General features: G+C 62.7%; 43 protein-coding genes. 18 read left to right on the top strand and 25 right to left on the bottom strand.

The window, feature by feature from the left end; all coding sequences use genetic code 11:
- Nucleotides 1–20 precede the first annotated feature (20 nt).
- The 8 genes from ACEW8N_RS11820 to ACEW8N_RS11785 form a co-directional block, all read right to left on the bottom strand.
- On the bottom strand, nucleotides 21–1,643 hold the full coding sequence (locus ACEW8N_RS11820; RefSeq protein WP_373500030.1) for an AAA family ATPase: 1,623 nt from the start codon (nucleotides 1,641–1,643) through the stop codon (nucleotides 21–23).
- Between the two features lie 56 nt (nucleotides 1,644–1,699).
- Complete coding sequence (locus ACEW8N_RS11815) at nucleotides 1,700–3,241, bottom strand: ABC transporter ATP-binding protein (RefSeq protein WP_373500029.1); 1,542 nt, start codon at nucleotides 3,239–3,241, stop codon at nucleotides 1,700–1,702.
- Entirely contained in the window at nucleotides 3,238–3,732 is a 495-nt protein-coding gene (gpt, locus tag ACEW8N_RS11810; protein ID WP_373500028.1) for a xanthine phosphoribosyltransferase, read from the bottom strand. Before gpt ends, ACEW8N_RS11815 begins: the two co-directional genes overlap by 4 nt.
- A gap of 52 nt (nucleotides 3,733–3,784) precedes the next feature.
- Nucleotides 3,785–4,708 (bottom strand): ABC transporter permease, encoded by a 924-nt coding sequence (locus tag ACEW8N_RS11805; RefSeq protein ID WP_373500027.1) that lies wholly within the window; start codon nucleotides 4,706–4,708, stop codon nucleotides 3,785–3,787.
- The gene (locus ACEW8N_RS11800) at nucleotides 4,705–5,754 is read right to left on the bottom strand and encodes an ABC transporter permease (RefSeq protein WP_373500026.1); all 1,050 of its coding nucleotides are present in this window, start codon (nucleotides 5,752–5,754) and stop codon (nucleotides 4,705–4,707) included. Before ACEW8N_RS11800 ends, ACEW8N_RS11805 begins: the two co-directional genes overlap by 4 nt.
- A 24-nt stretch (nucleotides 5,755–5,778) precedes the next feature.
- Nucleotides 5,779–6,843 (bottom strand): BMP family ABC transporter substrate-binding protein, encoded by a 1,065-nt coding sequence (locus ACEW8N_RS11795; RefSeq protein ID WP_373500025.1) that lies wholly within the window; start codon nucleotides 6,841–6,843, stop codon nucleotides 5,779–5,781.
- An 85-nt stretch (nucleotides 6,844–6,928) separates the two neighbouring features.
- On the bottom strand, nucleotides 6,929–7,414 hold the full coding sequence (locus ACEW8N_RS11790) for a YchJ family protein (RefSeq protein WP_373500024.1): 486 nt from the start codon (nucleotides 7,412–7,414) through the stop codon (nucleotides 6,929–6,931).
- Nucleotides 7,415–7,604: 190 nt separating this feature from the next.
- Nucleotides 7,605–8,432, bottom strand: a complete 828-nt coding sequence (locus ACEW8N_RS11785) for a YpsA SLOG family protein (protein ID WP_373500023.1) — start codon at nucleotides 8,430–8,432, stop codon at nucleotides 7,605–7,607.
- Nucleotides 8,433–8,731: 299 nt separating this feature from the next.
- On the opposite strand from ACEW8N_RS11785, the gene hemL reads away from it, so the two are divergent.
- Nucleotides 8,732–10,033, top strand: coding sequence for a glutamate-1-semialdehyde 2,1-aminomutase (hemL, locus tag ACEW8N_RS11780; RefSeq protein WP_373500022.1), 1,302 nt, complete (start codon nucleotides 8,732–8,734; stop codon nucleotides 10,031–10,033).
- Here the strand turns inward: hemL and ACEW8N_RS11775 are convergent.
- A complete protein-coding gene (locus ACEW8N_RS11775) occupies nucleotides 10,030–10,854 on the bottom strand; it encodes an NAD-dependent deacetylase (protein WP_373500021.1) in 825 nt (274 codons plus the stop codon). The genes hemL and ACEW8N_RS11775 overlap by 4 nt on opposite strands.
- A 232-nt stretch (nucleotides 10,855–11,086) precedes the next feature.
- Between ACEW8N_RS11775 and mpl the strand changes: the two genes are divergently transcribed.
- The 11 genes from mpl (at nucleotide 11,087) to ACEW8N_RS11720 (ending at nucleotide 23,453) form a co-directional block, all read left to right on the top strand.
- Nucleotides 11,087–12,508: a UDP-N-acetylmuramate:L-alanyl-gamma-D-glutamyl-meso-diaminopimelate ligase gene (gene mpl, locus ACEW8N_RS11770; protein WP_373500020.1), complete on the top strand. Its 1,422-nt coding sequence runs from the start codon at nucleotides 11,087–11,089 to the stop codon at nucleotides 12,506–12,508.
- 128 nt (nucleotides 12,509–12,636) lie between these two features.
- Nucleotides 12,637–15,393 (top strand): tetratricopeptide repeat protein, encoded by a 2,757-nt coding sequence (locus ACEW8N_RS11765; protein WP_373500019.1) that lies wholly within the window; start codon nucleotides 12,637–12,639, stop codon nucleotides 15,391–15,393.
- Between the two features lie 3 nt (nucleotides 15,394–15,396).
- Nucleotides 15,397–15,708, top strand: coding sequence for a J domain-containing protein (locus ACEW8N_RS11760; RefSeq protein WP_373500018.1), 312 nt, complete (start codon nucleotides 15,397–15,399; stop codon nucleotides 15,706–15,708).
- Nucleotides 15,693–16,529 carry a nucleotide exchange factor GrpE gene (locus ACEW8N_RS11755; protein WP_373500017.1) on the top strand — a complete coding sequence of 279 codons (837 nt, stop codon included), beginning with the start codon at nucleotides 15,693–15,695 and terminating at the stop codon, nucleotides 16,527–16,529. The genes ACEW8N_RS11760 and ACEW8N_RS11755 overlap by 16 nt, the downstream gene beginning before the upstream one ends.
- Nucleotides 16,530–16,564: 35 nt before the next feature.
- Nucleotides 16,565–18,316, top strand: a complete 1,752-nt coding sequence (locus ACEW8N_RS11750) for an Hsp70 family protein (RefSeq protein WP_373500016.1) — start codon at nucleotides 16,565–16,567, stop codon at nucleotides 18,314–18,316.
- Between the two features lie 2 nt (nucleotides 18,317–18,318).
- On the top strand, nucleotides 18,319–18,606 hold the full coding sequence (locus ACEW8N_RS11745) for a hypothetical protein (protein ID WP_373500015.1): 288 nt from the start codon (nucleotides 18,319–18,321) through the stop codon (nucleotides 18,604–18,606).
- A gap of 89 nt (nucleotides 18,607–18,695) precedes the next feature.
- Complete coding sequence (locus ACEW8N_RS11740; RefSeq protein WP_373500014.1) at nucleotides 18,696–18,950, top strand: HypC/HybG/HupF family hydrogenase formation chaperone; 255 nt, start codon at nucleotides 18,696–18,698, stop codon at nucleotides 18,948–18,950.
- 16 nt (nucleotides 18,951–18,966) lie between these two features.
- A complete protein-coding gene (locus ACEW8N_RS11735) occupies nucleotides 18,967–19,422 on the top strand; it encodes an NfeD family protein (RefSeq protein ID WP_373500013.1) in 456 nt (151 codons plus the stop codon).
- Nucleotides 19,419–20,420: an SPFH domain-containing protein gene (locus ACEW8N_RS11730; protein WP_373500012.1), complete on the top strand. Its 1,002-nt coding sequence runs from the start codon at nucleotides 19,419–19,421 to the stop codon at nucleotides 20,418–20,420. The genes ACEW8N_RS11735 and ACEW8N_RS11730 overlap by 4 nt, the downstream gene beginning before the upstream one ends.
- A gap of 5 nt (nucleotides 20,421–20,425) precedes the next feature.
- On the top strand, nucleotides 20,426–22,696 hold the full coding sequence (gene hypF, locus ACEW8N_RS11725) for a carbamoyltransferase HypF (protein ID WP_373500011.1): 2,271 nt from the start codon (nucleotides 20,426–20,428) through the stop codon (nucleotides 22,694–22,696).
- 28 nt (nucleotides 22,697–22,724) lie between these two features.
- Nucleotides 22,725–23,453: an amino acid ABC transporter ATP-binding protein gene (locus ACEW8N_RS11720; RefSeq protein ID WP_373500010.1), complete on the top strand. Its 729-nt coding sequence runs from the start codon at nucleotides 22,725–22,727 to the stop codon at nucleotides 23,451–23,453.
- On the opposite strand, the gene ACEW8N_RS11715 is transcribed toward ACEW8N_RS11720, so the two are convergent.
- The 6 genes from ACEW8N_RS11715 to aprB form a co-directional block, all read right to left on the bottom strand.
- Nucleotides 23,450–24,367, bottom strand: a complete 918-nt coding sequence (locus tag ACEW8N_RS11715; RefSeq protein WP_373500009.1) for a TIGR01212 family radical SAM protein — start codon at nucleotides 24,365–24,367, stop codon at nucleotides 23,450–23,452. The two genes, ACEW8N_RS11720 and ACEW8N_RS11715, sit on opposite strands and share 4 nt — an antisense overlap.
- A 73-nt stretch (nucleotides 24,368–24,440) precedes the next feature.
- Entirely contained in the window at nucleotides 24,441–25,589 is a 1,149-nt protein-coding gene (gene qmoC, locus ACEW8N_RS11710) for a quinone-interacting membrane-bound oxidoreductase complex subunit QmoC (RefSeq protein ID WP_373500008.1), read from the bottom strand.
- Between the two features lie 87 nt (nucleotides 25,590–25,676).
- A complete protein-coding gene (locus ACEW8N_RS11705) occupies nucleotides 25,677–28,013 on the bottom strand; it encodes an FAD-dependent oxidoreductase (RefSeq protein ID WP_373500007.1) in 2,337 nt (778 codons plus the stop codon).
- 89 nt (nucleotides 28,014–28,102) lie between these two features.
- Nucleotides 28,103–29,380, bottom strand: a complete 1,278-nt coding sequence (locus ACEW8N_RS11700) for a CoB--CoM heterodisulfide reductase iron-sulfur subunit A family protein (RefSeq protein WP_373500006.1) — start codon at nucleotides 29,378–29,380, stop codon at nucleotides 28,103–28,105.
- 352 nt (nucleotides 29,381–29,732) lie between these two features.
- Nucleotides 29,733–31,706: an adenylyl-sulfate reductase subunit alpha gene (aprA, locus tag ACEW8N_RS11695; protein WP_373500005.1), complete on the bottom strand. Its 1,974-nt coding sequence runs from the start codon at nucleotides 31,704–31,706 to the stop codon at nucleotides 29,733–29,735.
- Nucleotides 31,707–31,799: 93 nt separating this feature from the next.
- Nucleotides 31,800–32,237: an adenylyl-sulfate reductase subunit beta gene (gene aprB / locus ACEW8N_RS11690; RefSeq protein ID WP_373500004.1), complete on the bottom strand. Its 438-nt coding sequence runs from the start codon at nucleotides 32,235–32,237 to the stop codon at nucleotides 31,800–31,802.
- A 561-nt stretch (nucleotides 32,238–32,798) separates the two neighbouring features.
- Between aprB and ACEW8N_RS11685 the strand changes: the two genes are divergently transcribed.
- Complete coding sequence (locus ACEW8N_RS11685; protein WP_373500003.1) at nucleotides 32,799–33,542, top strand: YkgJ family cysteine cluster protein; 744 nt, start codon at nucleotides 32,799–32,801, stop codon at nucleotides 33,540–33,542.
- Nucleotides 33,539–34,354, top strand: a complete 816-nt coding sequence (locus ACEW8N_RS11680; protein WP_373500002.1) for an SDR family NAD(P)-dependent oxidoreductase — start codon at nucleotides 33,539–33,541, stop codon at nucleotides 34,352–34,354. The genes ACEW8N_RS11685 and ACEW8N_RS11680 overlap by 4 nt, the downstream gene beginning before the upstream one ends.
- A 30-nt stretch (nucleotides 34,355–34,384) precedes the next feature.
- On the opposite strand, the gene ACEW8N_RS11675 is transcribed toward ACEW8N_RS11680, so the two are convergent.
- The 3 genes from ACEW8N_RS11675 to ACEW8N_RS11665 are packed head-to-tail and all read right to left on the bottom strand — an operon-like array spanning nucleotide 34,385 to nucleotide 36,831.
- A complete protein-coding gene (locus ACEW8N_RS11675) occupies nucleotides 34,385–35,167 on the bottom strand; it encodes a YkgJ family cysteine cluster protein (RefSeq protein WP_373500001.1) in 783 nt (260 codons plus the stop codon).
- Nucleotides 35,167–35,757: a hypothetical protein gene (locus ACEW8N_RS11670; protein ID WP_373500000.1), complete on the bottom strand. Its 591-nt coding sequence runs from the start codon at nucleotides 35,755–35,757 to the stop codon at nucleotides 35,167–35,169. The genes ACEW8N_RS11675 and ACEW8N_RS11670 overlap by 1 nt, the downstream gene beginning before the upstream one ends.
- An 18-nt stretch (nucleotides 35,758–35,775) precedes the next feature.
- Nucleotides 35,776–36,831, bottom strand: coding sequence for a deoxyguanosinetriphosphate triphosphohydrolase (locus ACEW8N_RS11665; protein ID WP_373499999.1), 1,056 nt, complete (start codon nucleotides 36,829–36,831; stop codon nucleotides 35,776–35,778).
- A gap of 93 nt (nucleotides 36,832–36,924) precedes the next feature.
- On the opposite strand from ACEW8N_RS11665, the gene ACEW8N_RS11660 reads away from it, so the two are divergent.
- Nucleotides 36,925–37,491 carry a type I restriction enzyme HsdR N-terminal domain-containing protein gene (locus tag ACEW8N_RS11660; protein WP_373499998.1) on the top strand — a complete coding sequence of 189 codons (567 nt, stop codon included), beginning with the start codon at nucleotides 36,925–36,927 and terminating at the stop codon, nucleotides 37,489–37,491.
- Between the two features lie 17 nt (nucleotides 37,492–37,508).
- Entirely contained in the window at nucleotides 37,509–38,021 is a 513-nt protein-coding gene (locus ACEW8N_RS11655) for a nucleoside deaminase (RefSeq protein ID WP_373499997.1), read from the top strand.
- An 89-nt stretch (nucleotides 38,022–38,110) separates the two neighbouring features.
- On the opposite strand, the gene ACEW8N_RS11650 is transcribed toward ACEW8N_RS11655, so the two are convergent.
- From ACEW8N_RS11650 to ACEW8N_RS11640, 3 genes are read right to left on the bottom strand one after another with little or no spacing between them, the layout of a single operon-like run.
- Nucleotides 38,111–39,112, bottom strand: coding sequence for an electron transfer flavoprotein subunit alpha/FixB family protein (locus ACEW8N_RS11650; protein ID WP_373499996.1), 1,002 nt, complete (start codon nucleotides 39,110–39,112; stop codon nucleotides 38,111–38,113).
- Complete coding sequence (locus ACEW8N_RS11645) at nucleotides 39,105–39,959, bottom strand: hypothetical protein (RefSeq protein WP_373499995.1); 855 nt, start codon at nucleotides 39,957–39,959, stop codon at nucleotides 39,105–39,107. Before ACEW8N_RS11645 ends, ACEW8N_RS11650 begins: the two co-directional genes overlap by 8 nt.
- Before the next feature lie 31 nt (nucleotides 39,960–39,990).
- Nucleotides 39,991–41,139 carry an acyl-CoA dehydrogenase family protein gene (locus tag ACEW8N_RS11640; protein ID WP_373499994.1) on the bottom strand — a complete coding sequence of 383 codons (1,149 nt, stop codon included), beginning with the start codon at nucleotides 41,137–41,139 and terminating at the stop codon, nucleotides 39,991–39,993.
- A 247-nt stretch (nucleotides 41,140–41,386) separates the two neighbouring features.
- On the opposite strand from ACEW8N_RS11640, the gene ACEW8N_RS11635 reads away from it, so the two are divergent.
- Together ACEW8N_RS11635 and ACEW8N_RS11630 are read left to right on the top strand one after the other, a co-directional pair.
- Complete coding sequence (locus ACEW8N_RS11635) at nucleotides 41,387–43,642, top strand: response regulator (RefSeq protein ID WP_373499993.1); 2,256 nt, start codon at nucleotides 41,387–41,389, stop codon at nucleotides 43,640–43,642.
- Nucleotides 43,643–43,678: 36 nt separating this feature from the next.
- Entirely contained in the window at nucleotides 43,679–44,806 is a 1,128-nt protein-coding gene (locus ACEW8N_RS11630) for an NAD(P)/FAD-dependent oxidoreductase (protein WP_373499992.1), read from the top strand.
- A 29-nt stretch (nucleotides 44,807–44,835) separates the two neighbouring features.
- Here the strand turns inward: ACEW8N_RS11630 and ACEW8N_RS11625 are convergent, their stop codons facing one another.
- The 4 genes from ACEW8N_RS11625 to ACEW8N_RS11610 are packed head-to-tail and all read right to left on the bottom strand — an operon-like array spanning nucleotide 44,836 to nucleotide 50,798.
- Complete coding sequence (locus ACEW8N_RS11625) at nucleotides 44,836–46,002, bottom strand: FAD-dependent oxidoreductase (RefSeq protein ID WP_373499991.1); 1,167 nt, start codon at nucleotides 46,000–46,002, stop codon at nucleotides 44,836–44,838.
- A 54-nt stretch (nucleotides 46,003–46,056) separates the two neighbouring features.
- Complete coding sequence (locus ACEW8N_RS11620; protein ID WP_373499990.1) at nucleotides 46,057–47,559, bottom strand: hypothetical protein; 1,503 nt, start codon at nucleotides 47,557–47,559, stop codon at nucleotides 46,057–46,059.
- Entirely contained in the window at nucleotides 47,552–48,577 is a 1,026-nt protein-coding gene (gene sppA / locus ACEW8N_RS11615) for a signal peptide peptidase SppA (RefSeq protein ID WP_373499989.1), read from the bottom strand. The genes ACEW8N_RS11620 and sppA overlap by 8 nt, the downstream gene beginning before the upstream one ends.
- A 10-nt stretch (nucleotides 48,578–48,587) precedes the next feature.
- Nucleotides 48,588–50,798, bottom strand: a complete 2,211-nt coding sequence (locus tag ACEW8N_RS11610; RefSeq protein ID WP_373499988.1) for an FAD-dependent oxidoreductase — start codon at nucleotides 50,796–50,798, stop codon at nucleotides 48,588–48,590.
- Between the last annotated feature and the right edge of the window lie 431 nt (nucleotides 50,799–51,229).

Below are 51,229 nucleotides of genomic sequence, written 5' to 3'. Positions count from 1 at the left end.
GCCGGGTGCGGCGCGCCGGATCAGCGCAGGCGCCGGGCGATCTGGGAGGCGCGCCGGGCGCAGCCCTCCGTCAGGACCCGCACCAGGTTCTCTTCACGCGGCCCGTCGGTATCGACATGCACCACCTGGTCCTTCGGGAGTTCTTCGATGTCCTCGAATTCCGCAAGAAGGGGGTCGAGATGGCCGATCCTGGCGTCGGAAGGCCCCGGCGGCGCCTGCTCGCGCCGGGTGAGGCGCCGGGACAGGGTCTTTCGGGCGCAGGCGCACACCGCAAAAACCAGACTGGCATCCATGTCCTCCGCCAGCCTTCGCACCCCGTCCCGCCAGCGCCGAAGGGCATAGGTGGCGTCCAGCACCGCCGAACGGCCCGATCGGAGCTCATCCTGGGCCAGCGCCAGCAGACGTCCGTAAACCAGGGAGCGGCGTTCGGGGGAATAGGCCCCCCTGCCATAAGGGGAGACCGCGGCATCCGGCGCCGTCTCCTTTCTGACAATGTCGGAGCCGAAGACCCGGATCCCCAGCACCTTGCCCAGACGGCCGGCCAGGGACGACTTGCCGGATGCGGGGACCCCGCAGCAGACCCAGAGGGTCGGGCGTCCGAACAGGAGGGTATGGCGGTAGGCCAGGTCCATGTGGCGGTCGATCTCCGACGCAAGGACCTCCCGCTCCGCGGCGTCGGCCGAGGAGAGGCGCAGGCAGGCGACCTTGATGCGGACCACGGCCCGGTAGACCACGTAGAAATCGACGACGGCGAAAACACCGGGATCGTCCGCCGCCGCGGCATAGGCCGCAAGCAGATCGCGCCCCAGGTCGGCATGGCCCAGGGCGGCCAGGTCCATCACCAGAAATGCGATGTCGGCCGCCGCATCCCCGAACCGGAACCGGTCGTTGAATTCGATGCAGTCAATGATCTGGAGACCGCCGTCGAAATAGACGTGATCGGTCCTGAGATCCCCGTGGCCGTCGCGGATCCTGCCCTCGTCCACCCGACGGGCGAAGGCGCCGGCATGATGGGTGAGAAAGGCGCGGTTCGCCTCGCACAGGAATTCCCAGCGCGACGCCTCCAGGATCCTGCCCGCCCACGGCGCAAGCTGCCGGAAATTCTCTTCCATGTTGCAGGCGATGGCGTCGAGGCCGCCGTGGGCGTCGATGGCGGGGCTGCGCTCGCAGGCCCCGTAAAACCCGGCCAGCCGCCGGCCGATCCTGGCCACATGCTCCCGCCCGGCAGCGCCCGCCGCAAGGAGGGCCTTCAGGTTGGCCGCATCGGGAAGCTGCCGCATGGTCACGGCATACTCGACCACCGGGCCGCATGTCTCCAAAGAGACGGCGCCCGAAGGGTCCATATGGATGGGGACGACGCCGCGGTAGACGTCCCGGCTCAGCCGGCGGTTCAGGAGATCCTCCCGCATACAGGCGGTCCGGCGGTCTTCCAGGCGACGGAAGTCGAGGAAGCCCAGATCCACCGGCTTTTTTACCTTGTAGACGACCTCTCCGGTCAGAAAGACCGCCGAGATATGGGTATCCCGCCGCTCGACGCGGGACATGGGGTGGGGGTAAAACGCGGGGTCGCCCATGGCCTCGCACACCGCCTCGAAGGCGGGCCGGCCCTCGTCCTCAGGACGGTCACTCGCCTGTCGGGACATGGCATGAACCTCCTTCCGGGTTCCGCGAAAGAGGAACCCTTTTTCAGCCGGTCCGGTCAGGGCGCGGCCGCGCTGCGGGCGCGATCAGGACAGGCGGCCGATGAAATCCCCGCCATCAGCGGACCGATCTGCGCCACCTTCCCTGCATCGGAGGCATCGAAAACGTCCATGATCCTGCCGCCGAACATGACGGCGATGCGATCGGACAGGGCCAGGGCCTCGGTCAGGTCCCCGGTGATCAGGAGGATGCCTGCCTGCTTCCTGGCCTTGAGCAGGTGGCGCCAGACCTCCTCGGTGGCAGCCACATCGAGGCCCTGGGTCGGCTGTTCGGCGACGATGAGTCGGGGCTGCCGGTAAAACTCCCTTCCCACCACCATCTTCTGGAGGTTCCCGCCGGAAAGCTGCCGGGCCAGCGCAAAGACATTCATGGGGCTGACCCGGAAATTTTCAACCGTCTCGCGGGCCTTTCCCTCGGCGCTTTTTCCCAGCAGCCATGGCCCCCGGCAGAACCCCTCCCGGGTCGTCAGCAGAAAATTGTCCCGAAGGTCAAGGCCCGGGCAGGTGGCGATCCCCAGCCGGTCTTCGGGAATGTAACTGAGGATCTGCTCCGAGCGGTTCCGGGCGAAGAACCTTCGCCACGGGAGGTCCATGATCTCGACCCGCCCCTGCTCGGGCGGAGCAAGGCCGCAGATGACCTCGGCAAGGGCCTTCTGCCCGTTCCCGGCCACCCCGACAATCCCCAGGATCTCTCCCTGTGCGAGTTCCAGATCGACGCCGTTGAGGTCTCCTGACCGGAGGCCCCGGATATTCAGGATCCGCTCCCCCCGAAGAGCCGGCGTCTTTGCGACCTGAAGCAGCACCTCCCGGCCCACCATCCGGCGGGCCAGGTCCTCCCGGGAGACGACGCCGGCGGCCGCCATGGTATCGACGATCTCGCCTTTGCGCAGGATCGCGATCTCGTCCGCCACGGCCATGACCTCGGCCAGCTTGTGGCTGATGAAGACAATGGCCTTTCCCTGGTCCGCCATCCGGCGCATGGCCTTGAAAAGATGTTCGGTCTCGAGGGGCGTCAGCACCGCCGTCGGCTCGTCGAAGATCAGAACGCGGCTCTGCCGGAGGAGGAGTTTCAAGATCTCGACCCGCTGACGCTCGCCCATGGAGAGCGCCGATACCCTGCGGTCCGGATCGATGGCGAGCTGATAGGTTTCGGCCAGCGCCGCCACCTTTTCCCGCATCCGCCGAGGGTGCAGCCAGAAGCCCCCCTCCTGCCCCAGGAAGACGTTTTCCGCAGCAGTCATGGCCTCCACCAGCATGAAATGCTGGTAGACCATCCCGATTCCCGCGTCGATGGCGGATCTGGCCGATGAGAATACGGTCCGCCGGCCGCCGATGGCGATGTGCCCGCTGTCGGGCTGAAGCCGGCCGGCCAGGATGCACATGAGGGTGCTCTTCCCGGCCCCGTTTTCGCCCAGAAGGGCCAGGATCCTGCCACCATGGATGTCGAGGCGGATGTCGTGGTTGGCTCTGACGCGGCCGAAGCGCTTGCCGATCCCCTGAAGCTGGATCAGCGGCTCCGCTTTCTGGATGGGTTCGTTCACACGCCCCCCTGTTTCCGATCCGCGATGGGCTGGACGAACCGGGATTCGGAATCCCAGGGAAAAAGGATCCATGTATCCTGGCTGACCTCCGTGACATAGGTATCCACCAGGGATCGGCCGGCCGGCTTGGCGTAGACGGTGGCGAAATGCGCCCGGGGAATCATTTCCCGGACCACGGCCGCGGTCTTTCCGGTATCGACCAGGTCATCCACGAGGAGCCAGTCCGCGCCGTCGTCGGCCACCGGCTTGAGGACCCGGACCTGACCCTGGTCCTTTCCGGTGTAGCTGGAGACGCACACCGTATCCACCAGGTGGATGTCCAGCTCCCGGGCAATGATGGCCGAAGGCACCAGCCCGCCCCGGGTGATGGCGATGATGCCCCGCCATCTGCGTATTTCCAGAAGCCGCCAGGAGAGCGCCCGGGCATCCCGGTGAAGCTGCTCCCAGGAAACGGGATATGTTTTCGGGTATCGTCGATCCGAACCGGCCACCTGCGATCTCCCCTTTCTGTTTGTTTTCAGACCTTCCCGGCGCGCCCGCTCCTTACTCCAGGGGCTCCGCGTTGATGCCCAGAAAAGCCGGGGCCCGGTCCCCCCGCCCCCGCCAGGAGGAAAAGACCAGGACGAGGATCGTAAGGGCGTAAGGCAGCATCAGCAGAAGCGACGACGGGATATGGGTGCCCGTCGCCTGGAGCCGGAACTGGAAGGCCATCACCCCGCCGAAAAAATAGGCGCCGACCATGGCCCGCGCCGGATGCCAGAAGGCGAAGATCACCAGGGCCACGGCGATCCATCCCCTGCCGGCGGTCAGTCCGCTGGTCCAGAGATGGGTATAGGCCAGGGAAAGGTAGGCGCCCCCCAGCCCCGCAAGGAACCCGCCCACGAGAACGCCGACCCATCGGAACATCGCGACGTTCAAACCCGCTGCCGCTGCCGCTGCGGGATACTCCCCCACGGACCGGAGCCTTAGCCCCCACCGGGTGTTCCGGAAGAAGATCCACATCACCGGCGGGATCGCGTAGGAGGCATAGACCAGGGGGTCGTGACGGAACAGGATGCTTCCCAGGGCCGGAATGTCCGCAAGACCGGGCACGGGCACGGGATCGAACCCGGGGGCGCTCTGCCCGATAAAGGGGGTCCCGAGGTAGTCGGCCAGGCCGACGCCCAGGATGGTCAGGGCCAGGCCGGATACGACCTGATTCCCCTGAAAACCGATGCACACCAGGCCATGGACGGCGGCCAGCCCCGCGCCGAAAATCCCTCCGGCCAGGAAGCCCAGCACGGGGCTCCCCGTCAATTTTGCAGTCAAGAACGCCGCGAAGGCCCCCGCGATCATGACGCCTTCCACGCCCAAGTTAAGGACGCCCGAGCGCTCCGTAAAGATCTCCCCCAGCGTGGCATAGAGGATCGGGGTTCCCGACTGAACCGCGGCCGCCAGAAGCGGCACCATCATCTCCCACCAGGTCATGGGCGCCTCCTCGGGGTGATCCGGTAGTAGATGAAGAAGGATGCCGCCAGCACCGAAAGAAGGATCATGCCCTCCATGATCTCCCCGAAGGCGGCGGGCACCTGCAGCTCGAGCTGGAGGTTCTCGACGCCCACCCGCAGCCCCGCCAGCAGGAGGGAGGCGATGCCGATGAAGAGGGGATTGAGCCGGGCCAGCCAGGCGACCACGATGGCCGTGTATCCGTATCCGACCATAATGCTGGGCTGAAGCCGGTTTAAGGTGGCCGAGGCCTCGATGAACCCGGCCCATCCGGCCAGCCCCCCGCTCAGGACCATCACCAGGACCACCAGGTTTTCATAGGGCAGCCTCGCATACCGGGCCGCCTGGATGTTCTCGCCGCTGGCCTTAAGTTCAAAACCCAGGCGGGTATACCGGAAAAAAACCCATACGAGGAGGCCGCAGACGAGGCACATCATTAGCCCCCAGTTGAGGCTGGTCGCCCCGATCCTGCCCACAACGGCGTGATCGGGGAAGGCCGGGGTCATGGGAAACCCGAAGCTCGCCGGGTCTTTCCATCGGCCGTAGACCAGGTAATCCAGGAAGGAAACGGCGATGTAGTTCATCATCAGGGTGACGATGATCTCGCTGGCGCGCATCCGAAGCTTCAGAAAGGCGGGAATCAGGCCCCATAACGCCCCCAGGGCGAAGGCGGCCGCCATCATCAGGGGGATCAGCAGGAACCCGGGAAGCCACGAAAAATGATAGACCGCCCAGGAGGCACCCACCGCCCCCAGGGCATACTGCCCCTCGGCCCCGATGTTCCAGATCTGGAGTCGGAACGCAATGGCCACGCCCAGGGAGCATAGGTAGATCGGGATCGCCTTGACCACGCTATCCTCCAGGGCGAACCGGGACCCGAAGGCCCCCTGAAAGAGCAGCGCCATCCCCGAAAGGGGCGATTTCCCCTGGAGGCTCAAAAAAGCCGCGCTGATGCCGAGGGCGAAGATCACCGCCCCCGATACGACAAGACAGGAGCCCCACCCCAGCGGCTCCTGTCTTTTAACCATCCGAAAAGGATTCATGGGCAGTCGCTACTGCGTCGATCCGACCACGCCCCGGACGAACCAGTCCATCCCCAGAAGCTCGGGGTCTGCTGCGGATTTGCCGGAGGGGATCCGGACGGCGCCGCTCTGGTCTTTGATCTCGCCGGTAAAGGGTTCGAAGGCCCCGGCCACGATCTCCGCCTTTTTGGCCGCCACCCGGGACCGGACCTGTTCAGGCACGGCGTCGCTCATCTTGCTGATGTCGACAATCCCCTTGTCCATGCCGTACCAGTAGGCCCCGCTCTTCCAGGTGCCGGCTTTCACGGCATCGGCCATCTCCTTGTAGAACGGCCCCCAGTTCCAGACGGCGGCCACCAGGTGGGCCTTGGGGGCAAAAGCGCTCATGTCGCTGTTGTAGCCGATGGAATAGACCCCTCTCTCCTGGGCGGCTTCCTGGGGCCCGGGGGAATCCTGGTGCTGGGCGATGACATCCGCGCCGGTATCCAGGAGGCTCTTGGCCGCCTCCTTTTCGGTGGCCGGATCGTACCAGGTCTTGGTCCAGACCACGCGCACCGTCACGCCGGGGTTGACCGCCTGTGCCCCCAGGGTGAAGGCGTTGATGCCCCGGATGACCTCGGGGATGGGGAACGCCGCCACATATCCCAGGGTGCTGCTCTTTGTCATGCTCCCCGCCACCATGCCGGTGAGGTAGCGGGCCTGATACATCCGACCGAAATAATTCCCCATGTTCGGCGCGGTTTTAAACCCGGAACAGTGCATGAAGACAATATCGGGAAATTTCTGGGCCACCTTGAGCATGGGGTCCATATACCCGTAGCTGGTCGCGAAGATGAGATCGTAGTTTTTCCGGGCCATGTTCAGAATCACCCGCTCGGAATCCGGCCCTTCGGGAACGGCCTCGACAAACGCCGTGGTCACCCCGTCCCTGCCGTCGATGAACCTGCGGCCCATGTCGTGGGCATAGGAATACCCCGCATCCCCCACGGGCGACACATAGAGGAAGCCGACCTTTATCTCCTTATCCGCGGCAACCGAAGGTCCACAGCACAGCAACACCGCCAACATCGCCATCATCGTCCGTTTCATCATCATTCATCCCCCGCCTTGTTATGGGTTGACAGCACTCCGCCCGGCATGCCCGATCCTCCGGCCCGGGCAGCGCCGGACCGGATGCGTTTCAGCCGCAGCATTTCTTGTATTTTTTTCCGCTCCCGCAGGGGCACGGCTCGTTCCGGCCCACCTTGGGAGCAGTCCTCACGAACTGTTTGATCTGGGGGGTGCCGGCATCGAAGAAATACCACCGGCCATCCTTTTTCTTGAACTTGGCCAGTTCATGGTGCTTTCTCCGCTTGCCTTTTTCGGTGTAGTCCGCCTTGAACTCGACCTCGCCCTCCTCGTCTCCGATGCCGCCCGCCACGCATTCCACGATGTCGAGCTTCAGCCATTCGGTCTGGCCGGCCCATTTTTCCACCGTTTTCCGGCTGTCCGGCTCCTGCTGTTCGGGGTGGGTGGTGTCGACAATGTAATCGACGATCTTCCTGGCATAGGCGCTGAAGCGCGACCGGAGCAGTTCCTGGGCGGTTTCGGCAGATTTCTCTCCGGTGATCAGCGGCTCGCAGCATGCGGCATAGGCCAGGCCGGATCCGCAGGGGCATGGTTCCATAGTCAACTCCTTTTCTCGTTTTCGCTCTGATGTCTCCACAAGAATGGCGTCCCGTGGCGCCCGGAAAGGCTTGAGGGTGAACCGCGCCCCCTCCTTCCCCATGAAATTGAGGGCCTATACCAATATCCCGCCAAATTGTAAAGAACCGATCCTGCACTCTTTCCCGGCCGGCCCCGCATGAGGCATCCCCCTACTTTACGACCCGGAGGACCTGATCCGAGACCTGGAGGGCCTTCCACAACGCCCGGAGGATGACCGTCGAAGGCTCCTCGTCGGCTCGGGCCGAACGGGCCCGGCAGTCCGCCTCCAGCGGCGGGTTGCCCTGCCAGAGCCGGAATTCGTTCTTCACGTACATGCCGAGGGAGGGGATCAAGATATCGAGCCGATTTTCCGCCATCTTGGCGATTCGGCTCCGGTCATGGAAGCTCAGGGCCGACTGCAGGGCCGCCACCGCCTCGTCAACGGTTTTGGGGATCCGGACAAGGGATTCGAGCAGCCGGTCCGCAGGCGGGGCAAGGCCCATAGCCCCGTCGAGGTAGCGTTGGGGGTCGATGACCAGCAGGTGATAGAGCGCTTCGAGGATGCCCGAGGCCGTATGATGGATATCGGGCTCGCCGCCGGGCGGCGACCCGGTGACGGTCAGGACCTGAATTCCGTGCTCCCGGATCCAGGACTCGGCCTTGCGCGCCGCCTCGAATGCGGCGGTCCGCTCGACATCCAGAAGCAGGAGGGGGCGGTTGTGGCGCTCCGCGAGCCGGATATGGAGGGCAGCGCTCCCGGAAACCTCCCCCCGGGACACGACCATCACCCCGTCGCCGGCGGTAACGTTCCGCTCCGTCGCCTGGACGTAATTGGCGCCCTCCAGCACCGTCATCCGATAGGTCTTCACCAGGTCCTCATCCTCCCTGGCCCGCCAATCCGGAATCCAGCCCCCGCATTCGATCATGAACTTCAGGGCCACGTCCAGCGCCGCCCGCTCAACGCCCGCCTGTCCCCCGGAAATCACCTTTCGAATCATGCTGATGGTCGCTCCCCGTCTGTATTGTTGGCCGTCGGTCCAAACGACGGAATGCTTTCGCGCATCCTTCGTCGCCCCCATGGGTGATAATCTACCAAATTAAGATGATTCAATCGCAAGATCAATATATTATTTATCCCGGCCGCCGGCCGGGGGTGACGGCCGGGCGGGCCGTTCCCGACTCTCTTATTGCAATCCAGGACGATCCGGTGTATCTGATGTTTTTCAAATAATCGCTTTAAAATTGATAGCATAGGCAGACAACGGGCAATCAGAGCCAGGCATTGAAGGAGATCCGCATGAAAATAGACCATTCGTTGAAACTGTTTGAAGAGGCCAAGCATCTCATTCCCGGCGGGGTGAACAGTCCGGTCCGGGCCTGCAAATCCGTGGGCTGCTCGCCGCTGTTCATCGAACGGGCCCAGGGCAGCCGCATCTTTGATGTGGACGGCAACAGCTATATCGACTACGTGGGGTCGTGGGGCCCCATGATCCTGGGGCACCGCCACCCCGAGGTGATCAAGCTGATCGAGTTCGAGCTGACCCAGGGCACCAGCTTCGGGGCGCCCACCGTGCTGGAGGTCCGGCTGGCCGAAATGGTGAGGGACGCCGTACCGTCCATCGATATGGTCCGCATGGTCAACTCCGGAACCGAGGCCACCATGAGCGCAATCCGCCTGGCCCGGGCCTTCACGGGCCGGGACGCCATCGTCAAATTCGACGGGTGCTACCACGGCCATGCCGACGCCCTTCTGGTCGAGGCCGGCTCCGGGGTCGCCACCCTGGGCATCCCCGGCAGCCCGGGCGTTCCCCAGTCTTTTGTGGCCCACACCATCTCCCTGCCCTACAACGACATCGAGGCCTTCACCGCCCTGATGGAGGCCCGCGGGGACGAGATCGCCTGCGTCATCGTCGAACCCGTGGCCGGCAACATGGGCTGCGTGCCGCCGGCCGAAGGCTTCCTCGAAGCCCTCCGGAAGGAGACGGAAACCCACGGAACCGTATTGATCTTCGACGAGGTCATGACGGGTTTCCGTGTGGCCTACGGCGGAGCCCAGGCCCTGTACGGCATCACTCCGGACCTGACCTGCCTCGCCAAGATCATCGGCGGCGGGCTGCCGGTCGGCGCCTACGGCGGGCGGCGGGAAATCATGGAAAAGGTGGCCCCCTTGGGCCCCATGTACCAGGCCGGCACCCTGTCCGGAAACCCCCTGGCCATGGCCGCGGGCGTCGCCACCCTCAAACAGCTTCAGGAGCCGGGGGTCTACGAAGCGCTGGAGAGAAACTCCAGCCGGCTGGCCATCGGGCTTCAGGGCGCGGCGACCGTGCTCGGCCTGCCCGTCACCTTCACCCGGGTCGGGTCGATGCTGGGCATGTTTTTCACCGAGGGGCCGGTCACCAACTTCGCTGAGGCCAGGAAATCCGATTTGAAGATGTTCGCGGCATACTACAACGCCATGCTCGACCGGGGCATCTATCTCGCACCTTCCCAGTTCGAGGCCGCCTTTGTTTCCACGGCCCACTCCCAGGAGGATATCGACGAAACCGTCCGGGCCGCGGCCGAGGCCCTCGGTACCCTCGGCAGCGACTGTGAGTGTTAGGCCGCCTCGAAGAGCGAAAGGATCTCCGGCAGGACAAGGCCACTTGCGTCCTTGACCGCAAAGCCCCCCTGCCGGGAGGCCAGGGCCGCAAAGGGGTTGACGTCGATGTTGATGTCGACGATGACGGCGGTGTGCCGCCGGCTGACCTCCCAGGCCACCTTGTTGGGGAGGTTGGTCGTCCCGGAGGTCCCGGCGACGATGAGCAGGTCCGTGTTCCGCGCGACGTTCAGCGTTGACGTGAGCCGGTAGAAGGGTTCGTTGTAGACCTCGTCGAACCAGAGGACGTGGGGCCGCGCGGGGCCGCCGCAGGCCGGGCAGCGAAGCAGAGCCGCGTCCTCTTGAGTGAGCGTTCTCTCCCGTGTCCAGCTCTCGAACACCGAAGGCACCGGCGTGAGGGTCTCTACGCATTCGGCCGCGCAGCGCATCAGAAAGATGTTGCCGTGGATCTGAAAGGTCCGCTCGGGGGTGTTGCCGGCCCGGATGTGGAGGTTGTCGACGTTCTGGGTGATCAGGTGGAAGCGCCCGCCCAAAAGGCGCTCCATCCCCGCCACGGCCAGATGACCGGGATTGGGTTCGGCCCGTGCGCAGACCGACAGGCGATAGAGGTACCATTTCCATACCTCGTTGGGATTGTTGAGGAACATGCGGTGGGTGGCCATCTCCTGGGGGCGGTATTCTTGGGACCCGATGGTCCAGTACCCCTCGGGGCCCCGGAAGGTGGGGATGCCGCTCTCGGCTGAAATGCCCGCGCCGGTGAGGATGGTGATCGCTTTTTCAGAATGGACGAATGCTTTCAAGAGCTTTTCAAGAGATGGTTCCATGGGGTGCCTTTCCGCTGGACGATCTGTTTTGGCCGGCCGCATGCGCCCGGCGGATGGTGACGTGCGTCGGCCCTGTGGAACGAACCGCGCCATGACTGACGGATTCGTAAAAAGTCAATTTTCAGACGGTTTCATAAAAAGGCATAGATCCAGGCTTGCGCAGATATCGGCCTGTTTACGGAACCGTCATGACTGAACTCGATCTATCAGAAAAGAGAGGATGTGACAACCCATGGACATGCGCCTGAACCGGATTCCCTCCCCCGTGGAAACGATCCATCTCACGGCCGTTTGCGGCACGGGCATGGGGGCATTGGCCGGGATGCTCACGGACCTGGGCTACCGGGTCACCGGCTCCGACCAGGGGGTCTACCCGCCCATGAGCGATTTTCTGGCCGGAAAAGGGATCCCGGTGACCGAGGGGTTTTCCCCCGCGAATCTGGCCCATGGGCCGGACCTCGTCGTCGTGGGCAACGCCGTCACCCGGAACAACCCCGAGGCCTTGGCCCTGGCGGAGATGGGCATAGCCTACTGCTCCATGCCCCAGGCCGTCAACCATTTCATCGTCCGGGACAGGGCGGTCCTCATGGCCGTCGGCACCCACGGCAAGACCACCACCGCGTCCATCCTGGCCTGGATTCTTCACCACGCGGGCCTCGACCCCTCGTTTTTCATCGGCGGCATCGTGCGGGACTTCCAGAGCAATTACCGGCTGGGGGCCGGCCCGTACGTGGTCATCGAGGGAGATGAATACGACACGGCCTTTTTCGACAAGGGGCCGAAATTCCTTCATTACGATCCAACAATCGCCATCCTGACCAGCGTGGAGTTCGACCACGCGGACATCTTTCGGGACCTCGCCCACATCCAGGAGGCCTTCGACCGCCTGATCGACCGGATGGCCCCGGCAAGCACCCTGATTTCCTTTGACGGGGACAAGACCGTGGCGGAACTGATCCAGGGACGGCGGTGCCGGGTCGTCCCTTACGGGCACCGCCCCGAATCCCCCTGGCGGCTGGGGCGTACGGAGGCCGCGCCGCCCTGGACCCGCTTCGATGTCATCAGGGGCGGCCGGCCCTTTGGAACCTTCCGGACCCGCCTCATGGGCCGGCACAACCTGGGAAACATCCTCGCCTGCATCGCCGCGGCGGACGGCATCGGCATCGCCAGGGCCCCCATTGAGGCGGCCCTGGAAAGCTTCCAGGGGCCGCGGCGCCGCCAGGAGATCCGGGGAGTGAAGCGGGGCGTCACCGTCATCGACGACTTCGCCCACCACCCCACGGCGGTGCTTGAAACCCTCCTGGCGGTGCGGTCCTTCTATCCCCGGGAGCGGCTGGTCGCCGTATTCGAGCCCCGGACCAACACGAGCATGCGCCGGGTCTTTCAGGAGGTCTACCCCCGGGTGTTCGCGGAGGCGGACCGGGTCCTGATCCGGAAGCCCTCCCGGCTCGACAAGATCCCGCCGGAGGAGCGGTTTTCATCGGAGGCGCTGGTGGACGATCTGAAGCGCCGGGGCATGGACGCCCATCATTTCGACGACACCGAGGCCATCCTCCGGTTCCTCGCCGAGACATCTCAGCAGGGCGACGTGATTCTGATCATGTCCAACGGGGGGTTCGACAATATCCACGAGCGGCTCCTGGCGGCGCTGTAGCGTTGCGGGCGGATTGGCGGAAGATCCCCGGCGGACGGCCCCGGCACCCCATCCACTTGGCTCTTGATCAAAATCAGATTCGAAGGTAAATTCACGAAAATTTAATTCCATTTTTGGCAGCATCCCTCATGGCAAAAAACAAAAAAAAAGCAAAAAAGCCGGCCCCGCAGCAGATCCACGACCTCACCCGGGCCCAGTTGACTCAGGCGGCGGAAGCCTCCCTCCGGAACGGGGCGCCCAAGGCCGCCGTTGACATGCTCCGGTTCGCCGTCAAGAAGCATGGGCTCACGCCGGAACTGAAGCAGCGCCTGTTCCAGGCACTCCTCTCCCATGCGGGCCAGCTCCAGCGGCAAGGGCAGGCCCCGGAAGCCGAGGCCGCGGCGGAGCAGGCGGGCCTGATGGCGGAGGATGTCTCCTGGCTTGCCGAAGCAGACCTGCTGGCCTTTGTCTCCCTCTGTTCCGGGACGGGCGCCTTTGATACCTACAGCCGGTACGTCCGCTACCGACGGCGCGTTCCGGAAGCGGAGAGCCTGCTGGCAGGCCATCTCTTCCGGCATCGGCAGTGGGCGCTTGCCGACCGATTGGATTCCGCCGTTCCCCTGGCCCGGGAAGCCGACATTGTCCGGGAGGCCGTCGCCCTGATGGATGAAGGCGCCTGGGAAGACGCCCTGGAGGGCCTTCGCCCCCTGCCCCGGAAATCCTCTTTTGCGCCGGTCCGGCTGCTCTGCCGCGCCATGACGTCCTTTTACGCCGGAGACGACACCGACGCCGTCAAGGCCCTTTCCATGATTCCCGACCATTTCCCGCTCTCCGGGGTGACGGCCCGGCTGAGGGATGCGCTTTCGTCCACCGGGGGGCCGGAAACCCGGATGGACGCCGCCGCATCCCTCCCGGAGCTGTGGGAAGGCTCCCTGCTCCGCAAGGTGGACCTCCAGGACCTGATTCACAGCCTCGATCGCGGGAATATCGGGGAAAGCGCCAAAGCCGTGGGCAGGATGGCCCAATCCGCGTGCCCGGAGAACCCGGCGCCCCTCCGCGCCCTCCTCCTCCAGGCCGCCGGGGGGGCGGTCTTCGCCCAGAAGATCCCCCCGAACGCCTATCTGCGGATGGCGTCGACCCTCCTGCCGGAACCCCGGGCCGAAAGCCTGCATCTCCGAATGATGATGACCCTGGAGGCCTCCCCGGCGGATGCCGGAAGGTATCTCACGCGCCACCTGGCGGCGGATTTCCCCGACGCGGCGGAACGAAACATCGCCCATGCGAACGTCCTCCTCCATATCGTCCGGCAGCGCCATAAGCTCGGGTGGTGGGAGGGCACCCCGCTCGACGAGATCCCGGCCCGCTGCATGGATGTTCTGGGTCTGGGCCATCGGCCGTCGGCCGACATCCCCATTGAAATGGCGGTCAAGGCCCTGGTCCTGGATCCCGAAAACCGAGATGGGTACCTGCTTCTCGGGGAATTGCCCCGCCGCTCCAGAGAAGACCGGAAAAAGGTGGAAAGCGCGTTCCTGGCCATGATGGAAGGCTTCCCGGATGACCCATTCCCCTGTCTTACGCTAGCGTCGGTATACTACGAAAACCACGCGTTCCGGAAAGCCGAGAGCGTGCTGAGGGAGGCCATGCGACGAGCGCCCCATGACACCCGGGTGGTCGACAGGCATGCGGTCTCCCTCCTCATTGCCGCGGAGAAGAACATCCGGCGCGGCAAATTCCACCTGGCGTCCCCGGACATCGAGCGGGCCGGGATGCTGCCCAGCAAGGGAGCGGCCCCCTATGTCACCGCCAAGCGGACGCAGGTCACGCTCATGGACCCCCGGGCGCCCCGGGCCGTCCTGGAAACCGGCGGCCCACAGATGCGGCTTTTCGACGATGTATTCGATTTTGTCGCCTTTCTCGACGGGGAACTCAAGGCTCTGCCCCTCGTGGACCGGCTGCGGATGCTGTCGTTTCTCATTCCGGACCTCGAATACCAAGATTTTTCTCAAAAAAAACCGATCCTCAAATTCCTGATCCGTCGCTTGAAAGAAAATTTGGGTCAGGCAAAAAAACTGCCCTCCGCGGATATCGCCCGCCTTCTTTCTCCCCTGGGAAAGGATTATGCCGAGGTCTTCAGCGTCCTGAACCCGGCCCCGCTCCTGCTGAAACAGGACAAAAACCTCCTCGGCGCCATCACGGACGAGGAGATCACGGCAACCTACGATCTCATCATGGCCCGGGAGACCCTCACCCCCATCATAAAAGACATCCGGGTCCGGCTCAAACGCGCCGGCGCGAGGGAAAAGGTCATCCTGAATTTTTACCTGGCAGCCGTCCGACATATGTCGGGAGAGGTATACTCCTACGATCTTTTCCACGAGGTGCTGGATGAGGCCCGGGAACTCCCTTTGAGGGAGGCGCTGCGGGCCATCGCCCGCCGGCTGTCCCGCCATGCCACGGGGAATCTCCGCCAGGCCCTGGCCCATTTTTATTTCGGTCCCAAGCCCGGGGAGCACCCGTTTTTGCCGTTAGCGGATGAGGATGACGACGATTTCTTCTCATTTTTGGATGATGATGATGATGATGATGAATTCCTCGACCCCGGTAGCCATCCGCCGCTGGACCCGGCGTCGCTTTCGGGATTTCTGGAAAATATCGCATTGGATCCAGAGCCGGTCGTCGATATGTTCGAGCGCTTGATCGACAGCCTCGATCTTCGGGGCGAACCCGACCGGATCATCCGGATGGTGCGGAGCGAGTTTTTGCAGGCCCCTGGAATAAAGGGATTTTTCGATCAACTGGCCCGGCGGCTGGACCCGTCCCTGAAGGCGGTGAGCGGCATGAGCCGCGAGGCCAGGCTCTTCATCTACGGCACATCCCCCGGCAAGACACCCCGGAAGAGGAGGTAACCCATGCGGATCCCCCACCTGGTGTTAGGGATCTCCGACAACGCTGCCGATGCGGAAATCCGCAGCCGGTATCTGGAACTCGTGAAACAATACCCGCCGGAAACCGCTCCCGTCCGTTTTCAGCAGATTACCGAAGCCTATGAGGCCCTCCGGAATCGCCGAAAGCGAATCGAAACCACCCTGTTCGGAGATATGCCCGACACCGGCGATTTCGCCGGAAGGCTGACCCTGCTGGCGGATGCCGTTGAAGTCCGGCGCAGGCGGGCGGGCCTCAGGGAACTCTTCGAGATGGAAAAACGATGCTCGAAAAAATAAGACATACCCTGTTGAAGTGGGCCGGCCGGAGCACGGAAAAGACCGAGGCGGCAGATGACGCGCCCCCGCTCCCGGATGCCCCTCCTGAGGGAGGCAGCGGGCCGGCGGACCCTCGGGAGAACTGGAAGCGGGAGGCCCTGGACAATTTCGAGAGCTGGCTGGCGGACCTCCCGGACACCCCGCCGGCGGCTTCCGACACCGAGGTGGAGGCATGCGACCTGTACACCCTTCTCTCGGAGTTTTCGGCCCTGCGCCAGGAAATCCGCATGCAGAACCGCGAACAGCACCGGACCATGGGCGCACTGGAAGCGCTCTCCGCAGACATCCGCGCCGCCGTACGGGATGTCGACGGCATGCGGGGCGGCGCCCTTCAGGCCATCCAGGCCGTGGAGGGCCTTTCCCGGGAACTCAGGGCCTCCGTCGAAGAGATGCGCCGCCAGGTCGCGGAAGCTGTCCGGCGGGAAGCCGAAAAGCAGACCGTGCGCCCCTTTCTCGATATCCGGGACGCCCTGATCCGCGGCCGCCAGGCCTCGCGCGACATCGCAGGCAAACGGGGATTTTTCAGAAAACCGCCCAGGGAGATGGAGAGCGTCATCGAAGGCTACGACATGGCGCTCCGCCGCTTTGACCGGGCGCTCTTTGCCGTCGGCATCCATCCGGTGAATGCCGCGGGAAAACCCTTTGACCCGGCGACCATGCGGGCGGTTGAGACCTGCCGCCGGCCCGATATGGAAAAGGGGCAAGTGGCGGTGGAGACCCTGTGCGGTTTTGTCCGGGGCGGCGAGGTCATCCGAACGGCGGAAGTCATTGTCAATGAGTAGATCCACCCCCCTCACCCCATAAGGAGACAGGATTCATGGAACCCATCGTGGGCATCGATCTCGGGACCACCAATTCCGAGATTGCATATATCATCAATGATCGCGCCGAGGTGCTGAAGGATGGCGACGACGGCATCCTCCCCTCCTGCGTGGGGCTTACCGAAGACGGGAAAATCATCGTCGGCGCCGAGGCCAAAAACCAGGCGGTGATCGCACCCGATCGAACCGTTCTTTCCGTCAAACGGCTCATGGGCCGGGACGAGAAGATTGCCATGGGAGACGGCGTCTACCGGCCCCAGGAAATCTCCGCATTCATCCTGAAAGCCCTCAAATCCAGGGCGGAAAAGGTCCTCGGCCGCACCGTATCCAAAGCGGTGATCACGGTCCCGGCGTATTTCACCGACGCCCAGCGCCACGCGACCCGGGAAGCGGGAGAAATCGCCGGGCTGGAGGTGATCCGGATCATCAACGAGCCCACCGCGGCGGCGCTGGCCTACGAGAGCAACCAGTCGGAAACCCGGCGCGTCCTCGTCTTCGATCTGGGCGGCGGGACCTTCGACGTCTCCATCGTCAAGATCGAGGCGGGCATCGTCGAGGTCCTGTCCAGCACCGGGGACAACCATCTGGGCGGCGACGACTTCGACCAGAAGATCGTGGAACTCCTGCTTGAAGAATGTGAATCGGCGCTGGACATCGACGTAACCCATGACCGCGCCGCCATGGCCCGCCTGAGGCGGGCGGCCGAGGCGGCCAAGATCCTCCTCTCCAGCGAACCCTTCGCCATGATCGAGGAAGACCACATCGGCACAAAGGACGGACGGCCGGCCCACCTCTCCTACGAACTCTCCCGGGATCAATTCCAGGAGCTGATCGACGACGATCTGTCGAGGACCATGGAATCGGTCAGCCAGGCCCTGAGGGATGCCGACCTGCTGGCCTCCCACATCGACAAAATCATCCTTGTCGGCGGCTCCACGAGGATCCCTGCGGTCTCCGGGATGCTCGCGACCAAATTCGGCCGGATCCCCCACAGCGGCATCGATCCGGACCTGTGCGTGGCCGTGGGGGCGGCCATCCAGGCGGGGAGGGAGATGGGGCTGAAAAACACCGGCATCCTGCTGGACATCACGCCCTATACCTTTGGCACATCGGCCATCGGGGAGGTGGACGGGATCCCCACCCTGGACATGTTCGTCCCCATCATCCGCCGGAACACCAAGCTCCCGACCGCCAGAACGGAGGCCTTCTCCACCGTACAGGACAATCAGAAAGCAGCCGAAATCAAGGTTTACCAGGGAGAGAAGCCCCACGCCCTCGACAACATCCGGATCGGCACCTACATGTTCGACCTGACCCGGGCGCCCGCCGGAAGCGTCATCCTGCTCAACTACAGCCTCGACCTGAACGGCATCCTGAAGCTCGAGGCGGTGGAGAAGCACACCGGCAGGAAGATCCAGGCCGTCATCGAAAATGCCTTTTCGCAATATTCCGAGGAAACGCTCTCGGAATCCAGAAATCGGCTTGCGGAGATGTGGGATGATCCGGACGGGCCGGCCTTGGCTGAAACGGAAAAACCGGCGGACCGGAACACCGACCCCGGCCTGCCGGAGGCCCTCTCGGTCCTCCTGAAGCGGGCGGAGGCCAAATTGCCCGCTGCCCACGAGGAGGACCGGGAGGAGATCGCGAAGCTCATGAAAGAGCTCCGGGCCAGGGCGGCTGAAGCGGATACGGATGCCGTGAAGGCTTTGGCCGACGAACTGGAAGACCTCCTCTTCTACGTGGAGTAGACATGGATCGCTGCCCCGCCTGCAACGCCGACGTCCGCGAACGAACGGTGTGCCGCCGCTGCAAAACCGACCTCTCTGTGTTGACCGCCGTGGAAGAGCAGGCCGCCCGCCATGCGGAAGATGCGCGCTGCGCGTTCCGGTCCGGGGATTTCAGCCGGATGTTCCTCCACGCCAAACGGGCCTGTTCCCTCAGGTCCACCCGGGAATCCCGGCGTCTCCTCGCCGCCGCCGCCCTGCTGACCCGGCGGTATCGCACCGCGATCGGCCTGTGGCGGCCGCAGCGTCATTGATCCGCATGATTGACAATCGGAACCACAATATATACTTATGGCTGAAGCGCGTTCCACGATATGAACCAACCTCTTACCAATGGATTGACATGTGCCTTGCAATTCCTTCCCTGATTGTTGAAATCAACGGCGACATGGCCGTTATCGATGTGGACGGGGTCCGGCGGGAATGCAGTATTCTGATGCTGGAAAGCCCCAAGATCGGAGATTACGTCATCGTCCATGCCGGGTTCGCCCTCCATATCATTGATGAAGCGGACGCCATGGAATCCCTCCGGCTGCTCCGCGAGGCGGCGGCCATCATCGGCGGAGATGAACCGCCCCTCCCGGATTCGTCCGTTTGAGACCGGAGGCGGCGAGATGGATATCCTCAAGGACCCCGTCATTATCTGGTTTCTCATTGGACTGTTCTGTGTGATCGCCGAGTTTTTCGCCCCCGGGGTGATCATCGTTTTCTTCGGCGCCGGCGCCTGGGTCGTGGCGCTGCTCTGCCTGGGCAGCGAAATCAGTACAGCCCAGCAGATCACCGTTTTCACCGTCGTTTCCATCGGGGCCCTCGTGCTGCTCCGCAAGCGATTCAATCCCCCCGCGGACAGCGGCCCGGATATCGACGAGTTCATCGGCAGAACCGCTGTCGTTCTGGAGCCCATGCGACGGGGCCGGCCCGGCCGGGTGACCTTCAAGGGCGCCGCCTGGAAGGCCGAAACCACTTCCGACGAATGGCTGGAAACCGGCCGCAGCGTATCGATCGTCGCCAGGGAGAGCATCCTTCTTTTTGTCGAGTCCATCCCGGAACAGGAGAGCATGAGAAAATGAACACATTCACCTTTATCATGTCGGGAATCGCCCTTGTCGTCATCGTCGTATTTTTCAAAACCGTCCGCATCGTCCCGCAGCGTTCGGCCTTCATCATTGAACGCCTCGGAAAATACAGCCGCACCCTCGAAGCCGGATTCCACATTCTGATCCCTTTTCTCGACCGGATCGCCTACAAACGCTCCCAGAAAGAGGAGGCGGTGGACGTGCCGCAGCAGGTCTGCATCACCAAGGACAACGTCTCCATCGGGGTGGACGGCATCCTCTACCTCCAGGTGGTGGATGCCCAGAAATCGTGCTACGGCATCGAAAACTACAAGTACGCCGTCATGCAGATCGCCCAGACCACCATGCGGAGCGTCTTCGGCACCTTTGATCTCGACGACACCTTCGAGGCGCGGGATGTCATCAACCGGAGGGTGGTGGAGGCGGTGGACGAAGCCAGCGACCCGTGGGGCGTGAAGGTGACCCGGTATGAAATCAAGGACATCGCGCCGCCCCAGAGCATTATCGAGGCCATGGAGAAGCAGATGAAGGCCGAACGGGACAAGCGGGCCGAAATCGCCGAGTCCGAGGGAAAACGGCAGGCGGAGATCAACCGGGCCGAAGGGCGGCGGCAGGCCATGATCGCGGAATCGGAAGGTGAAAAACAGAAGCGGATCAACGAGGCCGAAGGGCGCGGCCAGGAGATCGAGCGGGTGGCGGAAGCCACAGCCCGGGGCATTGAAAAGATCGCCCAGGCCATTCAGGCCGAGGGCGGGCTTCAGGCGGTGAACCTGCGGATCGCCGAACAGTACATCCAGGAATTCGGAAAGCTCGCCCGGACCAACAACACCATGATCATTCCCTCGACCCTTTCGGACGTCGGCGGGTTCATCGCCGCCGCCAAGGGCGTCCTGGACGCCTTCGATTCGGCCGTGCCCGAGACGGGGCCTCCTCCGTCAAAGAAGGCGCCCCAGGGTACGCCCGGGGCCCGCTGGGACCTTCCCAGGCCCTGATATCCATGGCATCGCAACGGCTCTACATCAGCGGCATCGTCCAGGGGGTCGGGTTCCGGCCCTTTGTCTATCAGCTTGCCGGCCGGCACGATCTGAAGGGGGAGGTGGCCAACACCTCCTCGGGCGTCCGTATCCACGTGGAGGGAACGCCCGAAAACATCGCCCTGTTCCGCCGGGAGATCGAAGCGGCGCCTCCGCCCCTGGCGGTCATCACCGAGATCCGGACAGCGCCGGCGGCGCCCGCCGGCTTCAGGGATTTTTCCATTGTTCCCAGCACCGAGACCAGCCTCGCCCGTACCCTCATCTCCCCCGACACGGCGGTGTGCGACGACTGCCTCCGGGAGATGTTCGATCCGGACGACCGGCGGTATCGATACCCGTTCATCAACTGCACCAACTGCGGCCCCCGGTATACCATCATCGAAGACATTCCCTACGACCGGGCCAAAACCTCCATGGCCGCTTTCGCCATGTGCCCCGACTGCCGGGCCGAATACGACCATCCGGCGAACCGGCGCTTTCACGCCCAGCCCAACGCCTGCCCGGTGTGCGGCCCCCGGGCCGCGCTTCTAAACAACACGGGAGGCCCCATGGCCGTGGAAGATCCCATGGCCGCCGCCGCGGCACTGCTGAAGGACGGAAAAATCCTGGCCGTCAAGGGGCTGGGGGGGTTCCACCTTTCGGTGGATGCCGAAAACGAGGAAGCCGTGGCCCGGCTGCGGGGACGGAAGCGGCGCGAGGAAAAGCCCTTCGCGCTGATGGCCTCCGACCTGGACGCCGTCCGGAGGTTCGCCCGCATCCGCCCCGAGGAGACAGAGACCCTCTCTTCGCCCCGGCGGCCCATCGTGCTGATCGAAAAGGGAACCGGCCGCGGCCTTGCCCCCGGCGTCGCGCCGGGAAACCGGTATTTCGGGGTCATGCTGCCTTACACCCCGATCCATCACCTTCTGTTCGATACCGGGGCCGTCCGGTTTACGGCCCTGGTGATGACGAGCGGAAACATCAGCGACGAACCCATCGCCATCGACAACGAGGAGGCCCTGCATCGGCTTTCCGGCATCGCCGACGCCTTTCTGGTCCATGACAGGGATATCTACCTGAGAACCGATGACGCCATTGTGAGGCACGCCGCGGGCGGCCTCCGGCTCATCCGCCGCTCCCGGGGATATGCCCCGACGCCGGTTTTCCTCCACCGCCCCCTTCCGCAGGTTCTGGCCTGCGGGGCGAGCCTCAAAAACACCGTATGCCTCACCCGGGACAGCCACGCCTTTTTGAGCCAGCATATCGGCGACGTGGAGAATCTTGAGACCTATCGTTTTCTGGAGGTGACCGTCCGTCACCTCGAACGCATTCTGAACATCACCCCCGAGATCGTTGCCCATGACGCCCACCCCGACTACCTCAGCACGCGATATGCCCGGATGCGGGCGGAGGGGAAAAAAATCGCCGTTCAGCACCACCACGCCCACATTGCGGCGGGCATGGCGGAAAACGGGCTGGAGGGCCCGGTCATCGGGCTGGCCTTCGACGGGACGGGTTACGGCACCGACGACGCCGTCTGGGGCGGGGAGGTCCTGATCGCCGAATACCGGACGTTCCGGCGGGCCGCCCATCTCGCCTACACGCCCATGCCCGGGGGCGACGCAGCCGTGCGGGAGCCCTGGCGGATGGCCCTGGCCTATCTTCACGGGGCCTTCGGGGAGGGGCTCCGGGACCTGGGCCTGCCGATGCTCCAAAATCTGGATGAGACCCGCGTGCAGACCATCCTCGCCATGGTAAAGCAGGGCATCAACGCACCGCCCACCTCCAGCCTGGGGCGGCTCTTCGACGGCATGGCCGCCATTCTGGACATCCGCCGCACGGTCTCCTTCGAGGGGCAGGCGGCCATGGCCCTTGAAATGGCGGCCGATCCCGCCGAAGCCGGGCATTACGACTTTTCCTGGTCTTCCGGCGATATCCGGCAGATCCAGGTTTCCCCGATCGTTATGGGGGCTGTCCGGGACCGTCTTTCGGGCGTTTCCCCCGCGGTCATCAGCCGGAAATTTCACAACACCCTCATCCGCCTCTTCACCCGGTTGTGCAGCGAGATCCGGCGCGACACCGGACTGCCCCGGGTGGTCATGAGCGGGGGCGCCTTCCAGAACGGCATCCTGCTGGACGGGCTGACCCGGGCGCTCACCCGCGAAGGATTTGCGGTCTTCAGCCATTCCCGCGTCCCCACCAATGACGGCGGACTCTCCCTGGGCCAGGCCATGGTCGCCGCGGCCCTGGCCTGACGTCGACAATTATCCCAAAAGGAACACCATGATCCTGTTCAAAAAAGTCAACAAATGGTTCGGCAAGCTCCATGTGCTCAAGGATATCGATTTTCATGTGAACGCCGGCGAGGTCGCGGTCATCTGCGGTCCCAGCGGGTCCGGAAAGAGCACCCTCATCCGATGCGTCAACAAGCTGGAAAAGATCAAGTCCGGCGAGATCATCGTGGACGACCTGCCGGTTCACGACAAGCTCACCGACATCACCCGGCTTCGGGCGGAGATCGGGTTCGTGTTTCAGCAGTTCAACCTCTACCCCCACATGACGGTCCTGGAAAATGTCACCATCGCCCCCATCAAGGTGAAAAACGTGGCCAGAAAAGAGGCCGAGGCCATGGCGCTCGATCTGCTGGAAAAGGTGGGCATTCCCGACAAGGCGACCGCCTACCCTTCCCAGCTCTCGGGCGGGCAGCAGCAGCGGGTGGCCATTGCCCGGGGGCTGGCCATGCAGCCGAAGATCATGCTCTTTGACGAGCCCACGTCTGCCCTGGACCCTGAAATGATCAACGAGGTTTTGGATGTCATGCGGAAGCTGGCCGGGGAGGGGATGACCATGGCCGTGGTGACCCACGAAATGGGGTTTGCCCGCGAGGTCGCCAGCAAGGTGGTCTTCATGGATGACGGCAGGATTATTGAAACCGGAACGCCCACGGCATTCTTCACCGCGCCGGAGAATGAGCGGACCCGGTCATTCCTCAGTAAGATCCTCAAACATTAGGACGGAAACCGCTTCCCCTGGAAGCGGCCGGATTCCGCCAGAGACTCCCGGATGCGGGTCAGGGTCGTCCGTTCCAGCGCCCACAGGGGCGCCGCAAGCTCCTCCGGATGAGGGTCGCCGGTCAGGCGCTGAATGACCATCTCTTTCGGAAGATATTCCAGGAACTCACAGACCCGATCCACATATTCGGATTGCGAGAGGCATTGAAACGCCCCCTCCCGATAGAGCCGATCCAGGGCCGTGCCCCTCACCACGTAGAGCAGGTGGAGCTTGATGCCGTCAATCCCCATCTCCGCCACCGCCCGGGCCGTCTCCATCATGTGGCCGCGCGTCTCGCCCGGAAGCCCCAGGATGACATGGGCGCAGATCCGGATCCCCCGCCCCCGGGTCGCATCGACGGCCCGTCTGAAGCAGGCGGCATCGTGTCCCCGATGGATCCGCCGGAGGGTCTCGTCGTGGATGGACTGGAGGCCGTACTCCACCCAGATCATGGCATGCTCCGCATAGGCCTGAAGGAGTTCCAGCACGGGCTCGTCCACGCAGTCCGGGCGTGTACCCACACTCAGGCCGACGATGCCGTCGACGGCCGCAAGGGCCTCGTCGTACATCCCGCGAAGCGTGTCCAAGGGGGCATAGGTGTTGGAAAAAGACTGGAAATAGACGAGAAACTTCCGGGCCTTGTACCGCCTGGCAATGACGTGGCGGCTGTTTCGGATCTGCCGGGTGATGGACAGCCCCCGGGCATGCCCGCCGGTCCCCGATCCCCGGGCGTTGCAGTAGATGCAACCACCCCGCCCCGCCCTGCCGTCGCGGTTGGGGCAGGTCAGGCCCGCATCCACGGTGATTTTCTGCACGCGTTCACCGAATTGTTCCCTCAGCCAGGTGTTGAAATCCCTGTATGGCAACGGCTTCATATTCTTCCATAAAAAAGGGAGGCCGCAGCCTCCCCCTTTTCACCACGTCGACGTTTCCGTCGTGTGCAGTGCGCTATTTTCTTCCGGTATATTCCGCATAGGCCATGGCCGCCGTCCGGTATATGATGTGGGCGAACTTGGAGAACGGGAGGCACATGAAGAACACCCAGATGCAGAGCAGGTGGATGAAATAGATGAGATAAGAGGCGCCGGCGGCGCCGCCCAGACGGGTCATCTGGGTCAGCATGCCCGTAACGCCCAGGGCCAGGGCCAAACCGATGATGAACCAATCTTTATAGCCGGATGCCTGATCCTTTTTGGCCAGGCGGTCTTTGATCATCAATACCGCGCCGATGATCAGCGCCACGCCGGCGATGTTGGCAAGCCATTTCACCGGGTTGAACTGCGAATACGGCCCATGGATGCCGAAGCCGTAGAGGACGACGAAGAAGATGTTCGTGACGATGAAGAGCCCGAGGAACCCGAAGAGGACCATCATGTGGGAGGTGGCCCGCTCGGTATTCTCGCCGCACTCGGAAAATTTCTGGTGTTTGAAAATCCCGGGGATGACCTGGATCAGGGCTTCCACAAAGCCTTTGGGGTCGATCTTCCGGATGTCGGTTTTACCGCTGGCGAGCGCATCCTGATGGATGTCCGCAATAAACCGCTTGAGCCCCAGGGCAAAGATACCGATGGACGCAAAGAAGGTCGGGATCATGATGATGTCGACCAGTGTGGTGTGGATGAACTTGGCGTGTTCGATCTTGTCTCCGCCCGGCGTGAGATCCAGAAAATTGAAGCCCAGGATATTGAAGATCATGCCGACGACAATGAAGAGAACGGCGGGGATCGCCAGGAGCACCGGCAGTTTCTTGGGATCGCTGAACAACTCGGCCAGTTTTTTGGGCTGGGCGTATTCCTGAATGGCATAGGCCCGGACGGCGGCCAGAACATCCCCGGGCTTGGCGCCCCTGGGGCACAGGGTCGAACAGTCGCCGCAGTTATGGCACAGCCAGATATCCGCATTGCCGACAAGTTTGTCTTTCAGCCCCCAGGAGGCCGCGATCATCTCCTTGCGGGGGAAGGGTCTGTTATCCGGCGAAATCGGACAGGCCACGGCACAGGTCGCACACTGATAACACTTTTTGAGGTCTTCTCCACCAAGCCCGATGACCTCGTTGATAAATCCGACGTCGGGCTCCACCACATATCTATCCGTCATCTTTGTTCCTCCTGATCTGGTAAGCGTGAAAAGCCGATGGAAGAATACCCTTCCCCCATCAACTTTTCACATGCTGTTTTTGCCTGTTTAGAAACCCTTGAAGGGGTTCGGACCCAGGGCTTCGATGGATTCCACGAAGCCGTTGATGATCTCCGGAACCTTGTCGTATTCATCGATCGCGATCTCGAACTGGGCGACCCGCTCCTCTTCGAGGGCCAGGCTTGTCAGGGCGTCGCCGATCTTCTTCATCCGGATCTGGGCCAGTTCGCTGCCTTTGACAAAATGGCACTGGTAGTCATCCCCGTGTTTGCATCCCATGATGAAAACCCCGTCCATGCCCTGGGAGAGCGCGTCCTTGATCCAGATGACGTTGACGGAACCGAGGCAGCGCACCGGAATCAGTCGGACGTCGGCGGAGTAGGAAAGGCCGTTGAGGGCCGCAATATCCAGTGCCGGGAGGGCGTCGTTTTCGCAGACCAAGCCTAGGACTCGGAAGGGCGGCGAGGGGTAGTCGTCTTCGGAGGGCACCTTGACCGCCTTGACCATGGAGCCGATGCTGTCGATGTTGTAATCGGCAAAACCGATGATGCGCTCGGGGCAGGCCCCCATGCAGGTTCCGCATCGGCGGCACCGTGCGGGATTGGGCTTGGGCGTGCCCTTGGCGTCATCGTCCAGGGCGCCGAAGGGGCATTCCTCGGTGCAGCGCTTGCACTGGGTGCATCTCTGGAAGAAGAAGTCCGGGAAGGTCATGTCGCCGGAGCGGGGATGGACCGACACGCCGCGGTTGGTGGACCGGATGCACTGGATGGCCTTGAGGGCGGCACCGGTGGCGTCTTCCATGGACTCTTCCATCGTCATGCTACGCCGGACGGCGCCGGCTGCGTAAATGCCGGTCCGCTGGGTTTCATAGGGGAAGCAGATGAAGTTGGAGTCGGAATAGCCGTTGAAAAGACCGATATCACGGAACGCGGGCCCCTGCCGGTAGGCGAGGTTGACGACCGGATCATCGGCCGTGGCCGGCACCATGCCGGTCCCCAGAACGACCATGTCGGCTTTGACCCGGATCTGCTGGCCCAGGAGGGTGTTGTCGGCATCGACGAACATGCCGTCGCCGTTCTTGGAGACCTGGGTAACCTCACCCTTGGTGAGGAAGATGCCCGGGTCCTGCTGCATGCTTTTGTAGAAATTTTCGTTGAGGCCGGGGGTCCGCATGTGCTGATAGAAGATATAGGCCTTTCCGTCATCATAATCCTCGCGGACATACTTGGCCTGCTTGAGCGATACCATGCTGGTCACGGCGCCGGCATAGGAAAAATCGGCATCCCCCGCCTCGCCGCCGGGGCTCTGGATGAAGACGACCGATTTGGCCGCCTTGCCGTCCGATGGGCGTTTGATGGGGCCTGCGGCCGCGATTTCCTCGAAGGCCGCATTGGTGACCACATCGGGCAGATCCCCGTACCCGAGGTTGGCGAACTCCCCGGCTTCGGGTTTGTAGGGGCGCCATCCGGCGGCCAGAACCACGGCGCCGAATTTCTCGCCGTTGGGATCAAAGGTCAGGATGTCCACCTTGCCCTTGTTGTATTCCATGTAAAGCTCATGGATCTTTTCGGCGTCGAGTTCCTTTCCGCTCGCATCGATCTTCATCTCTTCGGGAAGGGGAAATGGCACGTCAAATTCGATCTTATCGCCCGGTTTCTTGAGGGTCACGGTGAAATCGCCCGGTTCGCCGGCGATTCGAGCCACGACGGTGTTGGTTTTCACCGTAATTTTGGGAAACTTTTCGAGTTCGTCGATCTTGCCATGAAGGATGGGCGGGATGAGGCTGTCGTAGGGGTCACCGATGGGCGTCTGTTTCCGGACCTTGGCGGCGTATCCGCCGAGGTAGGATTCTTTTTCGACGATGGTGACCTCATAGCCGGCCTTGGCAGCGTCGACGGCGGCGGAGATGCCGGTGATGCCCCCGCCGATCACCAGAATCCGGTCGCTGAAGTTCTCCTGCTTGTAGGGTTCGGGCAGTTTGACTTTTTCGACCCGGATCATGCCCATCCGGATATAATCCTCAGCCATCATCTGGACGCGGTCAAAATTGGATTCGTCTTCCTTTTCTTCCTCGGTCAGGGCCGGAAACTTGTCTCTGGGGTGGGACCACACGACCCCTTCCCTCAGATTCACCCGGTCGACGATGCAGCCGTCGAACCGAAAGGTATCGAAATTGACGCGACGGGAGCATGCCGCCAGGACCAGGGTGTTGGTCCCGGAGGCGATCTCCTTCTTCAGCAGATCAACGCCCTCTTTGCCGCAGAAGCAGGGGTGGGTCTTTACCGGCACGCCTTCATCTTCAGGGACAGCACATAGCGCTTTAACATCCAGGGCTTCACCGATTCCACAACCTGTGCAGATATATACACCGTACTTTTTATCCATGGATATCCTCCTGAGTTCAGTCGTCAGTTATCAGTTGTCAGTTATCTATGAGTTAGGACTGATCCCTGATCCCTGTTCGCTGATCACTGTTACCTGTTCACCAGGGTTTGAATCGCTTTCAGTGCCATGCCGGTGGCATGCTGATTGGCCGATGTCACGTCAAAGGGTTTGGCGGCGCATCCGGTGCCAAACATTCCGCCTTTTTCAAAGTCGTTGATGATGAAGCCGTCTGAATTGAATTTCAACTCGGCGGGCAGTTTGACGTTGGCTGCCGTCGGCTGCATGCCGGTCGCCAGGACGACCATATCGACGGTCTGACGGATCTTCTCACCGGTAAGGGCATTCTCCGCGACGACGGTGATATTCTTGGTGTCCGGATCCTCGCTGACCTCGGCGACTTTTCCCTTGATGAAGACGACGTTTGGATCCGCCTTGACCATTTGGTAGAATTTCTCATACCGCTGGCCCGGAGAGCGGATATCGATATAAAAGACGTAGATCTTGGCGTCGGGATACAGGGCGCGGACATAGGTCGCCTGCTTCAGGGAAGCCATGCAGCAAATATACGAACAATAGGGAAGGTGATTTTCGTCCCGGGATCCCGCGCACTGAACAAACGCGATGGTCTCGGGCGCCTTGTCGTCGGAGGGTCTGAGGATTTTACCCTGGGTGGGACCGTTGGGGGCCGCCAGGCGCTCCATCATCATGTTGGTGACGATGTTCTGGTACCGGCCGAACCCCAGGTTGTCGATCCGGTTGGCATCGTAGGGCTCCCAGCCGGTGGCCCATACAAGGGAGCCGACGCTGAGGGAGACGGTCTTCGTCTCCATATCCAGCTCGACCGCGTCGTACTTGCACGCCGCCTTGACCTTCTTGGCGTCTTCGGTGCCTATGATTCTCGAAGAGATGACATACCTTGACGGGAAGGCCATCTCGTGGGGCAGATAGGCGCCCTTGATCCGGTCCATTCCGAAATTGAAGTCGTTGGGGACCTCTGTCTCGCAGACCTTCGCGCATTCGCCGCAGCAGGTGCAGTTGCTGTTGACGTACCGGGGGCTCAGCTTCACATCGACCGAATAATTTCCCGGTGCTCCGTTGACCTTCTCCACCTCGGCCAAGGTAAACACCTTGATGTTCGGATTGTCCTTGATCCGCCTGAAGTTGATCTCAAGTCCGCAGGTAGGGGGACACAGCTTGGGAAAATACTGGTTCAACTGCGAGACCCGGCCGCCCAGATATGGGTTCTTCTCGATGATGAATACCTCATACCCCACCTCGGCAGCTTCGAGGGCCGTAGTTAACCCACTGATCCCACCGCCAACAACCATAATGCTTCCGCTACCAGGGGCTTGTTTGTCTACCGTCATGCTATCCCTCCGTGCATCATAATGTTTGTGTGATTATAGCAAGGTTGCACATGTGTTTTTTCCTAATCGTTTTTCCATTGTAAATGGTGGATGTCATAAACTCTCAGAAAACGCTTTCGAAGCCCTCCGCCCTGTTTTCGCAGAGCGAAGACCGGCCAAAACCATTTTCTGAAAGCCTATAGCGCCCTGTGTCGGCGGCGTTCGCGGCCTGTTTCGAGGCTCCGATTTCGTCCCATCACAGTAACGATGCCGCATCTTAATAAAAACCTCCGGGCATTCGAAAACACCCGGAGGTTATGGTTCAGTCTTTAGTGGATTTCGGAACTCCTAATCATTCCGGTCTCCGCTTCAATTAATCGGGGATGATCTTGATGTATTCTTTCTTGAAGATATCCCATTTCTTGTTGGCCGGATCGTACTTCGAGTTGACGAAGCAGAACCAGTTCGCGTCATCCTGACCCGGGTAGTCGGCCTGATAGTAGAAGCCGGGGTAGCGGGTCTCTTTACGGAACTGGATGTGACGCAGATGAGACTCGACGGTCCAGATGCGGTGCTCGATCTCCCATGCTCTCATCAGCTCGTGGAGGTCGCCGGCAGCCAGTTTCTCGCAGTCTTCGCGCATGGTCGCCAGCAGATCCATGACGACTTCCAGCATCTTGCTGGAGGTCTGGTAGTATGTCGACGTGCCGGCGCCGTACTCATGGGTTGCCTTCATCAGGCGATACATCATTCCGTTGGGTTTGATGTACGCGGGGTTGATGTCGATCGCAGTGGTGTAGTTGCAGTTATCCAGGAAGGTGCGGACCGGTTTGTAGACCAGGTCGACCAACTCCGCATTGGTCTGCTTCAAGGTCGGTTTGAAGTCGGCGTTGTCGCGCACGAATCTGGCCATGGACTTGGCGACCATACGACCCTCGGCGTGGGAGCCGGAGGAGAACTTGTGGCCGGAGCAGCCGACGCCGTCACCGGAGGAGAAGAGACCGTTGACCGTGGTCATGCGGTTATAGATTTTGCCTTTGTATTTGATCTTGTAGGCTTCCGGAACCCAGTCGAAATCGGGGCCGGAGCACCACAGGCCGCAGCAGCCGGAGTGGGAACCCAGCAGGTAAGGCTCGGTGGGCATAACCTCGGAGTTTTTCTTTTCCGGCTCGCAGTTCTGGGCACACCAAAGGTTGGCCTGGCCGCAGGTCATGTCAAGGAAGTCTTCCCAAGCTTCGGACTCGAGGTGCTTGAGTTCTTTCTTGTCCATGGTTTTTCCGAGCGTTGCCAGGGCGGTCACGGTGTCCATGATGATCGGGCCGCGGCCTTCTTTCATCTCGAACAGCATCAGGTGGTTACGCAGACAGGTCGGGGTGATGGCGGCGGTTCCGTAAGGAGCGTATTTTTCCAGTTCGGCCTTGGCGGCGGCACCGCCGGCGAAGGCTTCGCCCAGACCGTTAAGGGTTTTGGCCTTGAACAGAAGGAACCATGCGCCGACCGGGCCGTATCCGTCTTTAAAGCGGGCCGGGGTGAAACGGTTTTCCATCATGGACAGTTCGGCGCCGACCTTCATACACATGGTGTAGGTGGAACCGGCGTTCCATACGGGGTACCAGGCGCGGCCCTTGCCCTCGCCGACCGAACGGGGCTGGTAAATGTTTACCGCGCCGCCGCAGGCGACCATCATGGTGTTGCATTTGATGATGTAGACCTTGTTCTCGCGGACGGAGAAGCCGACGGCGCCGGCGATGCGGTTGGGCTCATTGGCGTCCAGCAGCAGTTCGACGATGAAGCAGCGCTCGAGGATATTGTCGTCACCCAGAGCTTTTTTGGCGGCTTCCGCAACGACTCTCTTGTAGGATTCGCCGTTGATCATGATCTGCCATTTACCGGTGCGGACCGGGGTGGCGCCGGCTTTCAGGGATCCCATCTTGAGACCCTTTTTGCCGTCCAGGTTTTTCCCGTCTTCGGTTTTCTTCCAGATGGGCAGGCCCCATTCCTCGAACAGGTGCACGGAGTCATCGACATGGCAGCCCAGGTCGAAGATAAGGTCTTCGCGGACCAGACCCATCAAGTCGTTGCGGACCATCCGGACGTAGTCGTCGGGGGAGTTCGTGCCGACATAAGTATTGATGGCGGAAAGGCCCTGCGCTACCGCGCCGCTTCTCTCCATGGCGGCTTTGTCGCAGAGAAGGACCTTCTTGTCGGCGGCCCATTTCTTGATCTCGAAGGCAGTGCCGCAAGCAGCCATGCCGCCGCCTACGATCAGGATGTCAACTTCACGCTCATCAACTTCAGGATCCCTAACGGCTTTAAGTTCACCCACGGGTTTGTTCGGTAATGCCATACTCCATACCTCCTTAAGGTAATATCAACTTGTTATTTTTTTCAGCTTCCGATTGTTGTTTCATTCCCGGGCATCGTGATGCAGCATCACATGCTAAGCGGTGGCAATCGGTCTCTTCAATGTGTAGCCGTCTGCCTCTTCCGTGGAGAGCAATTCGCTGTCAAGGTCTTTGCCCTTCAGACTGTCGTAAGCATTGGCCGCGCCCTCAGGAGTGGTACGGATGGGGAACTTAAAGCGTTTGATAAGCCCATTTCTGAACTTACAGGTCCACATGACGTCTTCGGTACCCATCATCGGCATAATGGAGCTTCCCAGGGGCACGAAATCCGCATAACCTCTGACCTCGATGGCCTGGGTCGGGCAGATCTTTACACAAGAAAAGCATTCCCAGCACTGATCGGGCTCCTGATTGTAGGCTTTCATTGCATTGGGATCGAGCACCATCAGGTCGTTGGGGCAGATGTACATACACGCGGTCTTATCTCCACCCTTGCAGCCGTCACATTTTTCCTGAATTACAAAACTTGGCATTTACAATACCTCCTACAGTTATCGTTTGGTGATAGTAAAGGTCTAACAACCTAAATCAATTGAATGGCAACTTAAGCTGTCTGCACCTCCCTTCCTACCTGTGGCCAAACATTTTGGCCAATTCTCAAAAACACTGACTCATATTAGTTTTTGCCGCCTATCAGATCCCAAATTGGACAACTATGCTAGATTTCAGGCTCTGTAAACAGTTTTCTTTTCGCGCTGCTGTTTTTGTGGCCAACCCCGCAACCAGCCGGGTTTCAAGCCGCGTTTGCCGGAACCTCATGCAAACGTTTTTACTATGAATTTTCCTCAAATCCGTCACAGGATCCAAAAAAAATCCCATTTACCAAGGCAAATCAACTACCATCCTTTATGGGGCTTGTCAACCTCTTTTGATGGGACGCTTTTGAAACACATTGATATGAAATCACCGCATTGGAGGGCTCTCCCGAAACGATTTTCGGTTGACAAACCACCCCAACCCGATCATCTTCTGACCGTTTCATGGTGACGCCGCACGCTGCCGACAATCGTGTTTTTCAATGAAGGGATTATGGTATGGAAAATGAACTGACGCCGCTGTCTCCGGATGATGTTTTCACCTTTTCCTGCACGCCCGCGGTGGCGTGCTTCAATGAATGCTGCCGGAACCTCAACCAGTTCCTGACCCCCTATGACATCCTGCGGCTCAAAAACCACCTGGGTCTTTCGTCGTCCGTTTTCCTAGAACGGCATACCGTGACCCACATCGGGCCCGAAACCGGGCTGCCGGTCGTCGTCCTGCGGCAGGATCCCGCATCGGGAATGACATGCCCCTTCGTCAGCGACCGGGGGTGCATCGTCTACGAAGCCCGACCGTCATCGTGCCGCGCCTATCCCCTGGCACGCCTTGCGTCCCGCTGCCGGGAAACCGGCAAGGTGACCGAGCACTATGCGCTCATGCGCGAACCCCACTGCCGGGGCTTCCGGGAAGAAAAGCGCCAGACCGTGCGCCAGTGGATTGAGGACCAGGGCCTTTCCGCCTGCAACGAGATGAACGATCTTCTGATGGAGATCATCGGCCTCAAGTCGCGGCTTCACCCCCAGCCCCTGGACATCCGTGAACGGCATATTTTTCACCTGGCCTGCTATGATCTGGACGCCTTCCGGAAGCAGGTGTTCGAAAAGGATCTCCTCAAAGAGATGGCCCCGGACCCCGAGCTCCTCCTGGCTGCCGAAAACGACGACACGGTCCTTCTCCGCCTGGCGATGGCCTGGCTGAAACAGACCCTCTTCGGAAAGCCGGAGGGCGGGGAGCCATGACCCTGGCCGGGAAGGCGGCCCTGGTGCTCGGGGCCGTCAAGGGCATCGGCAAGGGGGTGGGGCTTGCGCTGGCCGAATCCGGCGTGAGGACAGCCCTCACCTATTGCGACTGGGAAGAAAGCCTCGCGGCCATGCGCCGGGATTTCGCCGCGTCCGGAACAGACCATCTGATCCTCCGCGCGAATCTGCTTGAAACCGATTCTATCGCCAGGTTGGTCGAAAAGGTCGTGGCCCGTTTCGGGCGGCTCGATATCCTCATCAACAACATCGAGCGGGGCGGGTGGCCGATCGTCCACGGGGCCTACACCCGGGGCCAGTGGGACCTGGAAATGGAGACCACCCTCCGTGCCAAGCAATGGGTCTTCACCGCCGCCCTCCCCCACCTCAAGGCCTCGGGCGACGGCGTCGTCATCAACATCTCGTCCATCGCGGGCATCGTCGGCCGGTGCGGTCCGGCCGCCTATCTCTTCAACGAGGGGTATTCGGCCGCGAACCGGGGCATCTCCCTGCTGACGGAAACCTGGGCGCGGCTGGGCGCCCCCGAGGTCCGGGTCAACGAAATCATGCTGGGGATCTTCGATACCCGCCACGCCCGGGAAACCCGGGGCTGGGGCCTGCTCACCCATGCCCAGAGGCAGGCCATCATCGACCACACGCTCATGGGGCGGACGGGCGCCGTCGATGACGTGGCCAAGGCCGTGCGCTTCATCATCCGGGACGCCCCTTTCATGACCGGCAGCGTTCTCCGCATCGACGGCGGCTATGTGCTGGGCGGGGAAAAGGTCGCGCCCATGCCGCCGGGCGTGGTGTGACCGCGCGGAAGCGTCCCGGCGCCGCGCCCCCTATTTCGGCCGGAACCGGGTCGGGGGGACCCCCCACAGGTAGAACGAGATCCATTCAAAGCCCAGCTTCAGAAGCTCCTTGTCGTCTCTTCTGCATTTCCGCTGGAGGTCGGGCCTCACCTTGTAACGTTTCAGGAAACTGCTCTTGAAGACGAACTCCCGGAACGGATCGATGTTGTACGCCGCCATGAAGGCCATCTTCGCTTTTGCGCCCCCCGGGCCCTCGCTTCCCCAGGGATTATCCTGAAACAGGCGCCTCACCCCGGCCCAGGCCAGGGTCATCTCATTGTGCATGGCGGCGTCCTGGTCGTCGGCCCAGGAGTCGACGGTCCAGGTCTGGTCTTCGTGACGGCCCAGGCAGAACTCCGGCGGCCTGAACAGGTGGATCGTCTCGCTTTTGCCGGTCCCGGCATCGAACAGGACGCCCTGCTCCACGGGAAAGGTCCGGCAGGTATCCGGACGGTCCGGGTAGACCGAACAGCCCCCGTCGGTCAGGAACGGGCAGGTTCTCGCCTCGTTGTCCGCCATGCGGAGGAGGACCTCGGGGAAATGGCTTCCGGGCCGGAGGACCACGTCCACGTGAGCCTCCAGGAAGCGGTCCGAGGAGATGCCCAGGTTGTTCCTGAGCCGGACCACGTCGTAGGGGTAGAGGAAAAGGTTGAGATTCCGGCAGCAGAGGTTGAAACACCCGACCCCGGGATGGCAGGCAAAGGAGAACCGGTCCCCTTTTTCAAGGCGCCTTCCGGGGATGTCTTTCAGGGATTCCCAATCGAGGTGCTTCATCAGGGCATCTCCTCAAACGTCACGATCATCTCCGAGACGGTCCGTTTCAGCCTGGATGCGATCCCCGCGGTCTGCTTCAGCTCGTTTTCGAGGAGCGCCATCTCACGGTAAAAGGGCGTCCGGTCAAACGGATGGTAGCCCCGGCCCGCCGTCTGCCGGGTGAAGGCCTCGCATCCCGGGCCCCGGGTTGCGGGGCGTCCGGGCAGGCGAAGCTCGTGGGCGATGCCGTGCAGGCGGCAGATCATGGGGCGGAAGGCATAGAGCCGGCATCGGCCGCCCTCGTTAACGGGGCACATCACCCGGACGAGGGCCTGCTCTTTGTCGGCCGCGGCCGCATCCCGCCGGGCCGCCTCCGCCCGGGTCCGCATCCCCTCCCGGTCCTCCGAAGAGAGCGCGCGGAACCCCTCTTCGAGAAAGCGGTATTCCAGGTGGGTATGGTGGTAAAATCGGGTCAGGCAGCAGTTGTCGGTGCAGCCGTCGCAATGAAACCCGTAGTGATCCGCCGCCGCCCGGTAGGCGGCGTCCATGTCGGCATAGAGGGTTTTCAGGCGTTCGAGGAACGGGGCTGCGATCTCCATCATCCGGTGCATTGGGATCTCCTCCGCCCTTCAGACGAGGGGGGTGGGAAAGAATAATCGGGAATAGAGGTTCATGGCATACCGGTCGGTCATGCTGGCGATGAAATCACAGACCAGGCGTTCGTAGGGATGGCCGCTGTTCAACAGGTTCTGCATCTCCATGCTGACCAGCTCCCGCTCGATCTGGGAGGGGTTTTCCAGGAAGTAGGTAAAGAGCTCGGAAAGGATCTTCTTGGCCTTCATGAATTCTTTGTGGACCTGGTGGGATCGATAGACATTGTCATAGAGGAACTGGCGGAGCTGCCCCATGGCTTCCTCCATCTCATCACTGGTGTCTAAAACCATTCGGCCGTTTTCCCCCCGGCTGGAATAGATCAGGTCCCGCATCATGGCCGTGGCCCTTTCGGAATGGGTCCTTCCCAAAACCTTCACGCAGAAATCCGGCACCTGGCTTTCATGGATGACCCGGCTCCGGACCGCATCCTCGAGATCGTGGTTGAGATAGGCCATGATATCCGCGAACCGGACGATCTGGCCTTCCACGGTGCAGGGATTCTCCTCCGGGTCGTCCGGGAGGATCTTGCCGTAGCCCTTGGCGTGCTTGAGGATGCCGTCGCGCACCTCATAGGTGAGATTGAGCCCCCGCCCCTGGTTTTCCAGGACGTCCACCACGCGAAGGCTCTGTTCGTTGTGGGCGAAGCTGTAGGAAAAGATTTCCTTGAGAGCCATTTCTCCGCCGTGACCGAACGGGGTGTGGCCCAGATCGTGCCCCAGGGCGATGGCCTCGGCCAGGTCCTCGTTCAGGTACATGGCGCGGGCGATGGTCCTGGCGATGTGGGCCACCTCGAGGGTATGGGTCAGGCGGGTCCGGTACTGGTCCCCCAGGGGCGACAGAAATACCTGGGTCTTGTACTTCATGCGCCTGAAGGCGTTGCTGAAGACGATCCGGTCGCGATCCATCTGAAAGGCCGTGCGGATCTCCCGCAGAGGCTCCGGCCGGACGCGCCCCCTGGAACTGGAACTGAGGCACCCGTAGGGAGACATGAAACGCCGTTCCCGTTCCTCAAAATCCTCGCGAATAGACATTGTTGACTCAACCCATGATTGTCTCAAAAAAAGGTTTTATTTTATTCTTATCCATATTAAATTGTAAAGAAAAATTTGGACATGGAGGCAATGATGACGGGACACCATCTTATCCTCGGCGAACTGACCGACGCGATTTCGGGAGAGTTGTTGGAAGACAGCCATGACGAGCGGTACCGTCAGAAGATCGCACGCATTCTGCTTTCGGACAAAGGATTTGCCAAGGCCGAGATCACCCCCCGAATCCCGCTTACGGTCGCCGCCGGAAACCTGCGGGGGCGGATCCGGGTCGACTTCCTGGTGGCCGTTGGCGGAAGGAGCGCCATGATGGTCAAGTACGGTCCCGGGTCCCTCATCACCCGCCACCGGCCGGCCCTGGCCATGTCGAGGCTGCTTGCCGCTTATCAGATCCCGGTGGTGGTCGTCACCAACGGCCTTGACGCGGACGTCCTCGACGGGTCCTCCGGACGCCTTTCGGGCAGGGGCTTCATCGCCCTCCCCGACCGGTTCGCCCTCGCGGAGATCGTGGGCCGGGCCTCGTTCGACCCGATATCGCCCCGGAGGGCCGAGATGGAAGCCCGGATCGTCTACTGCTATGAAATCGACGGAAGCTGCCCCTGTGAAACCGATATCTGTCGGTTGGGAGAGGCGGAAGGCTGAAGGCGGAAGGAACGCTCATGGATTTCGATTATTTTATGGGGAAGGCTCTTCTGCAGGCCCGCGAGGCCTTGGACCGGGGGGAGTTTCCCGTGGGGTGCGTCATCGTCCGGGGAGGGGAGGTCATCGCGACCGGCGTCCGGCGGGGCACGGCAGGGGGGGCCGTCAACGAGACCGATCATGCGGAAATGATTGCCCTTCGCCGCCTGGACGAACTCGGCCCCCATGTGGCAAGGGGCGAACTCGCCCTTTTCTGCACCATGGAACCCTGCCTGATGTGCTTCGGCGCCATCCTCATCGCAGGCATCGGCACCGTGGTCTGGGCCTATGAAGACGCCATGGGGGGCGGCACTGCGTGCGACCGCTCGGTCCTGCCCCCGCTTTACCGCGACCGCCGGATCACCATCGTCCCCCGGGTCCTGCGAGAAGAAAGCCTCGCGCTCTTCAAGGCCTTTTTCCAAAACCCGGAAAACGACTACTGCGCGGGGACCTTCCTGGCGGAATACACCCTCGCGCAGGAAACAACAGACTGAAGGCGATAGGCGATGGGCGATAGGCTGAAGGTTGGTCCCTGCGATTTTTCTCGTTCTCGGCCCAACTCCTTCAGCCTTTGGCCTTCCGCCTATTCCCGGATGCGCGCCTTCAGCTCGCGGATCAGGGCCGAGCAGACCTGGCCCGCGTCGGCCACTACCGCGACATCCGCCATCTTCATCATGGTCGCATGGGGGTTTTTGTTGACGGCGATGATAAAATCGGCGTTGGACAGGGCGGCCGTATGCTGGATAGCGCCGCTGATGCCGAAGGAAAGCAGGATCCTGGGCCGGATGTTTCGCCCGGCCTGACCGACCAGGGCCTCCTGGGGGGCCCACCGGCTATGGACGACCGGACGCGTCGCCCCGACCTCCCCCTCCATGAACCGCGCCAGTTCGAAGAGCTTCCTGAACCGGGTTTTGCTGCCCATCCCCCTGCCGCCGCAGATCACGACAGAAGCATCCTCCAGACGCCGCGTTCTCTGGGGCAGCCGCCGGGAACTGACCAGCCGGACCCGGACGGGAGGGAGCCCCTCGGGAAGGGGTAGCCGGATGATCCGGCCCGTGGCCGTATAGTTGTGGGGGATCTCCTGAAAAGTCCCGGGGCGGACGGTGGCCATCTGCGGGCGGGCATCGGGGGTGACGATATCGGCGATCAGGTTTCCTCCGAAGGCGGGCGCCGTCTGGACCAGGAGGCCGTCCTCGCCGATGTTCAGATCGATGCAGTCCGCCGTGAGCCCGGTTCCAAGGCGCTTGGCCAGGGCCGGCGCGAACTCCCGGCCGAAGGCGGTGGCCCCGACGAGGATGGTGCCGGGCGCGTGGGCCGCGGACAGCCGGGCTGTGATGTCGGCATACCGCTCGACATTGTAGTCCTTGAGGGCGGGGTCGTCCATCACATAGACGGTCTTTGCCCCGTGGGCGATATATTCCCCGACGTATTCGTCGAGGTCATGGCCCAGGATCACCGCGCAAACCTCGGCGCCAACGGCGGGGGCCAGGTCGTTGGCCCGCGACAGGAGTTGGAGCGTCACCCGGTTCTGGAAATAGTTCCGGTAATCCCCGAACACCCAGATGTTTCCGCCTGGCTTATTCATCGTCTGTCCATTCGCTTTCCGATGGATGGTCATGGGGCTTGAGGTCTTTGCCCATGGCGCCGCCGATGCGGTCCCCGAATCGATCGAAGAGTTCGTCGACCACCTTTTTCGGCGAGCCCTTGAGGACCACGTTCTCTTTCTGAGCCACGGGGGAATAGACATTGAGGATCCGCGTGGGCGAGGCCTTCATGCCGACGACGGCGGGGTCCAGGCCGAGGGCCTCGCATCCGAGGGTCAGGATTTCCACGTCCCCGAAGGCGTCCTCAAGCCCGCTGAAGGATACATACCGGGGCGGATACTGCCGGGTCGTGACCGTCACGAGGCCGGGCAGGTCCATCTCCAGGGTCTCCAGGAAGTCATCGGCCTCCCGCCGCACCCGGAGGATCGTCCCCTCGATTTCCAGGTGCTCCACGCCGGCCGCGCCGGGGACGTCCAGCTCCTCCGCCAGCTGCGGCCCAACCTGGGCGGTCTCGCTGTCGGTGGTGTGGGAGCCGCACAGCACGAGGTCGAAATCCGGACAGACATGCCGGATGGCCCTGGCTAGGGTGAAGGAGGTGACGAAGGTATCCGCGCCGGCCATCCGGGGATCGGAGAGGTGAACGCCGCGGTCGGCGCCCATTGCGACGGCTTCGTGGAGGATCTCCCGGGCGGCCGGCGGCCCCATGGTGACGGCCGTGATATCCGCCCCAAAGCGATGCTTGAGATGAAGGGCGGCCGCAAGGGCGTGCCGGCAGGCAGGGTTCATCATGCCGTCGGCCAGTTCCCGTTTCAGGGTCCCCGTCCGGGCATCCCAGGGAAGCTCGGAAACCATGGGGACCTGTTTCATGCATACGACGAGTTTCAGCATATCTTCAATCAACAGGATAGGGTTGAGGGGTTCAGGCGGGCCGGGACAGAACCGACCGGGAGATGACCATCCGCTGGACCTCGCTGGTGCCTTCGTAGATCTCGGTCACCTTTGCATCCCGGTAATACCGCTCGACATCATATTCCTTGCTGTAACCGTAGCCCCCGTGGATCTGGACCGCCCGGCCGGCCGTCCGCGTCGAGAGAAGGCTGCAGAAGAGCTTCGCCTTGGCGGCTTCGGGCCCGAAAGGCTTTCCGGCGTCCTTCAGGGCGCAGGCCCGGTAGAGCAGCAGGCGCCCCGCGTCGATCTCGGTGTCCATGTCCGCGAGGTAGTTCTGGATGGTCTGGAAGGCGGCGATGGGCTTGCCGAACTGCTGCCGCTCCTTGGCATACCGGACCGACGCGTCAAAGGCCGCCTGAGCGATTCCCAAGGCCTGTGCGGCAATGCCGAGCCGGCCGGTATCCAGGGCTGCCAGACCGATTTTGAGCCCGTCTCCGGGGCGGCCCAGAAGGTTCGTCTCCGGGACCCTGCAGTCTTCGAAAAAAAGCGACGATACCGGATTGGCGCGCATGCCGCAGAGGTCTTCAATCTCCCCGACCGAGAACCCGGCGGTCCCTTTTTCCACGACAAACACCCCCGCCCGCCGGCGCGGGTCCTCGGGGTGGGTCACGGCGAACACCAGCGCCGTTCCGCAGACGCCGCCGTTGGTCACGAAGATCTTGGTGCCGTTGATCACATAGTCTTTTCCCTCGCGGAGGGCGAAGGTTTCCACGCCCCCGGCATCGGAGCCGGCGTTGGCCTCGGTCAGGCAGAATGCCCCGATGCGCTCGCCGGCTGCAAGGGCGGGAAGGAACCGTTTTTTCTGAGCCTCCGTTCCGAACCTGACGATGGGAAACGCGCCGACGCTGTTGTGTACGGTCACACAGAGCCCCAGGGCGCCGCTCACCCGGGAAAGTTCCTCGACGATGACGGCGTAGCTGATGGTGTCGATCTCGGCGCCGCCGTAAGCCCTGGGAATCTGGAGGCCGAAGAAGTTGAGGGGCCTCATTTTCTCGATGATCTCCCAGGGGAACCTGGCCTCCCGGTCCAGGTCGTGCACCACGGGCGCGATTTCGGCCTCGGCGAACTCCCGAACCGTCTTGCGGACCAGGTTGTGTTTCATGCAGGGGTTAAAGTTCATGATATCTCAGACGGGTTGAAGGATTCATCATGGATGAGCAAGGGTGGTAGCACCGGACCTTCTCCCATGTCAAGAGGAATGGCGCGGGGGATTCCAAAATGATTGACAATTTCACCGGTTTGATGGATTCTTTCCTGCACGGTGGATTTGCCACGAAACGATACATTTCCCGCATCAGGAGGCGATCACGGATTTTTCCCCGTCACAACCGAAAAACGATCTATCGGACGGCAGCGTCGAGGGCATCATGAAACAGGCCGCGGCGGCCCAGAACCGGGCGCTCCCCGGCACCCTGGCGGCGGCTGCCCTGGTCTGCCTGCTGCCCGCCGCAGGAGTCATTCTCTCCGATGGGCACCCCATCGCCGGCCCCATGGCGCTCCTCGCCGCCGGCTGCCTGCTGTCTGTCCTCGTTCTCCATCACCTTGGCGGAAAGTCAAGCCGCAGGGCACTCCGGGCGGTTGAATCCGGCTGGAGGGAGACGCGGCGGAGGTTGAAGGAGGTCACAGCCCATTCGGACCAGATCGCCGCGGCCGGGGATCGGTCCATCCGCTGCAGAAACGAATTCCTGGCCCACATGAGCCACGAGATCCGAATGCCGCTCTCCGGCGTGATCGGCATGGCGCGCCTGCTTCTGGGGACCGAGCTGACCATGGAGCAGCGGGAGTATGCGGAGGCCGTCAAAAACCGCGCCGAGGCCCTGCTTCAGACCATCACCGACATCCTGGATTTCTCCAAGATCGAAGCCGGCAGGATGGCCCTCGAGGTGATCCCGTTCGACCTCAGGGTCACCATGGAAGACATCGTCGACATGTTCTCCCTTCAGCTTTACGAAAAACGGATGGAGATGATCACCCTGATCGATCCCGAAATCCCCTCGCTCATCAAAGGCGACCCGGGCCGCCTCCGCCAGATCCTCATCAACCTCATCGGCAACGCCGTAAAATTCACCGAGACAGGGGAGATTTCCTTGAAGGTCGATCTCCTCGGCGCCGGCGAAGGCAACGGCATCACCCTGCGATTCTCCATCGCCGACACGGGGATCGGCATCACCGATGCCCAGATGGCGACCCTCTTCGACCCCTACCAGCAGGCCGATGTCTCCACCGCCCGGAAATACGGCGGCACCGGGCTGGGGCTGGCCATCTCCAAACAGCTCGTCGAGCGCATGGGCGGGACCATCGGGGTCGAGAGCACGCCCGGGGCGGGCAGCACCTTCCGGTTCACGGCCGTCATGGAAAAGCAGGCACTCGATGAAACCCGGGTCCATGAGATGGCCCCCGACATCAAGGGCGTTCCCGTGCTCGTCGTGGAAGACAACAGCACCAACCGCCGCATGCTCAGGGAGCTTCTCGCCCACTGGGGCTGCCTTTACGATGAAGCCGCCGAAAAAGACACCGCGCTGGAGAAACTGCGGGATGCCGCCTCGGCCGGACAACCGTTCCGGATCGTCATCATCGGCACCGAGATATCGGGAACCAGCGGCGAGGCCCTGGGCGCCGGGATCATGGGGGAGCCGTCCCTCGGCACCCCCCGGCTGATCATGATGACCTCTCTGGGAAGCCGGGGGGACGCCGCCCGCCTCGAGATGGCCGGCTTTTCGGCATATCTGACCAAGCCGATCAAGCAGTGCCAGCTTCTCGAGTGCCTCCTCACCCTTCACGGCAATCCGTCCCGCCCCGCGCTGCAGCCCAGCCGGAAGATATTGACGCGCCACACCATCGAGGAAAACCGCAGGCGGCGGCTTCGAATTTTGCTGGTGGAGGACGACGCGGTCAGCCGGAAGGTGACCCTCACCCTCATGGAGCGGCTGGGCTTCCTGCCGGACACCGCCGAGGACGGCCGAAAGGCCCTGGCGGCCCTGGAAAATCAAACCTACGACCTCATCTTCATGGACTGCGTCATGCCGGTCATGAACGGCTTTGACACCGCCCGTGAAATCCGCGGGAAAAACGCGCTGAAACAGATCCCCATCATCGCCATGACGGCCCATGCGGGCGCGGAGATCGAAGAAACATGCCTCGCATGCGGCATGAACGACCATATCTCGAAACCGGTCACCTCGGAAGGTCTGGCACAGATGGTCGACAGATGGACGCAGGTGTCCGACACCATGGAACTTCTGGAACTGCCGCAGATCCCCGTGCCCACGGAGATGATCTTTGACAAGGAGGATCTGATCCGGCGGGTCATGGGGGATGACCATTTCGCCCGGGAGCTGGCGGTGGAATTCCTGAAAGACCTGCCCCGGCGCCGCTCGCTGCTGAAATCGGCCATCCTCCGGCGGGAGCCCGAAGCGGTGCGCCAGGAGGCCCATTCCCTCAAGGGATCCGCCACCAATCTCAGCGCCCCGGCGCTGAGAGAGATCTCCTGCCGCATCGAAGCGGCCGCCGCCACCGGAAAGACGGAAACCGCCCACCACCTGCTCCGGGAACTCGACAGCCAGATTCAGAATTTCAAAAACGCCCTGATCCTTTCGAAACTGATATCTCTCGACGATTGCTGATCCTCTCGCCCGCCGGGACGGAAAGGAGATTTTTCCATGGGAAAGCACATGGTCCTCGTTGGGGGCGGCCACGCCCATCTGACGGTCCTCAAAAACCTGGAGCAGTTCACCGGCGGCGGATGCAGGGCCACCGTCATCAGCCGAAGCGCCTACCATTATTATTCGGGTATGGGCCCCGGGATGCTGTCGGGCGATTACGCCCCCCGCGAAATTCGATTTCACGTCCGGAAGATGACCGAGGACCTCGGAGGCCGGTTCATCGAGGACGGGGTGATCCGGGTGGCCCCCGGGGAGCAGATCCTCTACCTGAAGCGGGGCGCCCCCGTCCCCTATGACGTCGTCTCGTTCAACACCGGCAGTTCGGTGGCCTTCGACACGCCCGCCGGCCCCCAGGTCCGATCGGTCTTTCCCGCAAAACCCATCGAAAACCTTCTGGCGGCCAGGGAAGCCGTCCGCAGGCACCTCAAACGGGGTCATCTGAATCTCTGCGTTGCCGGCGGCGGACCTGCGGGCATCGAGCTGTCGGCCAATCTGCGATCCCTGGTTCGGAAGGAGGGGGGGCGGGCGGAGATCGTCCTGGTGGCCGGCGACAGACTCCTGTCCACCCGCCCGGAGCGACGGCTGAAGGCGTGCGTCGAAAGAGAACTTCGCAGGCAGGAGATTACGGTGATTGAGGGCCGTCGCCTGGCGGCCCTGGACGAAGGGAGGGTCGTCCTTTCCGACGGATCCACCCTGCAAACCGACCTGGTTCTGCTGGCGACCGGAACGCGCCCGTCGAAATTCTTCCGGGAGTCGGGTCTTGCCACCGGTGACGACGGCGGTCTCCTGGTGGATGAGACCCTCCGCGCCGTCTCCCACCCCACGATCTTCGGCGGCGGGGACTGCATCGCCTTCGCGCCCCGCCCGCTGGCGAAGATCGGAGTCCATGCCGTGCGCCAGAACCCGATCCTGCTTCACAACCTGACGGCCGCCGTGACCGGGCGGCAAGACTACGTGAAATACAAACCCCAGCGTACCTGCCTCCTGATCCTCAACATGGGCGACGGCCGGGGGGTTTTCGTCAGGAACGGCCTGGTCTTTGCGGGAAAAACCGCGTTCCGCCTGAAAAACCATATCGACCGCGGCTTCATGAAGAAATTTCAGGTGAGCGGCGAAGCCGGATGACGGGCTCCCGCATCTCCAGGACCGGGGCTTTACAATGCGGCCTTGAGGATCTCCCGGCCCGCGTTCCGGGCGCCCACGATATTCCGGGCGCAGGGGCCGCCCCGAAGCTCCGCGAGGGCGCCGGTCACAAAAATGCGGGGGTGCCACCGGTACCCCTCGTCCAAAACCGGATAGCCGCAGGCCTCGGTTTCAAGTCCCAGCTCCCCGACCATCTGATCTGTCAGGGATCCGCCCGGCCGCTCCGGGCCGAAGCCCGTGGCCAGAAGGATCCGGTCCGCATGCCAGACGCCGTCGTCGGTTGAGATCCGGATGCGGCCGCTGCGCCATGACGCTTCCCGGACGCGGCCCACCCGGAAGGCCGCACGGCCTTCGCGGGTCAGTTGATCGAAGGCCGCGGCCGTTTCCTCGGGCACGGTCCCGCGATGCCGCGCCGCGTCGATGATGGCCCGGCGGCGGGGGTAGGGCGTCCCGGCATAGGATCGCAGGCACTTGGGCCCGATCCAGCACGGATCGAAATCGAGGTTGTGGATCCGGAGGGGGTGACGGGAGATGAGGGTGATCCGCCCGGCGGTCATGGGCGCCAGCGCAAGGGCTGCCTGCACGGCGGTGATGCCGCCGCCGATGATCACGGTTTCCATGCTTTCGGGGGTTTCCGGCCTGCGAAAAGCGGGGTCGAATACATGGCTCACCGGCACGCCCTCCCGCCGGAGCGCCAGGGCCCAGCCCGGCCAGCATGGGCGCTCCGGCGGCCCGATGGTCAGAATCACCCGGCGGGTTTCCATGGGGCCGGCGTTGGTGGACACCATGAGTCCGCCGCCGGTTTCGCGGACCGCCAGGGCAAGCCCCGCAACCCGGACCCCGGCAAGCCCCCGCACCCGAACGACGTGGTCGCAATGCCGCTCGAACAGGGCTGTGGACGGTCGGTAGTAGTTGGGGATGAAATCGGCGGTTGGGCGGCCTTCCGGTGTTCGGGCAAACCGGTGCACCGACAGGATGTGGAGGTCGATGTTATGGGTCGCGGGGGACCGCAGATAGGGCATCCCGCATGCCCGCGCCCGGCGCCGCCAAGCGGTCAGCGGTGCCTTGAAGGGGTCTATCACGGCGAGTTTCCCGGAAGGGACCCCCGCCTCGTGCAGCAGCAGGTTCGAAAGATGGGTGCCGTGGACACCGCCGCCGATGATCAGCCAATCCAGCATGCCTCACCCCATTCACGTTCAAAGGGGAAACCTGGTTTTCCGGGCATCCCGTCGTCATCCGTCCTTGCGGAGCGCCCCGCGCCACCGTTCAAGCAGCAGGTCCGTTCGGACCGGACCCAGGCGGTTTCGGACCAGGAAGCGGAAAATATCATGCCGGCTCCCCTGGCGCCACCACTTTCTCAGTTGATCCCCCGAGGCCTTCCGAAACATCCATGCCTCCCCCCACCGGCCTCTCAACGCGCTTTCCATCACAGCCTCGCCCATCCATCCCAGGAGATAATTGAGGCTGTAAAACTCGGGCACCAGGTCGAAGAGATGGCTCTCGGGCTGGTGATAGAACCCCGTGTACCGACGCATCACCCGGGCATAGGGGAGGCCGTCGGCCAGGTCGCCGCCGGAGAACATGTCGACCTCGGCGATGAATTTGGCGGCGTACCGCCGGAACGCGGCAAGGTCCCGCAGCATCTTGTGGTGGGTGAGGATTTCGGCGTCGGCCGCGGCCACCCCCAGGTATCCGGTTAAAAACGGTGGGGACATGACGGCGTTCTGGAGCAGAAAGGCATAGGCCTCCGAGAGGCTGTAGTTCGTGCTCATGTTCCGGATGACCGCAGGCAGTCCGCCGTCGGTGAAGACCGCCGAAAGCCCGTGCCCCAGCTCGTGCCACAGGGTTTCAAGGTCGATCCACCCCCCCTGGGGCCGCATCAGGACATGGACCGCATGGGGGATATCGATGAAGACCGACAGGGCCTGGGCATTGTGCTTCTCCTGCCGCAGATCGAGATGCAGCCCCGGCAGTTCGTCCAATCGCAGGCCCCAGTGGGAAAAGAATTTCAGGGTCTCCGCGAGGGGGATCCCCGGACAGCAGCCGTCGAACTCCGCCAGGCTGAAAAGATTGATGCTGTCGAAACGGGTCAGGGCCTCCAGGGGGCGGTGAAACCGGCGCTCGCACCAGGCCGCCATGCCGTCGAAATAGAGTGCGTCGGTCTGGTCGAGAAAGGCCTTCATCACCGTATACCATCTTCCGTAGTCGATGCCGTGCTTGTGGCTGCAATAGTCGATGTACCCGCTAAAGCCCAGATCCTCCCGGATAGCCCCAAGGAGGACGTGCCAGTGGTTCAGAAGGAAGGGCTTGAGGAACTTGCAGAGGGCGGAGGTCTCTTTTTGGAGCGTTTGCCGCTTTTCATAGGTGCTGGAGGTCTGGCACCAGGGTATGACCTCCTGGAACCCGATCTTTTCGCCGTCCACCTCCGCGCTGGCGCCCTGCATCCAGGTCCGCATCTCGAGTTCATGGGGCAGCAGGATCTGCTGGAGGTAATGGTCCATGAGGGCGTGCTTCAGACGCCGGCGCAGCTCCCCGTCCCTCACGCCGTCCAGCTTGGCCAGGGTTTCCAGCCGCAGCAGGGATTCATAGCCCTCGTAAATCCGGTAAGGGGCCGTCTCTGGGGTTTCTCCCTGCCAGAGGTTCAGAACATGGGCGCTCCATCGCCGGTTGAGCTCGTGGAGGGCGCGCTCGATCTCCGCCGGCGCATCCGAAACAGGGGGCAGGCGGTCAATCATGGGATGCTCCCGGATACCAGAGATAATAGAAGCCGGCGGCCAGGTGCCCCAAGTCCGGCAGGCCCGTCTCAACAAGGGAGACGGCCGGCCTTCCGCCATGCAGCCCGCCCGCGGTGGTGTAGATCGTGTCGTCGGGAAATTCATCCCGGCGGTAGACCACGACCCGGGCCTCCGACGGCAGCCGGGCAAGGGCTTTCGCACGGGAAACAGCATCGTCCAGGTAGCCGATCTCGTCGATCATGCCCAGGGCGAGGGCGTCGTCCGAAAGGAAGATGCGGGCCGTGGCGATGGTCTCAAAGCCTGCTTCCGTGACAGGGCGGTGCCGCTTCACCAGGGTGAAGAACCGGTCCCCCAGCCGGCCGATGAGGTCTTCCATGATGCGCCGCTCCGCCTCGGTGGGCTCGCGGAAAAAGGCGCCCATATCCTTGTTCCGGCCGGTCTTGTAGACATCCACGTCAACCCCGAGCTTGCCCATGAAGCCGGTGAGGTCCGGCTGAAGGTAGATCACCCCCACCGATCCGGTCACCGTGGTGGGGTGGGCCAGGATATGGTCGGCCGGGAGCGAGATGTAGTAGCCCCCGGACGCGGCCACGTTCATCATGGCGGCGACGACCCTGGCGCCCGTGCGCTGCTGATATCCCGTAATTTCATGGTACAGGAGGTCCCCCGCGGTCACGGTCCCGCCCGGGGAGTCGATCTTGAGGACCACCGCGCGGATCCGGTCGTCCTTTTCCGCCTTCCGGAGCTGCGAGACGACATCCTCCACGACGCTCGGGCGGGTCCGGACCCACCCCTTGTCGGGGGCATCCGAGAGCACCCCCCGCACGGAAATCACCAGCACCTTCATCCGGCCCTCTCCCTCCAGGGTGTATTCCGTGAGCGGATCCCCGGCGCCCGGGAAGAGCCGGATGCTCGGGGAGCATCCGAGGGCCAGGGCCGCCCATAGGACAAGCACCCAACCCGCCGGCCCATACCCCGTTGCCGCGTCTGCGGTCTGCCTGAGTATCCGATGGATCATGCCCGCCTCCTCATTCCCGCCTGGAGATGGATGCCCGGGAGGCGGCCTCATCCTCCGGCATCCCCTTCGGCCGTCTCTCCCCGCGGCGCCAGGTGTGGAACCGCTCGACCCACCGGAGAAGCCGCTCGGGCGCATGGTTCTTCTTCCAGATGCCCGCCGCGGCCTTGTTGGCCTCCGCCAGGGTCGGGTAGATGTGGATGGTCCCCAGGATCTTGTTCAATCCGATATTGTGTTTCATGGCCGAGATGTACTCCGCGATGATGTCGCTGGCGTGGGCCCCGACGATGGTCACGCCGAGGATCCGGTCGGTGCCGGGCCGGGTGAGGACCTTGACCACGCCGTGATCCTCGGAATCGGCGATGGCCCGGTCCAGGTCGTCGATGCCGTAGCGGGTAACCTCATAGGGGCTGCCCTGCTCCCGCGCCTCCAGCTCGTTGAGCCCCACCCGGGCGACCTCGGGGTCGGTGTAGGTGGCCCAGGGGATGACCCGGTAGTCTGCCGCAAAGGTCTTGAAGGGGCCGAAGAGGGCGTTGACCGCGGCATACCACGCCTGGTGGGCGGCGGTGTGGGTGAACTGGTAGGGGCCGGCCACGTCCCCCGCCGCGAAGATGTTGGGGAAATTGGTCTGGAGGAGCCCGTTGGTCCCGACGGTCCCCCGCGGCCCGATCTCGACCCCCAGTTCCTCGAGGCCGAAGCCCCGGGTGCTGGGCGCGCGCCCCACGGCCACCAGGATCTCGTCGAAAGGCACCTGCACCTCCCCGCCGCCGTGCTCGCAGACGAGGATCTTTTCTCCGTTCTCCACACGCACCGCCTTGGCCCGGTGGCCGGTCAGGACCCGGATCCCCTCGGCCTCGAACCTCTCCCGGATGCCGTCTGCAATCTCCACATCCTCGCGCCCCAGGATGCGCGGCGCCATCTCGACCTGGGTGACCGAAGACCCCAGACGGGCGAAAGCCTGGGTCAACTCGCAGCCGATGGGCCCCCCGCCCAGCACCGCCAGCCGCCCGGGAAGCCTGCGGAGTTCCCAGATATTGTCGGAGGTCAGGCAGGATACCTGATCCAGCCCCGGAATGGGCGGCACGAAGGGCCGCGCCCCGGTGGCGATGACGATGCTCCGCGTGACGAGGGTGCGTCCGCCGACCGCCACGGTATAGGGCGACGTGATCACCGCCGCCCCCCGGATCACATCCACGCCCAGCTTCCGGTATCGCTCCTCGGAGTCGTGGGGCGCCACCTTCCCGATGACCCGCTGAACCCGCTCCATCACCTCGGCGAAGTCGAAGTCGATGTGGCCGGTCCTGAACCCGAACTCCCGGGCCCGCCGAACGTAGGAGAGGATCCTTGCGGAGCGGATCAGGGCCTTGCTGGGGACGCATCCGGTGTTGAGGCAGTCCCCGCCCATGCTCTCCTTCTCGACAAGGGCGACCCTGGCCCGGACCGCCGCCGCGATATAGGCCGTGACCAGCCCCGCGGAACCGGCGCCGATCACCACCAGGTTGTAATCGAAGGAGCGGGGCCTGGGGTATGGGGCCAGCGCCTTGCGGGCACGCACCGCGGCCACGGCCCGCCTGGCGATGAGGGGGAAAACACCCAGCAGCGCGAAGGAGAAAATCAGGCCGGGCGACAGGATGCCGCCCGGGGAATCGATCCGGGCAAGCTGGGTTCCGGCATTGACATAGACAAAGGTGCCGGGCAGCATCCCGATCTGGCTCACCAGATAGTAAACCCCCGTTCGGATGGGCGTGAGGCCCATGACCAGGTTGATGATGAAAAAGGGGAAGATGGGGACAAGACGCAGGGTGAAGAGGTAAAACGGGCCGTCCCGCCGCATGCCTTCGTTGATGGCCTTCAGTTTTTCGCCGAACCGGTTCTGGACAACATCCCTCAACAGAAAGCGCGAGACCAGAAACGCCAGGGTCGCGCCGATGGCGCTGGCAAACGAGACCACGATCAGACCGACCCAGAGCCCGAAAATGACGGCGCCGGCCAGGGTCATGACCACCGCCCCCGGCAGCGAGAGGGCCGCCATCAGGATGTAGACGCCCATGTAGAGCCCGATGGTCAGCGCCCGGTGTTCGGCGTAATAGTCGTTCAGGGCATCCTGGCGGGCCTTCAGTTGTTCCAGGGTCAGATACTGGCCGAGATCGAAAGCGAAAAACAATATGGCTATCACCGCGACGATCGACAGAACGATAAGGCGAATCAGGGTTGTTTTTTTCATGGCAGCCGTCCTTTGGGTCCTTCATGCAGGTTATTCCGGAAAAGTGACACCCATCGTGTCGCTTCCGTCCATCAGTCGTCGGAAATCCTGCCCGATTGCAGCTTTGCCCGAACATTCATGTAGCCCCGGTCCAGCGACTTGAATAATATTTGAATTTCATTCAAAATAACGATACTGTGCATCCACGTCAAGCCGGCGCGGTTACGATGCGGCTGCTGCCGCATCCGGGTTGTGACCCCGAATTTCAGATGGAGCACACGCATGAAGAATCTTCACTGGACCTTCCCCTACCCTTCCCGCCGGATGCCGGTCATGGCCGAGAACGCCGTCGCCACCTCCCAGCCCCTGGCGGCCCAGGCCGGACTCCGCATGCTGCTTCAGGGCGGCAACGCGGTGGACGCCGCCATTGCCGCCGCCGCGACCCTGACGGT

It is taken from the genome of Desulfococcus sp. (assembly GCF_041737845.1).
Taxonomy (GTDB): Bacteria; Desulfobacterota; Desulfobacteria; order Desulfobacterales; family Desulfococcaceae; genus Desulfococcus.
Note: the sequence above shows the minus strand (reverse complement) of the source record. Positions and strands in the feature narration are given on the sequence as shown.

Excerpts from the sequence above, each read along its gene's own strand:
- ACEW8N_RS11820 (WP_373500030.1), bottom strand. The coding sequence starts at position 1,643 with ATGTCCCGACAGGCGAGTGACCGTCCTGAGGACGAGGGCCGGCCCGCC.
- ACEW8N_RS11805 (WP_373500027.1), bottom strand. The coding sequence starts at position 4,708 with ATGACCTGGTGGGAGATGATGGTGCCGCTTCTGGCGGCCGCGGTTCAG.
- ACEW8N_RS11800 (WP_373500026.1), bottom strand. The coding sequence starts at position 5,754 with ATGGTTAAAAGACAGGAGCCGCTGGGGTGGGGCTCCTGTCTTGTCGTA.
- ACEW8N_RS11795 (WP_373500025.1), bottom strand. The coding sequence starts at position 6,843 with ATGATGATGAAACGGACGATGATGGCGATGTTGGCGGTGTTGCTGTGC.
- ACEW8N_RS11790 (WP_373500024.1), bottom strand. The coding sequence starts at position 7,414 with ATGGAACCATGCCCCTGCGGATCCGGCCTGGCCTATGCCGCATGCTGC.
- ACEW8N_RS11785 (WP_373500023.1), bottom strand. The coding sequence starts at position 8,432 with ATGATTCGAAAGGTGATTTCCGGGGGACAGGCGGGCGTTGAGCGGGCG.
- hemL (WP_373500022.1), top strand. The coding sequence starts at position 8,732 with ATGAAAATAGACCATTCGTTGAAACTGTTTGAAGAGGCCAAGCATCTC.
- ACEW8N_RS11775 (WP_373500021.1), bottom strand. The coding sequence starts at position 10,854 with ATGGAACCATCTCTTGAAAAGCTCTTGAAAGCATTCGTCCATTCTGAA.
- mpl (WP_373500020.1), top strand. The coding sequence starts at position 11,087 with ATGGACATGCGCCTGAACCGGATTCCCTCCCCCGTGGAAACGATCCAT.
- ACEW8N_RS11765 (WP_373500019.1), top strand. The coding sequence starts at position 12,637 with ATGGCAAAAAACAAAAAAAAAGCAAAAAAGCCGGCCCCGCAGCAGATC.
- ACEW8N_RS11760 (WP_373500018.1), top strand. The coding sequence starts at position 15,397 with ATGCGGATCCCCCACCTGGTGTTAGGGATCTCCGACAACGCTGCCGAT.
- ACEW8N_RS11755 (WP_373500017.1), top strand. The coding sequence starts at position 15,693 with ATGCTCGAAAAAATAAGACATACCCTGTTGAAGTGGGCCGGCCGGAGC.
- ACEW8N_RS11750 (WP_373500016.1), top strand. The coding sequence starts at position 16,565 with ATGGAACCCATCGTGGGCATCGATCTCGGGACCACCAATTCCGAGATT.
- ACEW8N_RS11745 (WP_373500015.1), top strand. The coding sequence starts at position 18,319 with ATGGATCGCTGCCCCGCCTGCAACGCCGACGTCCGCGAACGAACGGTG.
- ACEW8N_RS11740 (WP_373500014.1), top strand. The coding sequence starts at position 18,696 with ATGTGCCTTGCAATTCCTTCCCTGATTGTTGAAATCAACGGCGACATG.
- ACEW8N_RS11735 (WP_373500013.1), top strand. The coding sequence starts at position 18,967 with ATGGATATCCTCAAGGACCCCGTCATTATCTGGTTTCTCATTGGACTG.
- ACEW8N_RS11730 (WP_373500012.1), top strand. The coding sequence starts at position 19,419 with ATGAACACATTCACCTTTATCATGTCGGGAATCGCCCTTGTCGTCATC.
- hypF (WP_373500011.1), top strand. The coding sequence starts at position 20,426 with ATGGCATCGCAACGGCTCTACATCAGCGGCATCGTCCAGGGGGTCGGG.
- ACEW8N_RS11720 (WP_373500010.1), top strand. The coding sequence starts at position 22,725 with ATGATCCTGTTCAAAAAAGTCAACAAATGGTTCGGCAAGCTCCATGTG.
- ACEW8N_RS11715 (WP_373500009.1), bottom strand. The coding sequence starts at position 24,367 with ATGAAGCCGTTGCCATACAGGGATTTCAACACCTGGCTGAGGGAACAA.
- qmoC (WP_373500008.1), bottom strand. The coding sequence starts at position 25,589 with ATGACGGATAGATATGTGGTGGAGCCCGACGTCGGATTTATCAACGAG.
- ACEW8N_RS11705 (WP_373500007.1), bottom strand. The coding sequence starts at position 28,013 with ATGGATAAAAAGTACGGTGTATATATCTGCACAGGTTGTGGAATCGGT.
- ACEW8N_RS11700 (WP_373500006.1), bottom strand. The coding sequence starts at position 29,380 with ATGACGGTAGACAAACAAGCCCCTGGTAGCGGAAGCATTATGGTTGTT.
- aprA (WP_373500005.1), bottom strand. The coding sequence starts at position 31,706 with ATGGCATTACCGAACAAACCCGTGGGTGAACTTAAAGCCGTTAGGGAT.
- aprB (WP_373500004.1), bottom strand. The coding sequence starts at position 32,237 with ATGCCAAGTTTTGTAATTCAGGAAAAATGTGACGGCTGCAAGGGTGGA.
- ACEW8N_RS11685 (WP_373500003.1), top strand. The coding sequence starts at position 32,799 with ATGGAAAATGAACTGACGCCGCTGTCTCCGGATGATGTTTTCACCTTT.
- ACEW8N_RS11680 (WP_373500002.1), top strand. The coding sequence starts at position 33,539 with ATGACCCTGGCCGGGAAGGCGGCCCTGGTGCTCGGGGCCGTCAAGGGC.
- ACEW8N_RS11675 (WP_373500001.1), bottom strand. The coding sequence starts at position 35,167 with ATGAAGCACCTCGATTGGGAATCCCTGAAAGACATCCCCGGAAGGCGC.
- ACEW8N_RS11670 (WP_373500000.1), bottom strand. The coding sequence starts at position 35,757 with ATGCACCGGATGATGGAGATCGCAGCCCCGTTCCTCGAACGCCTGAAA.
- ACEW8N_RS11665 (WP_373499999.1), bottom strand. The coding sequence starts at position 36,831 with ATGTCTATTCGCGAGGATTTTGAGGAACGGGAACGGCGTTTCATGTCT.
- ACEW8N_RS11660 (WP_373499998.1), top strand. The coding sequence starts at position 36,925 with ATGACGGGACACCATCTTATCCTCGGCGAACTGACCGACGCGATTTCG.
- ACEW8N_RS11655 (WP_373499997.1), top strand. The coding sequence starts at position 37,509 with ATGGATTTCGATTATTTTATGGGGAAGGCTCTTCTGCAGGCCCGCGAG.
- ACEW8N_RS11650 (WP_373499996.1), bottom strand. The coding sequence starts at position 39,112 with ATGAATAAGCCAGGCGGAAACATCTGGGTGTTCGGGGATTACCGGAAC.
- ACEW8N_RS11645 (WP_373499995.1), bottom strand. The coding sequence starts at position 39,959 with ATGCTGAAACTCGTCGTATGCATGAAACAGGTCCCCATGGTTTCCGAG.
- ACEW8N_RS11640 (WP_373499994.1), bottom strand. The coding sequence starts at position 41,139 with ATGAACTTTAACCCCTGCATGAAACACAACCTGGTCCGCAAGACGGTT.
- ACEW8N_RS11635 (WP_373499993.1), top strand. The coding sequence starts at position 41,387 with ATGAAACAGGCCGCGGCGGCCCAGAACCGGGCGCTCCCCGGCACCCTG.
- ACEW8N_RS11630 (WP_373499992.1), top strand. The coding sequence starts at position 43,679 with ATGGGAAAGCACATGGTCCTCGTTGGGGGCGGCCACGCCCATCTGACG.
- ACEW8N_RS11625 (WP_373499991.1), bottom strand. The coding sequence starts at position 46,002 with ATGCTGGATTGGCTGATCATCGGCGGCGGTGTCCACGGCACCCATCTT.
- ACEW8N_RS11620 (WP_373499990.1), bottom strand. The coding sequence starts at position 47,559 with ATGATTGACCGCCTGCCCCCTGTTTCGGATGCGCCGGCGGAGATCGAG.
- sppA (WP_373499989.1), bottom strand. The coding sequence starts at position 48,577 with ATGATCCATCGGATACTCAGGCAGACCGCAGACGCGGCAACGGGGTAT.
- ACEW8N_RS11610 (WP_373499988.1), bottom strand. The coding sequence starts at position 50,798 with ATGAAAAAAACAACCCTGATTCGCCTTATCGTTCTGTCGATCGTCGCG.